Source organism: Ancylobacter tetraedralis (genome assembly GCF_014195655.1).
GTDB classification, from domain to species: Bacteria; Pseudomonadota; Alphaproteobacteria; order Rhizobiales; family Xanthobacteraceae; genus Ancylobacter; species Ancylobacter tetraedralis.
In genome coordinates, this window is record NZ_JACICD010000003.1 from 225,527 (window position 1) to 283,197 (window position 57,671).

At 68.0% G+C, this 57,671-nt stretch carries 51 protein-coding genes (2 of these 51 running past the window's edge); 34 read left to right on the top strand and 17 right to left on the bottom strand.

The annotated features are described in order from the left end of the window. The 12 genes in view from FHS55_RS09395 to FHS55_RS09450 are tightly spaced (at most 49 nt apart) and all read left to right on the top strand, a layout consistent with a single transcriptional unit that may run on beyond the window. Positions 1-570, top strand: partial view of an ABC transporter permease gene (locus tag FHS55_RS09395; RefSeq protein ID WP_246340008.1) — the 3' portion only. It extends 297 nt beyond the left edge of the window; 570 of the gene's 867 nt are visible here — the last part of the coding sequence; its start codon lies off the left edge, out of view; the stop codon is at positions 568-570. After that, positions 563-1,354, top strand: a complete 792-nt coding sequence (locus FHS55_RS09400; RefSeq protein WP_183189463.1) for an ABC transporter permease — start codon at positions 563-565, stop codon at positions 1,352-1,354. The genes FHS55_RS09395 and FHS55_RS09400 overlap by 8 nt, the downstream gene beginning before the upstream one ends. Beyond that, positions 1,351-2,406 carry an ABC transporter ATP-binding protein gene (locus FHS55_RS09405; RefSeq protein WP_183189464.1) on the top strand — a complete coding sequence of 352 codons (1,056 nt, stop codon included), beginning with the start codon at positions 1,351-1,353 and terminating at the stop codon, positions 2,404-2,406. Before FHS55_RS09400 ends, FHS55_RS09405 begins: the two co-directional genes overlap by 4 nt. A 49-nt stretch (positions 2,407-2,455) precedes the next feature. Continuing rightward, the gene (locus FHS55_RS09410; protein WP_183189465.1) at positions 2,456-3,730 is read left to right on the top strand and encodes a glycosyltransferase; all 1,275 of its coding nucleotides are present in this window, start codon (positions 2,456-2,458) and stop codon (positions 3,728-3,730) included. 5 nt (positions 3,731-3,735) lie between these two features. Continuing rightward, positions 3,736-4,095 carry a cupin domain-containing protein gene (locus FHS55_RS09415; RefSeq protein WP_246340009.1) on the top strand — a complete coding sequence of 120 codons (360 nt, stop codon included), beginning with the start codon at positions 3,736-3,738 and terminating at the stop codon, positions 4,093-4,095. A gap of 10 nt (positions 4,096-4,105) precedes the next feature. Beyond that, positions 4,106-4,450, top strand: coding sequence for a cupin domain-containing protein (locus FHS55_RS09420; RefSeq protein ID WP_183189466.1), 345 nt, complete (start codon positions 4,106-4,108; stop codon positions 4,448-4,450). Between the two features lie 8 nt (positions 4,451-4,458). Next, positions 4,459-5,496, top strand: a complete 1,038-nt coding sequence (locus FHS55_RS09425; protein WP_343056093.1) for an aminoglycoside phosphotransferase family protein — start codon at positions 4,459-4,461, stop codon at positions 5,494-5,496. Positions 5,497-5,507: 11 nt separating this feature from the next. Continuing rightward, positions 5,508-7,037 (top strand): aldehyde dehydrogenase family protein, encoded by a 1,530-nt coding sequence (locus tag FHS55_RS09430; RefSeq protein ID WP_183189467.1) that lies wholly within the window; start codon positions 5,508-5,510, stop codon positions 7,035-7,037. Positions 7,038-7,050: 13 nt separating this feature from the next. Next, positions 7,051-8,538, top strand: a complete 1,488-nt coding sequence (locus FHS55_RS09435) for an aldehyde dehydrogenase family protein (RefSeq protein WP_183189468.1) — start codon at positions 7,051-7,053, stop codon at positions 8,536-8,538. Positions 8,539-8,549: 11 nt separating this feature from the next. Continuing rightward, positions 8,550-9,293, top strand: coding sequence for an NTP transferase domain-containing protein (locus FHS55_RS09440; protein WP_183189469.1), 744 nt, complete (start codon positions 8,550-8,552; stop codon positions 9,291-9,293). Next, entirely contained in the window at positions 9,290-10,681 is a 1,392-nt protein-coding gene (locus FHS55_RS09445) for an NAD(P)/FAD-dependent oxidoreductase (protein WP_183189470.1), read from the top strand. Before FHS55_RS09440 ends, FHS55_RS09445 begins: the two co-directional genes overlap by 4 nt. A 27-nt stretch (positions 10,682-10,708) precedes the next feature. Beyond that, positions 10,709-11,062, top strand: a complete 354-nt coding sequence (locus FHS55_RS09450) for a cupin domain-containing protein (RefSeq protein ID WP_183189471.1) — start codon at positions 10,709-10,711, stop codon at positions 11,060-11,062. Between the two features lie 58 nt (positions 11,063-11,120). Here the strand turns inward: FHS55_RS09450 and FHS55_RS09455 are convergent, their stop codons facing one another. Further along, positions 11,121-11,945: a TetR/AcrR family transcriptional regulator gene (locus tag FHS55_RS09455; protein ID WP_183189472.1), complete on the bottom strand. Its 825-nt coding sequence runs from the start codon at positions 11,943-11,945 to the stop codon at positions 11,121-11,123. A 24-nt stretch (positions 11,946-11,969) separates the two neighbouring features. Here FHS55_RS09455 and FHS55_RS09460 point away from each other — a divergent pair, with 24 nt between their 5' ends. The 19 genes from FHS55_RS09460 to mazG all read left to right on the top strand — a co-directional run bounded on the left by FHS55_RS09460 (position 11,970) and on the right by mazG (position 36,461). Then, complete coding sequence (locus tag FHS55_RS09460) at positions 11,970-13,085, top strand: efflux RND transporter periplasmic adaptor subunit (protein WP_183189473.1); 1,116 nt, start codon at positions 11,970-11,972, stop codon at positions 13,083-13,085. After that, positions 13,082-14,167, top strand: a complete 1,086-nt coding sequence (locus tag FHS55_RS09465; RefSeq protein WP_183189474.1) for an efflux RND transporter periplasmic adaptor subunit — start codon at positions 13,082-13,084, stop codon at positions 14,165-14,167. The genes FHS55_RS09460 and FHS55_RS09465 overlap by 4 nt, the downstream gene beginning before the upstream one ends. Further along, the gene (locus FHS55_RS09470; RefSeq protein ID WP_183189475.1) at positions 14,164-17,211 is read left to right on the top strand and encodes an efflux RND transporter permease subunit; all 3,048 of its coding nucleotides are present in this window, start codon (positions 14,164-14,166) and stop codon (positions 17,209-17,211) included. Before FHS55_RS09465 ends, FHS55_RS09470 begins: the two co-directional genes overlap by 4 nt. Positions 17,212-18,048: 837 nt before the next feature. Beyond that, positions 18,049-20,832: a xanthine dehydrogenase family protein molybdopterin-binding subunit gene (locus FHS55_RS09475; RefSeq protein WP_183189476.1), complete on the top strand. Its 2,784-nt coding sequence runs from the start codon at positions 18,049-18,051 to the stop codon at positions 20,830-20,832. Beyond that, entirely contained in the window at positions 20,829-21,359 is a 531-nt protein-coding gene (locus FHS55_RS09480; protein WP_183189477.1) for a 2Fe-2S iron-sulfur cluster-binding protein, read from the top strand. The genes FHS55_RS09475 and FHS55_RS09480 overlap by 4 nt, the downstream gene beginning before the upstream one ends. After that, the gene (locus FHS55_RS09485; RefSeq protein WP_183189478.1) at positions 21,356-21,976 is read left to right on the top strand and encodes an Isoquinoline 1-oxidoreductase subunit; all 621 of its coding nucleotides are present in this window, start codon (positions 21,356-21,358) and stop codon (positions 21,974-21,976) included. The genes FHS55_RS09480 and FHS55_RS09485 overlap by 4 nt, the downstream gene beginning before the upstream one ends. A 102-nt stretch (positions 21,977-22,078) precedes the next feature. Further along, entirely contained in the window at positions 22,079-23,188 is a 1,110-nt protein-coding gene (locus tag FHS55_RS09490; RefSeq protein WP_183189479.1) for a hypothetical protein, read from the top strand. 287 nt (positions 23,189-23,475) lie between these two features. After that, positions 23,476-25,218: an alkaline phosphatase gene (locus FHS55_RS09495; RefSeq protein ID WP_183189480.1), complete on the top strand. Its 1,743-nt coding sequence runs from the start codon at positions 23,476-23,478 to the stop codon at positions 25,216-25,218. Between the two features lie 79 nt (positions 25,219-25,297). Continuing rightward, entirely contained in the window at positions 25,298-25,753 is a 456-nt protein-coding gene (locus FHS55_RS09500) for a hypothetical protein (protein WP_183189481.1), read from the top strand. After that, positions 25,743-26,438, top strand: coding sequence for an ABC transporter ATP-binding protein (locus FHS55_RS09505; protein WP_183189482.1), 696 nt, complete (start codon positions 25,743-25,745; stop codon positions 26,436-26,438). The genes FHS55_RS09500 and FHS55_RS09505 overlap by 11 nt, the downstream gene beginning before the upstream one ends. Before the next feature lie 4 nt (positions 26,439-26,442). Then, entirely contained in the window at positions 26,443-27,852 is a 1,410-nt protein-coding gene (locus tag FHS55_RS09510; protein ID WP_183189483.1) for an FtsX-like permease family protein, read from the top strand. Between the two features lie 224 nt (positions 27,853-28,076). Further along, entirely contained in the window at positions 28,077-29,168 is a 1,092-nt protein-coding gene (locus FHS55_RS09515) for a septal ring lytic transglycosylase RlpA family protein (RefSeq protein ID WP_183189484.1), read from the top strand. 69 nt (positions 29,169-29,237) lie between these two features. Next, a complete protein-coding gene (locus FHS55_RS09520; protein ID WP_183189485.1) occupies positions 29,238-30,476 on the top strand; it encodes a D-alanyl-D-alanine carboxypeptidase family protein in 1,239 nt (412 codons plus the stop codon). 9 nt (positions 30,477-30,485) lie between these two features. Further along, entirely contained in the window at positions 30,486-31,271 is a 786-nt protein-coding gene (gene tmk / locus FHS55_RS09525; protein WP_183189486.1) for a dTMP kinase, read from the top strand. Then, positions 31,268-32,302 carry a DNA polymerase III subunit delta' gene (locus FHS55_RS09530; RefSeq protein ID WP_183189487.1) on the top strand — a complete coding sequence of 345 codons (1,035 nt, stop codon included), beginning with the start codon at positions 31,268-31,270 and terminating at the stop codon, positions 32,300-32,302. Before tmk ends, FHS55_RS09530 begins: the two co-directional genes overlap by 4 nt. Before the next feature lie 39 nt (positions 32,303-32,341). Beyond that, complete coding sequence (gene metG / locus FHS55_RS09535; RefSeq protein ID WP_183189488.1) at positions 32,342-33,898, top strand: methionine--tRNA ligase; 1,557 nt, start codon at positions 32,342-32,344, stop codon at positions 33,896-33,898. Continuing rightward, the gene (locus FHS55_RS09540) at positions 33,895-34,668 is read left to right on the top strand and encodes a TatD family hydrolase (RefSeq protein WP_183189489.1); all 774 of its coding nucleotides are present in this window, start codon (positions 33,895-33,897) and stop codon (positions 34,666-34,668) included. The genes metG and FHS55_RS09540 overlap by 4 nt, the downstream gene beginning before the upstream one ends. Positions 34,669-34,686: 18 nt before the next feature. Beyond that, on the top strand, positions 34,687-35,490 hold the full coding sequence (locus tag FHS55_RS09545; protein ID WP_183189490.1) for an MBL fold metallo-hydrolase: 804 nt from the start codon (positions 34,687-34,689) through the stop codon (positions 35,488-35,490). Positions 35,491-35,612: 122 nt separating this feature from the next. After that, positions 35,613-36,461: a nucleoside triphosphate pyrophosphohydrolase gene (gene mazG / locus FHS55_RS09550; protein ID WP_183189491.1), complete on the top strand. Its 849-nt coding sequence runs from the start codon at positions 35,613-35,615 to the stop codon at positions 36,459-36,461. A gap of 42 nt (positions 36,462-36,503) precedes the next feature. Here the strand turns inward: mazG and hflX are convergent, their stop codons facing one another. The 5 genes from hflX to trkA form a co-directional block, all read right to left on the bottom strand. After that, complete coding sequence (hflX, locus tag FHS55_RS09555; protein WP_246340010.1) at positions 36,504-37,895, bottom strand: GTPase HflX; 1,392 nt, start codon at positions 37,893-37,895, stop codon at positions 36,504-36,506. A gap of 1 nt (position 37,896) precedes the next feature. Then, positions 37,897-38,148, bottom strand: coding sequence for an RNA chaperone Hfq (gene hfq, locus FHS55_RS09560; RefSeq protein WP_183189493.1), 252 nt, complete (start codon positions 38,146-38,148; stop codon positions 37,897-37,899). Between the two features lie 233 nt (positions 38,149-38,381). Beyond that, the gene (locus FHS55_RS09565; RefSeq protein ID WP_183189494.1) at positions 38,382-39,242 is read right to left on the bottom strand and encodes a D-amino-acid transaminase; all 861 of its coding nucleotides are present in this window, start codon (positions 39,240-39,242) and stop codon (positions 38,382-38,384) included. 27 nt (positions 39,243-39,269) lie between these two features. Further along, the gene (locus FHS55_RS09570; RefSeq protein WP_183189495.1) at positions 39,270-40,718 is read right to left on the bottom strand and encodes a TrkH family potassium uptake protein; all 1,449 of its coding nucleotides are present in this window, start codon (positions 40,716-40,718) and stop codon (positions 39,270-39,272) included. 10 nt (positions 40,719-40,728) lie between these two features. Further along, positions 40,729-42,105 (bottom strand): Trk system potassium transporter TrkA, encoded by a 1,377-nt coding sequence (gene trkA / locus FHS55_RS09575; RefSeq protein ID WP_183189496.1) that lies wholly within the window; start codon positions 42,103-42,105, stop codon positions 40,729-40,731. Positions 42,106-42,244: 139 nt separating this feature from the next. Here trkA and bla point away from each other — a divergent pair, with 139 nt between their 5' ends. Further along, on the top strand, positions 42,245-43,147 hold the full coding sequence (bla, locus tag FHS55_RS09580; protein ID WP_183189805.1) for a class A beta-lactamase: 903 nt from the start codon (positions 42,245-42,247) through the stop codon (positions 43,145-43,147). A gap of 146 nt (positions 43,148-43,293) precedes the next feature. On the opposite strand, the gene ntrX is transcribed toward bla, so the two are convergent. The 5 genes from ntrX to dusB form a co-directional block, all read right to left on the bottom strand. Beyond that, positions 43,294-44,661: a nitrogen assimilation response regulator NtrX gene (gene ntrX, locus FHS55_RS09585; RefSeq protein WP_183189497.1), complete on the bottom strand. Its 1,368-nt coding sequence runs from the start codon at positions 44,659-44,661 to the stop codon at positions 43,294-43,296. Between the two features lie 14 nt (positions 44,662-44,675). After that, positions 44,676-46,943, bottom strand: coding sequence for a sensor histidine kinase NtrY-like (locus FHS55_RS09590; RefSeq protein WP_183189498.1), 2,268 nt, complete (start codon positions 46,941-46,943; stop codon positions 44,676-44,678). Between the two features lie 118 nt (positions 46,944-47,061). Further along, on the bottom strand, positions 47,062-48,507 hold the full coding sequence (gene ntrC, locus FHS55_RS09595) for a nitrogen regulation protein NR(I) (protein WP_183189499.1): 1,446 nt from the start codon (positions 48,505-48,507) through the stop codon (positions 47,062-47,064). A gap of 7 nt (positions 48,508-48,514) precedes the next feature. Beyond that, positions 48,515-49,645: a two-component system sensor histidine kinase NtrB gene (locus tag FHS55_RS09600; protein ID WP_183189500.1), complete on the bottom strand. Its 1,131-nt coding sequence runs from the start codon at positions 49,643-49,645 to the stop codon at positions 48,515-48,517. Beyond that, complete coding sequence (gene dusB, locus FHS55_RS09605; RefSeq protein ID WP_183189501.1) at positions 49,642-50,673, bottom strand: tRNA dihydrouridine synthase DusB; 1,032 nt, start codon at positions 50,671-50,673, stop codon at positions 49,642-49,644. The genes FHS55_RS09600 and dusB overlap by 4 nt, the downstream gene beginning before the upstream one ends. Before the next feature lie 193 nt (positions 50,674-50,866). Here dusB and FHS55_RS09610 point away from each other — a divergent pair, with 193 nt between their 5' ends. Beyond that, positions 50,867-52,039 (top strand): bifunctional 2-C-methyl-D-erythritol 4-phosphate cytidylyltransferase/2-C-methyl-D-erythritol 2,4-cyclodiphosphate synthase, encoded by a 1,173-nt coding sequence (locus tag FHS55_RS09610; protein WP_183189502.1) that lies wholly within the window; start codon positions 50,867-50,869, stop codon positions 52,037-52,039. 17 nt (positions 52,040-52,056) lie between these two features. Continuing rightward, a complete protein-coding gene (locus tag FHS55_RS09615) occupies positions 52,057-52,581 on the top strand; it encodes a CinA family protein (protein ID WP_183189503.1) in 525 nt (174 codons plus the stop codon). Here the strand turns inward: FHS55_RS09615 and FHS55_RS09620 are convergent. The 6 genes from FHS55_RS09620 to FHS55_RS09645 all read right to left on the bottom strand — a co-directional run. After that, positions 52,551-53,021, bottom strand: a complete 471-nt coding sequence (locus FHS55_RS09620; protein ID WP_183189504.1) for a type II toxin-antitoxin system RatA family toxin — start codon at positions 53,019-53,021, stop codon at positions 52,551-52,553. The genes FHS55_RS09615 and FHS55_RS09620 overlap by 31 nt on opposite strands. 3 nt (positions 53,022-53,024) lie before the next feature. After that, positions 53,025-53,999, bottom strand: a complete 975-nt coding sequence (gene lipA / locus FHS55_RS09625) for a lipoyl synthase (RefSeq protein ID WP_183189505.1) — start codon at positions 53,997-53,999, stop codon at positions 53,025-53,027. Positions 54,000-54,143: 144 nt separating this feature from the next. Next, a complete protein-coding gene (locus tag FHS55_RS09630; RefSeq protein WP_183189506.1) occupies positions 54,144-54,392 on the bottom strand; it encodes a GlsB/YeaQ/YmgE family stress response membrane protein in 249 nt (82 codons plus the stop codon). Between the two features lie 122 nt (positions 54,393-54,514). After that, positions 54,515-55,933 (bottom strand): dihydrolipoyl dehydrogenase, encoded by a 1,419-nt coding sequence (gene lpdA / locus FHS55_RS09635; RefSeq protein WP_183189507.1) that lies wholly within the window; start codon positions 55,931-55,933, stop codon positions 54,515-54,517. A 9-nt stretch (positions 55,934-55,942) separates the two neighbouring features. Then, positions 55,943-57,319, bottom strand: a complete 1,377-nt coding sequence (locus FHS55_RS09640) for a pyruvate dehydrogenase complex dihydrolipoamide acetyltransferase (protein WP_183189508.1) — start codon at positions 57,317-57,319, stop codon at positions 55,943-55,945. Positions 57,320-57,334: 15 nt separating this feature from the next. Next, positions 57,335-57,671 carry the 3' portion of a pyruvate dehydrogenase complex E1 component subunit beta gene (locus tag FHS55_RS09645; protein ID WP_183189509.1) on the bottom strand. 1,076 nt of this gene lie beyond the right edge of the window, so 337 of the gene's 1,413 nt are visible here — the last part of the coding sequence; its start codon lies off the right edge, out of view; the stop codon is at positions 57,335-57,337.

Sequence of the window (57,671 nt, forward strand, 5' to 3'; positions counted from 1 at the left end):
CTGTTTTTCGCCATCCTGCCGTTCTGGTCGAATTATCTCGTGCGCACCTATGCGTGGATCGTGCTGCTGAACCGCGAAGGGCTGATTGTCGGCATCGCCCGTGCGCTCGGCTTTTCCGGCGAGATGCCGCAGATGCTCTACACCGAGGGCGCGGTGGTGCTGGGGCTGGTCTATAATTACCTGCCCTTCGTCATTCTCGCCGCCTACGCCCCGCTCTCGCGGCTCAACCCGGAGATTTCGGAGGCCTCGCGCGATCTCGGCGCCGGGCGCTGGACGACGTTCCGACGGGTGGTCCTGCCGATCACGCTGCCCGGCGTCGCCACCGGCTTCGTCTTCGTGTTCGTGCTGTCGATCGGCAATTTCGTGACGCCGGCGCTGCTGGGCGGTGGCCAGTTCCAGATGATCGGCAACCTGGTCTACGACCAGTTTCTCTCCGCCAATGACTGGCCGTTCGGTTCCGCGCTGTCGATGGTGCTGATCGCCGTCATGCTGGTGCTGCTCACGGCGCAGACCTTCGCCAACGAGCGCGCCTCCACCGGCCGCCAGAGCGCGGAGCCGGTCGATGGCTGATCGTCTCAACATGCAGGTAATGCTGCTCATCCTCGGCCTCGTCTTCGCCTTTCTCTACCTGCCGATCTCCGTTCTGGTCGGGCTGTCCTTCAATGCCGGCGGCATGCCCACCGCGTGGACCGGCTTTTCGCTGAAATGGTATGGCGCGCTGTTCGCCAACCGGGACATCCTGCGCGCCGCCGGCAACACGCTGATCGTCGGGCTGGTCTCCGCCGGCATCGCGACGATCCTGGGCACGCTGCTGGCGATCGGCATCGAGATCCGCCGGCGCAAGGGCCGCTTGCTGGAGACGCTGATCTTCGCGCCGATGGTCATTCCCGACATCGTGCTGGCGATCGCGCTGCTGAGCTTCTTCTCGCTGCTCGACGTGCGGCTGGGGCTGCACACCGTCATCCTGGCGCATGTGGTGTTCAACCTCGCCTTCGTCTGCGCGGTGGTGCGGGCGCGGCTCAAATCCTTCGACTGGTCGATCGTCGAGGCCTCGGCCGATCTCGGCGCCTCGATGCTCACCACCCTGCGCCGCGTGGTGCTGCCGGCATTGGCGCCGGCCATCATCGCGGGAGGGCTGCTGGCCTTCACGCTGTCGGTGGACGAATTCATCATCGCCTTCTTCACCGCCGGGCCCGAGCGCGCCTCGATCACGCTGCCCATGCAGATCTACGCCATGATCCGCTTCGGCGTGACGCCCGAGATCAATGTGCTGGCGACGCTGGTGATCGGGTTTTCCCTCGTCACCCTGGCCCTGTCGCAGCGCCTCAACCGTGGAGGCCTGCCGGGCCAATGACCAGCTTGCTTTCCATTCGCCATGTCGAGAAGCATTTCGGCCGGGTGCGGGCCGTCAATGGCGTGTCCCTCGACATTCGAGAGAACGAGTTCTTCGCGCTTCTGGGGTCCTCCGGTAGCGGCAAGACCACGCTGCTGCGCATGCTCGCGGGATTCGAGACGCTCAGCGGCGGGCAGATCCTGCTCAACGGGCGGGACATTTCCAACGTGCCGCCCAATCACCGCCCGGTGAACCTGATGTTCCAGTCCTATGCGCTGTTTCCGCATATGACGGTCGCGCAGAACATCGCCTACGGGCTGGAAATGGAGAAGCTGCCCCGGGCGGAAATCCGCGCACGGGTCGACGAGATCCTCGGCACCATCCAGCTCTCCGCGCTGGCGGCGCGCAAGCCCGAGCAATTGTCCGGCGGCCAGCGCCAGCGCGTCGCGCTGGCCCGCGCGCTGGTCAAGCGGCCGCAATTGCTGCTGCTCGACGAGCCGCTGGGCGCGCTCGACAAGAAGCTGCGCAGCGAGATGCAGCTGGAGCTGAAGCGGATCCAGCACCAGTTCGGCATCACTTTCATCATCGTGACGCATGATCAGGAGGAAGCGCTGGTCATGGCCGACCGCATCGCCATTCTCCAGCATGGCGAACTCGTGCAATGCGCCCCGCCGCGCGAGGTCTATGAACACCCGGCCACCCGTTTCGCCGCGGAATTCATCGGGGTGATGAACGTCTTCCCGGTGCAGCGCGACGGCATGCGGCTGACGGCGGCGGATGGCAGCCTCATCCATGCCTCGATCCCCGAGGGGCTGGGGGCGGAGATTGTCGCCGCGGTGCGGCCGGAGCGGCTGCGTCTCGATGCGGAGACTTGCGACAATCGGCTCTCGGGCCGGATCATCGCCACCGCCTATCACGGGCTCGACCTGCAGGTGCATGTCGCGACCCCCGCCATGGCGAAGCCCATGGTCTGCCGGGTGACGGCGGATGCCGCCGAGGCGCGCAATTTCCGGGCGGGCGACCTTCTCACCCTGGGCTGGAACAGCGCCGACACGCGCCTCTTCGCCGCCTGAACACGATGACAAGGCCCGCAAAGGGCGATCCACCAGAGGTACCGAACAGATGGAACAGAAGACCTTCGCCTTCTTCCCCGAAGCGGCCTTCGGCCCCGCCCTGAACTCCGTGGGCATCGCGCAGGCCATTACCGCGCTGGGGCACAAGGCGGTGTTCCTCTCCGATCCCGGCTTCGTCTCGGTCTATGAGGGCTATGGTTTCGAGGCCCATCCCGTGGCCCTGTCGGAGCCCATGCCGCCCGAGCAGATGGCGAAGTTCTGGGAGGACTTCATCAACGGCCATATCCCGAACTTCTCGAAGAAGCCGATCGACCAGCTCGACAACTACGTGAAGGAGTGCTGGGAGGCGATCGTCGCCAGCGCCACATGGGCGCAGAAGGACCTGCCGGGGGTGCTCGCGCGCATCAAGCCGGACGTGATCGCGGTCGACAACGTCATCCTGTTTCCGGCCATCAAGCAGTTCGGCGTGCCGTGGGTGCGCATCATCTCCTGCTCGGAGAACGAGATCGAGGACGAGGCGATCCCGCCGCACCTCTCCGGCATGGGCGAGAACGACCGGGAGGGCCATGCCGCCTTCCGCGCGAAGTTCAACGATGTCATCCAGCCGATCCACGACGCCTTCAACGCCTTCCTCGCGGAGAATGGCGAAGAGCCGTACCCGCTCGGCCAGTTCTTCGAGGCTTCGCCGCATCTCAACCTGCTGCTCTATCCCGAGCAGGCGAAGTACCAGCGCGAGAAGCCGCTCGACCCCGCGCGCTTCCAGTATCTGGAAGGCTGCGTGCGCAAGGACGAGCCCTACACCGTACCGACCTTCGGCCGGAACAATGATGGACCGCTGCTCTACATCTCCTTCGGCTCGCTCGGCTCCGGCGACACCGAACTGCTGAAGCGACTGATCGCGCTGGTCGGCACGACGCGCTACCGCGCGCTGGTCAATGTCGGCGACTACATGGCGAGCTACACCGACGTGCCGGAGAACGTGGTGCTCGGCAGCTGGTTCCCGCAGCCCTCGGTGATCCCGCAGGTCGACGCGGTGATCCACCATGGTGGCAACAACTCCTTCACCGAGTGCCTCTATTTCGGCAAGCCGGCGATCATCATGCCCTATGTCTGGGACGGGCATGACAACGCGATGCGCGTCGAGGAAACCGGCCATGGCTTCCGCTCCGAGCGCTATGAGTGGAGCGACGCGGAGCTGATCGCCAAGATCGAGGCCTGCCTCACCGATCCCGCGATCGCGGCGAAGCTCAAGACCACTTCCGCCCACATGCAGGCCTGCGAGGGGCCGAAAAAGGCCGCGCGCCTGCTCGCCTCACTGGTGTGACCGACATGACAAACCTGACCAGTTCCGCGCCGCACATCCACGGCGCCACAACTTACGACGACCTGGCCGACTGGGGCGCGCAGCCCGACGCCATCGCGGGCGCCTCTCATTCCACCGGGCGGCTGCTGTTCAAGGGCCCCGGCAATTCGCCGGAGACCGGCATCTGGGTGTGCACGCCCGGCCGCTGGAAGATCTGCGTGCCGCGCGACGAGTTCTGCCACTTCGTCGCGGGCCGCGCCCGCTACACCGCCGTCACCGGCGAGGTGACGGAGGTCGAGGCCGGCACCTGCGTCGTCTTCCCCGCCGGCTATGAGGGCGAGGCCGAGGTGATCGAGACCATCCGCAACATCTACATGCTGGCCTGAGAGAAAACCCATGAAAACGCCCGTGATGAAAAAGCCGCTCGAGATCACCGATGTGGTCGACTGGGGCATCATCCCGACCATGATCGAGGGCCAGTCCCACGTGTCGGGGCAGGTGCTGCACAAGGGGCCGAACGGCCAGTCCGAATGCGGGCTGTGGATCTGCACGCCCGGCAAATGGGACTGCCACGTTACCTCCGACGAGTTCTGCCACTTCCTGGAAGGGCGCTGCACCTATGTGCATGAGAGCGGCGACGTGATCGAGATCACCCCGGATACCGCCGCCTTCTTCCCGAAGGACTGGAAGGGCGTCTGCACGGTCCATGAGACCATCAAGAAGGTCTACATGATCCGATGATGCCGGCCGTGACCTGCCGTCCTCGCCTCGATCCGCCGGGCGTCACCTTCCTCACCCGTCTCGGTCAGTCCGGCGTGCCGCTCGAGGCGCTGCCGGGCGATGCTTCGGCCCGCCGCTACCATCGGCTGGCCGGGGCCGGCCTGCTGCTGATGGAGGACCGCACCGATCCGCAGGGCTTCGCCTCCTATGTCCGCGTCGCGCGGCATCTGAACGGGCTCGGCCTGTCGGCGCCGCGCGTCGAGGCGACGGACCCGGTGCATGGCCTGGCGCTGATCGAGGATTGGGGCGACGCCACCTATGCGCGGCGCCTCCGTGAAGGCCGGCCGGAAGCGGAACTCTATGGCGTGGCGGTCGATGCGCTGGCGCATCTGCACCGCGCTCCCACTGGCACGGCGGTCGCGCAGCCGCGCTACGATCCCGCGACATGGCTGGATGAGCTGCGCCTGTTCGCCGACTGGTTCGCCCCGGCCATCGCCCCGGATCTGGACCGCGAGGGCTTCTCCGCGCGCTTCCTCGCGCTGTGGGACGCGGCGCTGCGTCCCGTCTCCGACCGGTTCGAGACGCTGGTGCTGCGCGATTTCCACGTCGACAACCTGATGGCGCTGGAGGATCGCGAGGGTGTGCGGCGCTGCGGCCTGCTGGATTTTCAGGACGCCGCCCTGGGCCCGCGCGAATACGACCTCGTCTCGCTGCTGCAGGATGCCCGGCGCGATCTGGCGCCGGGGCTGGAGGAGGCCATGCTGGCCCGCTACATCGCCGCGTTCCCGGAACAGCCGGGGGGCGGGGAGGCCATCCGCGCGCGCTATCACCTCGTCGGCGCGCAGCGTCACGCGCGCATCGCGGGCGTGTTCGTCCGCCTCTGCCAGCGCGACGGCAAGGCGCATTACCTGAAATGGCTGCCCCGCGTTCTCGGGCAGCTGGAGACGGCGCTGGCCGCCGCCGGGCTCACCGCCATCGCCGACCTGCTTGCCGTGGAACTGCCCGACTGGCGCGCGCGGGGCGAGGCGATGGCCCGGCGTCTCGGCGCCGCCGGCACGCTCGATTGAAGGAAGACCGCATGTCCAGCTCCGCCACCTCCGATCTCGCCAGCCCCCGCTACTATCTTGCCCCTGGCCTGCGGCCGTCCGCCGGGGGCACGCAGCCGGTCCTCGATCCCGCGACGCTGGAGGAGGTCGGCCGGCGTGCCGAGGTAACGCCGGACGAAATCGCGGAGGTACTGGCGCGGGTGAATGCGGCGCAGAAGCTGTGGAACCGCACCGACGCCAAGAGCCGGGCGCGGGTGTTGCACCAGCTGGCCAATCGCATCGAGAGTGCCGATTTCACCGACTGCGCCATCCTGATGAGCCGCGAAATGGGCAAGCCTTATCCCGAGGCCATCGGCGAACTCGCCAATGTCGCACCGATTTTCCGCTACTATGCCGAGATGGCGCGCGACGATGCCGGCAAGATCGCCGGCACCACGCAGATCGGCTCGACGCAATATGCCCGCTACGAGGCGCTGGGCGTCTCCGTGCACATCATGCCGTTCAACTTCCCCATCCTCCTGATGTGCTGGACGGTGGCGGCCTCGCTCGCCGCCGGCAATGGCTGCATCGTCAAGCCGGCCGAGGCGACCACGCTGTGCACGCTGGACTTCATGAAGGTGTTCGACGAACTGCCGGAAGGGTTGGTGGCCGGCCTGCCGGGCGGCGTCGGGACGGGCCGGGCGCTGGTGGAGAGTGAGCGCACCCATGCGGTCGCTTTCACCGGCTCCGTCGCTGCCGGCCGTGCGGTGGCGATGGCGGCGGCGGCCCGGATGAAGCCGGCGGTGATCGAGGCCGGCGGCTCCGACCCGATGATCATCGCGGCCTCGGCGCCGCTCGATGTCGCGGCCGCGGGCGCGGTGACGGGCGCCTTCCACATGACGGGCCAAGTCTGTACCTCCACCGAGCGGATCTACGCGGTCGACGCCATCCACGACGATTTCATCCGCGCGTTTGTCGCCCGCACGAAACAGCTGCGCATCGGCAATGGGCTGGAGAAGAACGAGATCGGCCCGCTGGTCTCGCAAGCCGCGCGCGACAAGGTGATGCGACTTGTCGCCGATGCGGTGGCCAAGGGCGCGCGGGTGGAATGCGGCGGGCGCATTCCCGAGGGGCTGGAGACCGGCTGGTTCTACGAGCCGACCATTCTCACCGGCTGCACACCGGACATGGAGATCCTGCACGAGGAGACCTTCGGCCCGGTGGTCGCGGTCTGCCGCGTGGCGGATTTCGATGCTGCGGTGGCGGCGGCCAATGACAGCCCGTTCGGCCTCGGCGCCTCGATCTTCACGACGTCGCTGGAAGAGGCCATCGAGGCCTCCGAGCGGCTGGAGGCCGGCATGGTCTGGGTGAACAACCCGATGATCGACAATGACGCCTTGCCCTTCGGCGGCTGGAAGGCCTCCGGCATGGGCCGCGAGCTGGGCCGGCAGGGTCTGGATGCCTTCCGGCGCACCAAGATGGTGGTGATGGACCACAAGCCGCAGGTTCAGGGCTGGTGGTATCCCTATCCCGATGAGTGGTTCCTCGACCGCGCGGGAAGCGGCGGCCGCAAGCATGTCTGAGAGGGCACGCGCCATGCACAGAACCCAGCTTTACATTGACGGCGCCTTCACCGCTCCGGAGGCTGGCGGCACCTTTCCCGCCATCGATCCCGCCACCGAGCAGCCCTTTGCCGAGGTCGCGGCCGGGCAGGGGGCCGATATCGACCGCGCCGTGCGCGCGGCCCGGCGGGCTTTCGACAGCGGCGTGTGGTCCGGGCTCTCCGGCACCGTGCGCGCCGGGCACCTCCGCCGGATCGCGCAGGGGCTGCGCGACCGGCTGGCCGAGATCGCGGCGCTGGAGGTGCGCGACAATGGCAAGCCGCTTCCCGAAGCCGAATGGGATGTGGGCGATGCGGCCTTCACCTTCGATTATTACGCCGATCTTGCCGAGGCCGAGGACAGCCGGGCGGAGGAGGAGGTCGATGTCGGCGATGCGCGCTTCCGCGCCACCATCCGTCGCGAGCCGCTGGGCGTGGTGGGCGCCATCACACCGTGGAACTACCCGCTGCTGATGGCGGTGTGGAAAGTGGCCCCCGCGCTGGCGGCGGGCTGCACCCTCGTGCTGAAGCCCTCCGAAATCTGCTCCATGTCCTGCGAAGTGCTGGCCCAGATCATCCATGCCGCCGGCCTACCGCCCGGCGTGTTCAATCTGGTGACGGGTACCGGCCCCGAGGCGGGACAGCCGCTGGCCGATCATCCGCTCTGCGACAAGCTCGCCTTCACCGGCTCGGTGGCGACGGGGCGCAAGGTGATGAACGCGGCGGCTTCGGGCATCCGTACCGTGGCGCTGGAACTGGGCGGCAAGTCCCCCTTCCTCGTCTTCGCCGATTGCGACATCGAGAAAGCCGTCGAGTGGATCCTGTTCGGCATCTTCTGGAACAAGGGCGAGGTGTGCTCCGCCACGTCCCGCGTACTGGTGGAGCGCAGCCTCTATCCGCGCCTGCTGGAGCGGCTCAGGCAAGCCGCGGAGGCCATCACCATCGGCGCCGGAAACGAACCGGGGGTGAAGCTCGGGCCCATCGTCTCCAGGGGGCAGTACGAGAAGATCCTCGCCGCCATCGCCTCCGGCACGGCGTCCGGCGCCCGGCTGGTCTCGGGCGGCGAGCGGCCCGCCGGCCTCCCGACGGGCTATTTCCTCAAGCCGACCATCTTCGCCGATGTGCCTGTTGAGGCCAGCATCTGGCGCGAGGAGATTTTCGGGCCGGTCGTCTGCGTCAACCCGTTCGACACCGAGGAGGAGGCGCTTCGCCTCGCCAATGACAGCGCGTTCGGCCTCGCCGGCGCGGTCATGTCGGACGATCTGGAGCGTTGCGAGCGGGTGGCGTGCCGGCTGCGCGCGGGCATCGTGTGGATCAACTGCTCGCAGCCGACCTTCGTCCAGCTGCCCTGGGGCGGCTTCAAGACCTCCGGCATCGGCCGCGAACTGGGCCGCGCCGGCTTCGAGGCCTATTTCGAGACCAAGCAGATCACCCGCTTCGATCCGGCCGAAAGCTGGGGCTGGTACCTCGCGGGTGGACAATGAATACTCGCGCCATGAATGCCCCCCCGACGAGCCCGATCGCCGCCATCGTGCTGGCCGCCGGCAAGGGCAGCCGGATGGGGTCGGACCTGCACAAGGTGCTGCATCCGCTGAAAGGAAGGCCGATGCTGGGGCATCTGCTCGACAGCCTCGCCCGCGTCGATGCCGCGCGCATCGTGCTGGTGGTCGGCGCCGGGCGCGAGCAGATCGAGCGCGCCTATCCCGACATACCGAAGGTCGTGCAGCGCGAACAGCTGGGCACGGCCGATGCGGTGCGCGCGGCCGAGGCGGAACTGGGTGATTTCCCCGGCACGGTGCTCATCCTCTATGGCGACGTGCCGCTGATCGCGCCCGACACGATGCGCAGGCTCTGCGCGGCACTGGCGGGGGATGTGGTGCTCGCCGTGCTGGGCTTCCGCCCCGCTGACACCCGCGCCTATGGGCGGCTCGTCACCGCGCCGGATGGCAGCCTCGCGCGCATCGTCGAGCACGCGGACGCCGGCGAGGAGGAGCGGCGGATCGGCCTGTGCAATTCCGGCGTCATGGCGGTGCGGGGCGATGTCCTGTTCCCGCTGCTGGCGCGCGTGGGCTGCGCCAATGCCAAGGGGGAATATTACCTCACCGATATCGTGGCGCTGGCGCGGGCGGACGGGCATCGCGTCGCCATCGTCGAAGCGGGCGAACTGGAGGTGAGCGGAATCAATTCGCGCGAGGAACTCGCCGCGCTCGAAGCCCGTCTGGCGGACGCCGTGCCATGAGCGAACGTGGCTCTTCGCTGGCGGGCGTCGCCCTGCGCCCCTACTGGTTCGACACCGTCGCGCCCGAGCCGGCCCGCCCGGCACTGGCGGGCGACATCCGCGTCGATCTCGCCATTGTCGGCGGCGGCTTCACCGGCCTGTGGACGGCCCTGCAGGCGCGCAGGCGCGACCCGCAGGCCCGTATCGCGCTGGTGGAAGCCGACCGAACCGGCAATGCCGCCTCCGGCCGCAATGGCGGCTTCTGCGCGCCGTCCATCTCGCACGGCCTCGGCAATGCGCTGCGCCGCTGGCCGCAGGAGGCGGAGGCGCTGGTGCGGCTCGGCCGCGAAAATCTCGACGGTTTCGCGCAGGACGTGGCCGAGTACGGCCTTTCCATCGAGTTCGAGCGACCCGGCAAACTTACCCTCGCGGCCACGCCCTGGCAGGCCGAGGGGCTGGAGGCCCTCGCGGTCCATCACCGCCGCTTCGGCATCGCCAGCGAGCTTCTGACGGGCGCGGCGCTGGCGGAAAAGCTCGACAGCCCGGTCTACGGCACCGGCCTCTTCGAGCCCAATTACGCGCTGGTGAACCCGGCGAAAACCGTGGCGGAACTGCGCCGCGTGGTGCTTTCGCTGGGTGTCGAGATCCACGAGCAGACCCCGGTGACGGCGCTGCGGCAGGCGGGTGCGGGCGTTGAGCTCATCACGCCGGGCGGGGTGGTGCGGGCCGCGCGGGCGGTGCTGGCGACCAATGCGGCGGTGCCGCTGCTACGGCGCCTGAAGCCGGCGGTCATTCCCATCTACGACTACGCCATCATGACCCGCCCGCTCGACGCCGACGAACTGGCCGCCATCGGCTGGACCGGGCGCCATTCGGTGGCCGATAGCGGCAACCAGTTCCATTACATCCGCAAGACCGCCGATAACCGCATCCTGTGGGCCGGTTATGATGCCGTCTATCATTTCGGCTCGCGCCGCGACGCTGCCCTGCTGGACCGGACGGAGAGCTATGAGCGGCTCGCGGGCCATTTCCGCCGGGCGCTGCCCCCGCTCGCCCATGTGCCGTTCACCCATGCCTGGGGCGGCATCATCGACACCTCGGCGCGGACCACCTTCTTCGCCGGGCTCGCCCTGGGGGGGCGGCTCGCCTACGCGATGGGCTTCACCGGGCAGGGCGTCTCCGCCAGCCGCTTCGCCGCGCGGACGATGCTCGACCTGCTGGCCGGGGAGGAGACCGAGCGTACCCGGCTCGCCATGCTGCGCACGCGGCCGTTTCCCTTCCCGCCCGAGCCGCTGCGCTGGCTCGGCATACGCTGGGCGCAGGCCGGGCTGGCCAGCGAGGACCGCACCGGACGTCGCTCGCGATTCAACCGGCTGCTCGATGCCTTCGGCGTCGGCTTCGATTCATAGGAGGTGCCCGCCATGGGAGAGCTCACAATGTCCCCCCGCAATGTCATCGCCTTCGATCCTGACGCCACGCCAGCCCGCGAGATCCTCACCGATGACCCGGCCGTGGTCGACACGCCGTTCCGTGCCGAAAGCTGGCGTCATTTCACCCATGCCGAGAAGGGCGCGCTGGCCGGCATCTGGCAGGCGGGGCCGCATCTGGAGCGCGTGGACTGCGATTATGACGAGATGTGTCACCTGCTCGAAGGCGAGGTGCGCCTGACCGATGCCGAGGGCCATGCCCGCATCTTCGGGCCGGGCGACAGCTTCATAGTGGCGCGCGGCTTCAAGGGGACGTGGGAGAACCTGTCTTACGTGCGCAAGGTGTACTTCATCCTGAGCTGAGCAAGCCCGACCTCGCGTGAACCGCCATGGCCAGCGGCCTCGCCGAGGCGATGGCGGCTCACGAAACGCGTGTGGGCTCGATCGACGCGGAATCCGCCCCGGCCGGGCGCGGCTGCTCGCCCTTGAGGAACATGTCCCACGCATAGTCGAAGAATGTGGCGCGCGCGGCAGCGTCCGCCAGCCCCTCGAAGCCCAGAAGGGACTCCTTGAGAGCCCAGCCGGTCAGCATGCCGCTCAAGGCGCGCATTGCGGTATCCGTGTCGAGATCACTCCGCAACTGGCCGGCGCGGCACGCGTCGATGAGCAACTGGCGCGTCAGGTCCTCGATCGGCCGCATCACATTGTCATGCACCCAGTCTGCGAGTGCGGGAAAGCGCGGCGCCTCGATCAGCAGAATGCGGTAGATGGCGACGACGGACGGTTGCGCCACCACGTCCAGCGTGGCGCGGCACGACAGTTTCAGCTGCACCAGCGGGTCCGGGGACAGTTTCTGCGCGTCGATATGGGACTGGGTGAGCACGTCGCCCAGGCTTTTGACGACCGCGAAAAACAGCGCGTCCTTCGAGGGATAGCGCCGATAGATGGTGAGCTTGCCGATGCCGGCGACCGCCGCGATCCGCTCGATCGATGTCCCGGCAAATCCATGCGTGACGAACATCTCGGCCGCGACTTCGAGCACGCGTCGATCCAGCTCCATCGCGCGCTGCGGATCGGGGCGGCCGGTTTTTCTCACAATGTCCGCTTCCCGCATTCTGTCCTCGCCTTGTTTCACGTTGCCCGCCGGTTGACCCGGCTTCAAGGAAATATTAATTGAACGATACGGTATCGTTCTATAACACGCATCCTCTGTTCGCGACCGAAGCTCATGGTTTTTTCCCAACATGCCCGCAACCCGATGAGAATGCAGATGGCAGGCTGGCTGGCAGGACGATCGCCGACACGATGGGGGGCCGCCTGCGCGATTGCGCTTCTGGCCGCCTCGTTGGCGGCCTGTGGCGACGACAAGGCTCCGGTCGCCAAGGCCACCCTGCCGGTCGAGACCGAAACGGCCGTGCTGACCCCCGTCACCAACACGGTTTCGCTGACCGGCGAGGTCCGGGCCCGCGTCGAGAGCGACCTGTCCTTCCGGGTCGCCGGACGCATCGCGACGCGCCTCGTCGATGTCGGCGACACGGTCGCGGCCGGCCAGGTTCTGGCCACGCTGGAGACGACCGAGCAGGCCGCCGAGGTGGCCTCCGCCACCGCTGGCGTCCAGTCGGCCGAGGCGACGCTGCGCCAGGCGACCAGCGCCTTCGATCGGCAGAAGGAACTGATGAAGAGCGGGTTCACCACCCAATCCAGCTATGACAACGCCAGCCAGGCGCTCACGGCGGCCGACTCGGCGCTGAAGACGGCGCAGGCGAACCTTTCCACGGCACAGCAGCAGCTCGGCTACACCGAACTGCGCGCGGATGCGGCCGGCACCATCACCACCCGCAACGCCGAGACCGGGCAGGTCGTCGAGGCCGCGCAAGCCGTTTTCACCCTCGCCCATGACGGAGCCCGCGACGCGGTGTTCGACATCGACGAAGCCCTGCTCACCGACGAGCTGAAGGACAAGACGCTGTCCATCTCCCTTCTGTCCAATCCGGCGGTCCACGCCACCGGCAAGGTCCGCGAGGTGGCGCCGACCATCGATTCCACCACGGGCACGCTGCGCATCAAGCTGGCCATCCAGGATCCGCCGCCGGAAATGGGGCTCGGCACCTCGGTGGTCGGGGTCGGCCGCTTCCAGTCGCGCGAGGTCGTGACGTTCCCCTGGCAGGCCTTCTTCTCGAGCGGCGACAGCCCGGCCGTCTGGGTGCTCGATCCGGCCAGCCGGACCGTATCGCTGCGCCCGGTCGTCATCGACAGCTATCGCAGCGGCAAGTTCGTCCTGCGCGGCGGTATCGCGCCCGGCGAGAGCGTGGTGACGGCCGGGGCGCAATTGCTGCGCCCGGGGCAGGTGGTCGATCCCCGGCCGGCGGAAGGGCAGGCGCTATGAAACACGTCCCGGTGCTTTTCCTCGTTCTGGGCAGCCTCGCGCTCGCCGGCTGCAAGGCCGAGGGCGAACAGGCCGACGCGGCGCCGCCCCCGCGCCCGGTGCTCAGCGTGCTGGCAGCGGCGCCCCCGGACCGCGCGACCGGGTTCGCCGGCACGGTGCAGCCGCGCTACCAGACCGATCTCGGCTTCCGCGTCCTCGGCCGCGTCATCACCCGCACCGTCGATGTCGGTGATCGCGTCAAGCCGGGGCAGGTTCTGATGCAGCTCGATCCGATGGTGCTCGATCTCGCCGTGCGGGCCCGCGAGGCCGATCTCGCCACCGCGCTCGCCCAATTGTCGAACACCACGGCGGCCGAGACGCGCAGCGAGACGCTGCGGGACAAGAAAGTGGTCAGCCAGGCCGAATTCGAGAACACGCTGCAGGCCCGCGAGGCCGCCGCCGCCGCGGTGGAGCAGGCGAAGGCCGGCCTTGCGAAGGCCCGCGAGCAGCGCAGCTATGCCACGCTCAGCGCGGATGTCGACGGCATCGTGATTTCGGTCGATGCCGAGGTCGGCCAGATCGTCGCGCCGAGCCAGAAGGCCATCACCGTCGCCCGCACCGATGAGCGCGAGGCGGTGGTCGATCTTCCCGAGGAGGTGGCGCGCACGCTCTCGAACGACACCCGGTTCCGCGTGGCGCTGCAATCGGCACCCTCGGTCGCGGCCATCGGCACGGTGCGGGAAATCGCGCCGCAGGCCGATGCGACCACCCGTATGCGGCGGGTCAAGATCTCGCTGGACACCCCGCCCGAGGCCTTCCGGCTGGGCGCGACGATTTCGGCGGCGCCCGTCGAGGCGGGCGCTGATCGTTCCATCGAGCTTCCGGTCTCCGCCGTGCTGGAGCGCGATGGCACGCCGCGCGTGTGGGTGGTGGATGCCGCCACGCGGACGGTGAAGACCGTGCCCGTGGTCATCGCCCGCCGGGACGATACCCGCGTGCGCATCGCCGGGGGGCTGGACGTGGGCGCCCGCGTGGTGATCGCCGGCGTGCACAGCCTGACCGAGGGACAGGCCGTTCAGACAGACGGAAAGGCCAACCCGTGAAGACATTCAACCTTTCCGACTGGGCCCTGCGGCACCGTTCGCTGGTCTGGTATTTCATGCTCGTCTTCTCGCTGGCGGGCCTGTTCTCCTTCTTCAATCTTGGCCGCGCCGAGGATCCCGACTTCACCATCAAGACGATGATCATCCAGGCCAGCTGGCCGGGCGCGTCGGTGGAGGACACGGTCAGCCAGATCACCAACCGGATCGAGAAGAAGCTCGAGGAGCTTCCCTCCTTCGACTACGCCCGCAGCCTGAACACGCCGGGCGCGACGACGATCTTCGTCAATCTGCGCGACACGACCAAGGCGAAGGATATTCCCGATATCTGGGTCAAGATCCGCAACATGATCGGCGACATCCGCAGCCAGTTCCCCGAAGGGGTGGTCGGGCCGTTCTACAATGACAGTTTCGGCGACGTGTTCGGCAACATCTACGGCTTCACCGCCGATGGCCTGAGCCAGCGCCAGTTGCGCGACTATGTCGAGGAGATCCGCACCAAGATCCTCACCGTGCCCGATGTCGGCAAGGTCGATCTGATCGGCGCGCAGGACGAGGTGATCTATCTCGAATTCTCGACCCGGCAGATCGCCGCGCTCGGGATCACGCAGAAGATGATCATCGACACGCTGCAGGCGCAGAATGCCATCACCCCATCGGGCGTGATCCAGGCCGAGGGCGAGCGCATCAGCATGCGCGTCGGCGGCCAGTTCGCCTCGGAGGACAGCCTCCGGGCGATCAACCTGCGCATCAATGATCGCTTCTTCCGGCTGGGCGACGTCGCCACCATCCGCCGCGGCTATGTCGACCCGCCGTCCGCGTTGTTCCGCGTCAATGGCGAGCCGGCGATCGGCGTCGCCATCGGCATGAAGCCGAACGGCAATCTGATGGCGTTCGGCGAGGCGCTCAAGGACGAGATGGCGCGGATCGAGCAGGAACTGCCGATTGGCATCGGCGTGCACCTGGTGTCGGATCAGCCGGAAATCGTCCGCGACGCGATCGGCGGCTTCATCCAGGCGCTGGTCGAGGCGGTGGCCATCGTGCTGCTCGTCAGCTTCGTCAGCCTTGGCCTGCGCGCGGGCCTCGTGGTGGCGGTGTCCATCCCGCTTGTTCTGGCCATCACCTTCGTGGTGATGGAGTTTTCCGGCATTTCCCTGCAGCGCATCTCGCTCGGCGCGCTCATCATCGCGCTGGGACTGCTGGTCGACGACGCGATGATCGCGGTGGAAATGATGGTGGCGCGGCTGGAGATGGGCGACCCCATCGAGAAGGCCGCCACCTATGTCTACAGCCACACCGCCTTTCCCATGCTCACCGGCACGCTCGTGACCGTGGTCAGCTTCTTCCCCGTGGCGCTGAACAACAGCAATGCCGGCGAGTTCACGTTCACGCTGTTCGTCGTCATCGCGGTCTCGCTGATCGTCTCGTGGCTGGTGGCGGTACTGTTCGTGCCGCTGCTCGGCGTGACCATGCTGCCCAGGACCATGAAGAGCCATCACGACCAGCCCGGTCGCCTGACGCGCGGGTTCAGTGCGCTGCTGCGCCTGTGCGTGCGCTGGAAATGGATGACCATCGCGGCCACCGTGATGATGTTCGGCCTGTCCATCTTCGGCATGGGTTTCGTGCAGCAGCAGTTTTTTCCGTCCTCCGATCGCACCGAAGTGATCATCGACTGGACGGCGCGGCAGAACACGGCGATCACCGAGACGCTAGCCCAGATCGAGCGCTTCGAGACGACCGCGCTGGCCGGCGATCCCGATATCGACCACTGGTCCTCGCATATCGGCGAAGGTGCGCCGCGCTTCCTGCTCTCGCTCGACGTGCAGCCGGCCAGTCCCAATTTCGGCCAGATCATCATCGTCACCAAGGACATCGCGGCGCGCGAGCGGCTGCGGGCGAAGCTGCGGCCGATCCTCGACCGTGATTTCGTCGGCATCGATGCCTTCGTGCATCTGCTCGATATCGGACCTCCGGTCGGCCGACCGGTGCAGTATCGCGTCAGCGGGCCCGATATCGCCACGGTGCGAGAACAGGCGCAAAGGCTCGCCAGCGCCATCGGCCAGAATGCCGGCCTCGCCGATATCGTCTATGACTGGAACGAACCTGCCCGTGTGCTGAAGATCGACGTTCTGCAGGACAAGGCGGCCCAGCTCGGCGTCACCTCCGAGACGATCGCCACCACGCTCAACGGCCTCGTCGGCGGCTCCGCCATCACGCAGGTGCGCGACGACATCTATCTCGTCGACGTCGTCGGCCGCGCGCAGGAGAATGAGCGTTCCTCGCTCGACACCCTGCAGAACCTGCAGATCCAGACCAGCAGCGGCAAATCGGTGCCGCTCGCGGCCATCGCCAACATCCGCTACGAGTTCGAGCAGCCTATCGTCTGGCGGCGCAACCGGCTGCCGACATTGACCGTCAAGGCGGCGATCAACGGCAATGCCCAGCCGGCGACCGTGGTCGCAGCGCTGGAACCGACAGTGAAGGCGGTGCAGGCGCAATTGCCGGCCGGATACCGCATCGCCGTCGGCGGCGCGGTCGAGGAAAGCGCCAAGAGCCAGGGGCCGATCCTGGCCGTGGTGCCGCTGATGCTGTTCACCATGGCGACGATCCTGATGATCCAGCTGCAGAGCTTCCAGCGCCTGTTCATGGTCTTCATCGTCGCCCCGCTGGCGCTGATCGGCGTGGTCGCGGCCCTGTTGCCGAGCGGGGCGCCGCTCGGCTTCGTCGCCATTCTCGGCGTGCTGGCGCTGATCGGCATCCTCATCCGCAACTCGGTCATCCTGGTGGTGCAGATCGAGGAATTGCGACACGAAGGGATGGATGGCTGGTCCGCCGTGGTGAAGGCGACCGAGCACCGCATGCGCCCCATCCTGCTCACCGCCGCCGCCGCCAGCCTCGCGTTGATCCCCATCGCGCGCGAGATCTTCTGGGGCCCGATGGCCTACGCCATGATGGGCGGTATCATCGTCGGCACCGTGCTGACGCTGCTGTTCCTGCCGGCCCTCTATGTGACGTGGTTCCGGCTGAAGGAACCCGCACCGGAATAAGCGACCACGCCGGGCGGGAGGCGGCGCGTCGTCCCCGCCCGGCGTGTCGATGAAGACAGCGCAGAGCAAGGTGCGGCCGCAGATGAAGAGCCATCGCGCATGGCGCCGCCGAACACCAGTTCGCCGGCCCGCTCCGGCACCCGCTCCACCCTCGACCAATGGCCTTCTCGCCGGGCGAGAGCCCGCTCGACATCCCCGATTTCCCCGGCATCTTATGCCCGCATGGCCCCGCCACGGCGGCGCGGAATCGACGGTGGAGCCGATCTATATGGCGGATCGCTGCCGCCCCCGAAGCGACGCCCTGTGAACGGCCCGCACGCTCACCGGATGCGCGGCGGGCGCGCGGCGCCGTTGCCCATAAACGGTTCCGACGGACAGCTTGCCATGCCGCGATGCCGTCATGCGTCATGCGTCATCTCGCCTCTCGGCTTCACAGGTGAAGCAGAGCTCACTCAAGCGCGGCAGCGGACAGCTTCCACCGGAGCGCGGCCATTCGGTGGGCACGCCCGCTTTAAGCTGTATTCTCTGAGATATACGATGGCTTGTTTCGCTAATTTTTGGACCCCTTCCAACGAAGTCATAGCGAAAATTCCATATACATGTTTCACACACGGATATATGTTATATGCCTGATGGCGCGCTGTTTTGTGCCATGCAGCAAATACAGTTTCCCGAACTGACAATAATATACGCCAACTAAATTCAACTCAGATAATCTCGCGGCTCTCGGAACAACGCACATAACTTGCATTCCCCTCTGACGGTATGCGGATATGGGCTCACGCTTCTTTGAGGCCGCCGCCAGCTAACTTGTACAGCCATTGGGATTGCGCGTTCATGCAGCCGTCACGGCGGGAATTTCTGAAATGGGGCACGGTCAGCGGAATCCTGCTCAGCATGACGCCGCTCACGGGCGCCCAGACCACCGATTTTCCGGCCACTGATTTCAACGAGCTGGAAACCCTTCCCGGCCGTGGTGTCCGCTCACGTGGCGCAGCGCGGGGCCGCGTCGACGGGCGGGCGAAGGTGACCGGGGCCAAGCTCTATGTCTCCGATTTCCGCGCCGCCGACATGCCGGGCTGGCCGCCCGAGACCTCACATGCGCTGCTGGTGCGGGCGCCCGATGCGACGCATGTCTACCAGGGGCTGGACCTTGCCGCGCTGGAGCCGGGCGCGCAGCCGAGCGTGATCGTCACCGCCGAGACAATCGCCAAGGCCGGCCTGCGCGTGCCGCCCTTTTATGCCGGCGACCTGTTCTGCCCGGCGGGGCAGACGCCGCTCTATCTCGGCCAGCCGGTGGCGCTGCTGCTGTTCGAGCGCTTCGATGCCTATGACCGCGCGCGCGCCGCCTTCCGCAATGGCGACCTCGTGCGTTTCGGCGCCGAGACCGGTCCGCTAGAAGGGCCCAATTATGCCGCGCTGCGTTTCACCCGCATCGCCGGGCTGACACCGGGCGCGCCCGATATCTACTCGCCGCTGCAGGAAGGCTGGATCAGCCCCGGCTTCCAGGAAAGCAGCGGCCGCCCGGTGTGGAAGCCGCTGCCCGTGGCGGAGGGCGGCACCTATGCCCGGGGCGCCACCTATGGCGAGGAGATCCGCGCGGCGCTGGCGGCGCCCGGCCCCGATCTCGTCGTGCTCGATCGCGCGTTCGAAACCCAGTCGATCGATCCGATGTTCCTGGAGCCCGAATGCGGCCTTGCCTGGTTCGAACCGGGCGCAAAAACGCTGGATATCGTGATGGGCGTACAGTCGCCCTTCGAGGCGGCGGAGGCGGTGGCGTTTCTGCTGGGGGAGGCGAGGGCCGATATCCGGCCCGCGCGCATCGAGGCCCGCTTCGCCTATATTGGCGGCGGCTTCGGCGGGCGCGACCACACGCCGTTTCCGCTCTATTCCGCGCTCGCCGCGCTGTTCCTGCCCGGCAGGCCGGTGCGGCTCGCCCATGACCGGTTCCAGCAGTTCCAGGGCGGCGTCAAGCGCCACGCCTTCGAGATGCGCTCGCAGATCGCCTTTGATCGAGCCAGCGGGCGGATGGTCGCCTTTGCCGGCGATCATGTGCTCGACGGCGGCGGCCTCGCCAATTATTCGCCAAGCGTCGCCGTGGTCGGCGCCACCGCCGCCATCGGCATCTACGACATCCCCAGGGTCGACGTCACCACGCTCGCCACGCACACGCGCGGCGTCACCGCAGGCTCGATGCGCGGCTATGGCACGCTGCAGACCCTGACGGCGCTGGAGACGCTGGTAGACGAAGCCGCCACCGAGCTGAAGATCGACCCGATCGAACTGCGCCGGCGCAACCTGCTGAAAACCGGCGGGCGCACCATGACGGGCAATCCATGGACCGTCTCGGTACGCACGCCGGAGATTCTCGACAAGCTGGCCGCGCATCCCATCTGGCGCGAGCGGGCGGCGCGCAAGGCGGCGGGGCAGGGGGTGCTGGTCGGCACCGGCGTCGCCTGCTGCACCAAGGATTACGGCACCGGCGCCGATTGCTCGCTGGGCCGGATCGAACTCGCCCCGGATGGCGCCATCTCCATCCATGCCGACGCGGTGGAGATGGGCAATGGCATCGGCACCTCCATCGCCCGGCGCGTCGCGGCCATCCTCGGCCGCACCTCCGACGCGGTGAGCGTCGCGCGGATCGACATGTTCGATGAGCTTGGCCTTGTCACGACGGGCGATCCCTATTCGATGACGCAGGCCGAGCAGGACGCGGCGGCGAAGAATCCGCGCTGGGTGCCGGAGATCAGCTCGGCGACCAGCGCCTCGATCGGCGCGCATGTCGGCACGCAGGCGGCGGCGCAGGCGGCGCGCATCGTGTTCCGCTTCGGCCTCTGGCCGGCGGCACTCGCGCTGTGGGGCATTGCGCCCGGCGATCCGCGTGAATTCCTGTTCGAGGAGGCGTTCTGGCAGGACAGCGAGCTGATCCTCTCCGGCCTACCGCCGCTCGCGCAGGCGGACGTCGCGGCCAAGGCGCATGAGCAGGGCGGTGTGACCGGGGCGATGGCGCATGCCTTCTCGCGCTGGGCGTGGGCGCAGGCGGCCTTCCCGCTCGGCGGCATGGACTGGGCGGCCGATATCGACGCGCTCGCCATCCGCCGCGGGGCCGGCGGCTTCACGGTGCTGGACCGCAGCTTCGTCTTCTTCCCGCCGACCGATTATAATCGCATCGGCACCTCCTTCACCTCCTCCTGCGGCACGGCCGTGCGGGTGGAGATCACGCCCTCGACCGGCGCCATCCGCATCGCCAATGCGTACAGCGTGTTCGAGTGCGGCGAGGTGCTGGTGCCCGAGCTGGTCGAGGGGCAGGCGCAGGGCGGCTTCGCCATGGGCGTGGGCTATGCCCTGCTCGAGACCCTGCCACCTTTCGAGGACGGGCCCGGCAATGGCCGGTGGAACCTCGGCGACTATGTCGTCGCGCGCGCCTCCGACCTGCCGCTGCATCAGCTTCAGATCGAGGTCCTGCCACCGGTCTCGCCGAAGGAGCCGCCCAAGGGCATGGCCGAGGTGGTGATGATCCCCGTCGTGCCGGCCTTGCTGAACGCCATATTCGACGCCACCGGCCACCGCTTCCGTTCGCTGCCGGTAACGCCCGCCATGCTGAAGGAAGTCCTGCCGTGAGTGCCATCTCCCTCACCATAAACGGCCGCGCGCACGGCCCGATCGAGGTGCGCGACGACCTCTCGATGAACGACTTCCTGCGTGAGGTGCTGGGCATGACCGGCACCAAGTTCGGCTGCGGCGCCGCTCAGTGCCTCAGCTGCGTGGTGATCGTCGACGACCCGGACGGCACCAGCGCCACCAACCCGACCTGCGTGGTGCCGGCAGTCAATTTCGACGGCAAGAGCATCCGCACCATCGAGGGCCACGCCAGGGACGGCGAGCTGACCGCGTTGCAGGAGGCCTTCATCGCGCATTTCGCCTTCCAGTGCGGCTATTGCACCGCCGGCTTCCTCAACGAGGCGCAGGTGCTGCTGGAGCGGCTGGCGGCGGCGCCGGTGGCGCGTGGCGATCTGGAACAGACCATTCTCGAGGCGCTCGACGGGCATCTGTGCCGCTGCACAGGCTATGTGCGTTATCATCAGGCGGTCCGCGACGTGGTTCTGGCCGATCCCGCCCGCTATCTCGAAGCGGGGAGCGCGCCATGACGCGAGCGTTCGCCCTTCTGGCCGTGCCGCTGCTGGTCGCCGCCGTTAGCCTGACGACGGGTCTGCTCGCCAGCCGCGCGGTCGAGGGCGCGTCCCCCACCACGCTCGCCCCGCCCGAGAGCTTCGCCGGCATCACGAATACCCGCGAGCGCTCGCTCGCGCTGTTCGGGGAGATCGGCAAGGTGCTCACCAGCCCGCGCTGCATGAACTGCCATTCCGCCAATGACCGCCCGCGCCAGGGCGACAGCGGGCGTCTGCACCAGCCGCCGGTATTTCGCGGCGTGGACGGCATGGGGCTGCCGGCAATGCGCTGTTCGGTCTGCCACCAGAAAGGCAATTTCGACGCGGCCCGCATGCCCGGCCACGACCCGTGGGCGATGGCGCCGCGCGAGATGGTGTGGGAGGGCCGGACGCTCGGGCAGATCTGCGTGCAGATGAGCGACCCCGCCCGCAATGGCGGCAAGTCGCTGGCTGACCTCGTCGTCCATATCGGCGACGATACGCTGGTGGGCTGGGGCTGGGCGCCCGGCATCGGCCGCACGCCCGCGCCGGGAACCCAGAAAGAGGCGAAGGCGCTGGTGCAGGCCTGGGTCGATACCGGCGCGGCCTGCCCGTAGCCGGAAGCCGCCGCATAGCAAGGACCGGTGGCCGGCGCGGGAGCGGCCACCGCAAGCGCGGGCGACATCAGGATCGCTCGCTTCATCGGTGGGGGATTTGAGATGATTTACGCCAAGACACGCCATGTGGCGGGGCTATCGGCGCTGCTGTGCGGCCTCGCCTTCGGATCCGCCATGGCGCAGACCCCGCCGGACATCCCCGCCTATATGGACGTGATCGTCGGCGCCACGGTTCCCGATGCCGCGCAGGTGGCCAAGCAGAACGTGCTCGCGCTCAATACCGGCATGTTCGACCTCTATGCCGATGCCAGCCGGCTGGTGCAGTCCAGCATTCTCGCCCAGCATCCGGTGATCCTCGGCCTTTTCTCGGGCACGGGCGGGCGCTTCATCCTCTACCGGCCCGGCCAGCCGCCGCTCGACGCGCCGCCGGTGCCGGAGGTCTACCAGCTTCTCAAGTCGGTCGGGCATAGCGTGATGGCGCTCGGCGTCGTGGTCGGCCCGCATATCGGCAAGACGAACGACAGGTCATGGCAGCCGCAGGTGCTGGCCTATCGCGCACGGCTGCAGGCGGCACTCGACAGCGTGAACGCTACCAGCATGCCCGAGGAATGGCGGGCCAATAACCGCGAGCTGATCGCGGCGAACATCGCCTTCATCGACAAGGTGACCGTGGCCGAGGTGGTGAGCTTCGCCGACGTGCAGGCCTTCGCCGAGAGCCAGAAAGATCGGCTGAAGCTCAACATCCGGTGGGCGGCGGACACGCAGGTGACGCACTGGATGGGCGTGCTCGCCGACTGGAAGCAGCAGCTCGGCCCGGACTGGGCCAAGGTCTACGCCGCCAGCAACACGATCTATGTCGCACGGCAGAACAACGTGCTCTACAGCGTACTCGCCCAGTTCTTCGCGCCCGAAGACATCAATTCCCGCCTCATCCTGATCGAGACGGTGTCCTTCACCACCACGCCGCAGGACATGCTGGATTCGCTCACCCGCATCATCGCCGACCGCACCGTGGGCGAGACCTTCTTCGGCAGCCGCTATCTCATGGATTACGAACTGATGGGCGGCGATGCGCGCGACAGCATCCTCGCGCAGACCAAGGCGCGCGGCATGGCCACCCATCTGCCGCCCAAGGTGCCGTTCGGCTCGCATCAATGGCCGGCCCTCGTCACGCCCGGCCCCGGCCCGGCCTCGCTGGCCGATCTGCCGTGAGTCCGACATCAGGGCAGGCCTGAAGGCATAGCTCAGCTTGAGGCCCGGCGCCGACCCGGCGAACCGGCCTCGCGGGGGATCGGGCTCGCGGCGGCCGCGAGCCGGCCCGCCGGTCGAGTTCGATATCGGCGTCACACACACCGCTTCCGCGCGGGTGCAGATCGTCCGCTCACGATGGCGTAGACGCACGCGCCCACGTGCGAGACGAAATGGCAGACTTCCCAGTCATCGCGCTGACATCCGCGCGCACTACCGAGGGGCAGCTAATCCATTCGGGAGATACCGGGATGCGCCGACTGCTTGCGGCCCTCGCAACCACCACCTGCCTGATAGCCGCCGCGGATGCCGCGACCGTCTATCCGCTCGACCGCGCCACGATCCTCGCCGGCTCGCCCTTCGACTTCAAGGTCGAGTTCGACGCCGTCGTGAAGCCCGCTGATGTGAGCGTGACGATCAATGGCGAGCCGGCCGAGAAGGTGCTCGGCAAGGCGCCCGAGTTCATCGAGAAGGAGAAGGGCGTCGAAGCCACGGCGGTTCTCCTGCGCGCCGTGAACATCGCGGCCCCCGGCACCTACAAGGTCGAGGCCAAGGCCGGCAACGAGACCAAGGCGGTGACCTGGAACGTCTACGGCACCCCGGCCACCGCGAAGGCGAAGAACGTCATCTTCTTCCTCGGCGACGGCCTCTCGGTCGCGCACCGCACCGGCGCCCGCCTGATGTCGAAGGGCATGCACGAAGGCAAGGCCGATGGCCGCCTGAACCTCGACGACATCCCGCCGGTTGCCTTCATCGGCACGTCGGCCACCAACGCCATCGCCACCGACAGCGCCAACACGATGTCGGCCTATATGACCGGCCACAAGACGGCGGTGAACGCCATCGGCGTCTATGCCGACCGCACCAAGGACGTGCTCGACGACCCGCGCGTCGAGAACATGGCCGAGGCGCTGCGCCGCACCGGCAAGAAGTCGATCGGCCTCGTCGTCACTTCCGAGGTCGAGGACGCGACCCCGGCCGCCGTGATCGGCCACACCCGCGCCCGCGCCGAGAAGGCCGTTCTGGTCGAGCAGCTGTTCGAGGTGAAGCCGGACATCATCCTCGGCGGCGGCTCGGCCTATTTCCTGCCCAAGGCCACGCCGGGCTCCAAGCGCAAGGACGAGAAGGACTACATCGCCCTGTTCCGCGACCAGGGCTACACGCTTGCCACCACCAAGGAAGAGCTGGCCAGCGCGGCCGGCAGCAATTCCGGCAAGATCCTCGGCCTGTTCCACACCGGCAACCTCGATACCGTGCTGGACCGCCAGTTCCTCAAGAAGGGCACGGTCGCCAAGTTCCCCAACCAGCCGGGCCTCGTCGAGATGACCAAGGTCGCGCTCGACCAGCTCTCGAAGAACCCGGAAGGCTTCTTCCTGATGGTGGAAGGCTCCTCCATCGACAAGATGTCCCACCCGATGGACTGGGACCGCGCGCTGTATGAAACCATCGAGTTCGATCAGGCGATCGGTCTCGCCCGCGAATTCGTGAAGACGCATCCCGATACGCTGATCGTCGTCACCGGCGATCACACGCACGGCGTCTCCATCGTCGGCACGGTCGATGACGACAAGCCGGGCCCCGAGATGCGCGAGAAGGTCGGCGTCTATGCCGATGCCGGCTTCCCCAATTATGAGGACAAGAACGGCGACGGCTATCCCGACAAGGTCGACGTGTCGCGCCGCCTCGCCATCTTCTCCAGCAACTTCCCCGACTATTACGAGACCTTCCGTCCCAAGATGGATGGTCCGTTCGAGCCGGCGGTGCAGAACGAGAAGAAGGAATACGTCGCGAACGAAGCCTACAAGGATGTGCCCGGCGCCGTGCTGCGCATCGGCAACATTCCCCGTTCGTCCGATACCGCCGTCCATGCGGTGGACGACGTGGTGCTGCAGGCGGTGGGTCCCGGCGCGGATGGCTTCCGCGGCTACATGGAGCAGAGCGACGTGTATCGCGCCATCGCCGAAGCCCTCGCGCTGGCGCCTGCCAAGAACTGATCCGGGGCGGCTGTCTCTCCAATGACCGCTCTGCGGCCCGAGCCAACTCGGGCCGCAGAGACTTTTCGGGAATGTGCCGATGCCGGATCCCCTGCTGACGCGCCGCCGTCTGCTCTTCACGCTTGCCGCGGGCGCTTCCGGGTTCGGCGCGCACCGGGCGCAGGCCGCCACCTCGCTCGACTTCGACGAGCTCTACGGCAAGATCAGCGTGCTCGGCCTCACCTTTTCCGACAAGGTCAAGGCGCTGGCCGGCCAGACCGTGACCATGCGCGGCTACATGGCCCCGCCGCTGAAAGCCGAAGCCGACTTCTTCGTGCTGACGGAAATCCCCATGTCGATCTGCCCGTTCTGCTCCTCCGATTCCGACTGGCCGGACAACATCGTCGTGGTGCGTCTGACGCGGGTCCAGACCTTCGAACAGGCCAACGCCCTCATCGAGGTGGCGGGAACGCTGGAAGTCGGCTCCTGGACCGACCCCGCCACGGGCTTCGTCAGCCTGCTGCGCATCGTGGACGCCCGTTTCCATGCCGCCTGACACGACACGCTCTGGCACGACACGTTTCCTGCGCCTGCGCGCGGTCGAGCAGCGCTTTCCCGGCCTCGACACGCCCGCCCTCGCGATTCCCTCGCTCGACATCGCCGCTGGCGAGCAGGTGGCGGTGATGGGGCCCTCGGGCTCCGGCAAGACGACGCTGATCAACCTGCTCACCGGGCTCGAACGGGTGGGGCAGGGGAGCCTCATCTGGGGCGACACGGATCTCGCCACCCTGTCCGAGGGCGCGCGGGACCGCTGGCGCGCGGCCAATGTCGGGCTCGTCATGCAGGATTTCCATCTGTTTCCCGGCCTCTCCGCGCTGGAGAACGTTCTGCTGCCGCAGCGTCTTGCGCGCCTCGCGCTGCCGGCGGGCGCGCGGGCGGAAGCCGGGCGGCTGCTCGCCCGCGTGGGCATCGAGCGGCCGGGGCAGGCGATCGAGACCATGTCGCGCGGACAGATGCAGCGCGTCGCCGTTGCCCGCGCGCTGGCGGTGCGCCCCGCCATCATCGTCGCCGATGAGCCGACCGCCAGCCTGGATGCCGATTCCGGCGCGGCCGTCGCCCAGCTGCTGCTGGAACTCGCCGGTGAATCGGGTGCGACCCTGCTGGTGGCGACCCACGACGCGAGCCTGGTGGCGCGCCTGCCCCGCGTGCTCCGGCTCGAATCCGGCCGGCTGAAGGACTAAGCCGATGTTGCGCTTCATCGCTGCCGACCTCAGACGCCAATGGGCCGGCGCGCTGGCCATCCTGCTCCTCGTGGCGCTGGCAACCGCGCTCGGCGTCGTGGTGACGCTGCAGGAGCGGGCACTGCGGCTCGGCAGCGCGCGGGCGGCCGACGCGTTCGACCTCGTGGTCGGCGCCCCCGGCAGCGAGACGCAGCTGGTGCTTTCCTCCGTGTTCCTCCAGGCGGCGGCCTTGCCGCTTCTGCCCGGCACGGTGCTCGCGGGCCTCATCGCCGACCCGCGCGTCGCCTGGGCGGCACCGGTCGGCTTCGGCGACTTCATCGAGGGCTACCCGATCGTCGGCACCACGCCGGCGCTGGTGGAGGGCATAGGCGGGCTGGCGCAGGGGCGCGGCTTCGCGCGGCTGGGGGAGGCCGTGATCGGCGCCAATGTCGGCATGCGCCTCGGCGACCATTTCCATCCCCAGCACGGGCGCGTCGGTGAGCCGGGTGGCACCCATACCGAGATCACCTATCATGTGGTCGGCCGCCTTCCGCCCACCGGCACGCCATGGGATCGCGCCGTGCTGGTGCCGATCGAGACGGTCTGGCTCGCCCATCATCACGACGAGGCGGATGCGGCGGGCGCTGCCGGGACAAATCCGTTCCTGCGCACCGGGCACTCGGATGCCACGCACGAAGGGGAGGCGCCGCAAGCGGACCCGCCTGAGGGCGATGTTCACAACGACGAGCCGCTCAAACATGAGGTGCATTCCGGCGAAACGCATGCCGGCGACACACATGTGGGCCCAACACATGCCGGCGAAACGCTTGAAGGTGAGGCCGGTCACCCCGATGCGCTCGACGCGCCCATCCGCGCCGAGAGCCTCAGCGATCCGCACGCACCCGGCGTTCCCGCCATCGTGGTCAAGCCGCGCAGCATCGCGGATGCCTACAAGCTGCGTCAGGCCTACCGCACGGATCATACCTGGGCCGTGTTTCCCGGCGAGGTGCTGACCCGCCTCTACAGCACGCTGGGCGACGTGCGCCTGGTCCTGTCGCTGGTGGCCAGCGGCGCACAGGCGCTGGTCGGCGCGGCGATTTTGCTGGTGGTCACGATCCACGTGGTGCAACGCCGGCGCCAGATCGGCGCGCTGCGCGCGCTCGGCGCCCCGCGGCTCGCCATCTTCGCCATCGTCTGGGGAGAGGTGGCGCTCATCGCGACGGGCGGACTCGCCGCCGGCTTCGCGCTTGGCTATGGGGGAGCGCTCGCGCTTTCCTCCGCCTTCAGCGCGGCGAGCGGCGTTTCGCTGCCGGTCGCCTTCGTGCCCGGTGATCTTGCCCGCCTCGCCGGCCTCGTGCTGGCGGCGGCGATCGTGGCAAGCCTGCCAGCCGTGCTGGCCTATCGGCAATCGCCTGCCGCGGCCCTGCGCGGCTGAAAAAGGGGCGCGCCCGAACACCAGGCGGCCGGGCCCAGCCATAACCCTTCCTTTACCATAATGTAATGTGCGCCCCATTTTCGCCCCACTCCCCCCGCCTCCTGTGAGACAGGACGTACGGTCGTGGGCTAGTATTTCGCGATCCAGGGTGACGTGCGCCCGTCCGCTACAGCGCCGAAACAGGCGTGACAGGTGGGCAGGCGCTCAGGAAACGGTCGGGGTGCATGGGGACGAAACCTGCTCTTGTTCGAGCCAATGGTGTGCCGGCGCGTCAGCCCTTCACGGGGCTCAGCCGTATCGCCTTCGTCTTCGGCATCGGCCTGGTGGTCGCCAACTGCACCGGCGGCGAGAAGCTCTCCAGCAGCAGCAATATCGATCCGCGCCTCGGCGTGGCCGCGAGCCCGCGAGTGATCGCGGCAGGCCAGCCCATTCCCAAGGGCGGCGGCGTCTACATGGTCGGCAAGCCCTATGTGGTCGCCGGCAAGACCTACGTTCCGCAGGAACCCAAGAACTACAAGGCCGAGGGCCTCGCATCCTGGTATGGCGACAATTTCCACGGCCGCCTGACCGCGAACGGCGAAGTCTATGACATGCACTCGATCGCTGCCGCGCATCCCACGCTGCCGCTGCCGTCCTATGTGCGCGTCACCAATCTTGAGAACGGCCGGGCGATGACCGTGCGCGTCAACGACCGTGGGCCGTATCACAAGAACCGCCTGATCGACGTCTCGGGCCGCGCGGCCGACATGCTCGGCATCAAGGGGCCGGGCACCGCGAAGGTGCGGGTCGAATATATGGGCCGGGCGCCGATCGAGGGCTCGGACGACATCCAGCTCGCCTCGTCGCTGCGCCTGAACGGCGCGCCCGCGCCCAACATCATGCTCGCCTCAGCGGCACCCGTGCCCGTGCGCAGCAGCGCGCCGGCGCCCAGCGCTCCGGCGCTCGCCGACGTTCCGCTGCCGCCGAGCCGCCCCTACGATCTCGGCGAGACACAGGTGGCCGCAGCCTCGCTTGAGCCGGCAGAGATGGCGCCGCTGCAGATGGCCCCGGCTCGCGTCGCGGCCGCCCCTGTGCGTCAGGCCGCGCCGGTCGCCATGGCGGCACCCGCCAGGACGGCGCCGAAGCCCAATATGCAGGTTGCCAGCGCGCAGCCGGTGGCGCAGCGTCCGGTGCAGGCACAGATGCAGACGCCTGCACGGCGCGTCGCCTCGGCGGACCAGGCCCCGACCGGCTGGGTTGTCGGCGCGCAGCCGGTTCTCGGCTACGCTGCGGAAGGCGTCGCGACGCCGGTCGATACGGGTCGCGGCCTCTACTGATCTTCGCCGATCAGCGCATTGCCACGGCCTGAGGCGACGGGTACCTCTCCTCCCGGGCAAGAGGGGTCGATGATGATGGCACGTGCGATACGGCTTCGCCGGCATGCGATCCAGGCTTGCGCGCTGGCGTTCGTCTGGCTTGCCTGTGGACTTGTGGCCCGCCCTGCGGCAGCTCAGCAGGCGCCGACCATCGCCGCGCCGCAGGCCATTCTGGTGGATTTCGACAGCGGCACGGTGCTGTTCGAGCGCGCCGCCGACACGCCGAACTTTCCCGCCAGCGTCGCCAAGATGATGACCATGGCCGTGGTGTTCCGCGAGATCGCGGAGGGGCGGCTTACGCCTGATTCCGAGTTCAAGGTGAGCGAATATGCCTGGCGGCGCGGTGGCGCTCCGTCCGGCGGCGCCACCATGTTCGCCTCGCTCAACAGCACCATCAAGGTCGGCGATCTGCTGCGCGGCGCTATCATCCCCTCCGGCAATGACGCGACCATCGTGCTGGCAGAGGGCATTGCCGGCAACGAACTCGCCTTCACGGTGAAGATGAACGAGGAGGCCAAGCGCCTCGGGCTCACCAACTCGCACTTCACCAATTCCAATGGGCTTTCCGACCCGGACCAGAAGACCACCGCGCGGGACCTGTCGCGCCTCGCCGCGCAGATCATCCGCGGCTATCCCGACCTCTACAAGATCTACAGCGAGCCGGATTTCCTCTGGAACAAGATCCGGCAGAACAACCGCAATCCGCTGCTGGGCATGAGCCTGGGCGCGGACGGCTTCATGACCGGCTATCTCAAGGAATCGGGCTTCAATCTGGTCGGCTCGGCCGTTCAGAACGACCAGCGCCTGATCGTCGTGATCCTGGGCGCCAAGTCCGAGAAGGAGAGGGCGGAGGACGCGCGCAAGCTGCTGGAATGGGGCTTCCGCTCCTTCGAATCGCGGCTGCTGTTCGATGCCGGAGAGACCGTGGGCGAGGCCGTGCTCTATGGTGGCGAGCAGGGCAATGTTCCGCTCACCGCCGCCGGGCCGATCCGCCTTCTGGAGCCGCGCAACGGCACCGAGCGCGTCGCCGCGCGAATCCGCTATGAAGGCCCCGTCCACGCGCCGGTCGAGAAGGGCGCGAAGCTGGCGCGGTTGGAAATCATGCGCGGCGAGCAGGTCGTGCTGGAGATCCCGTTGGTGGCCGCGCAGTCCGTGCCCGAAGGACCGCTCTGGCGCCGGGCCGTCGATGGTGCCTATGAGCTGGTCGTCGGGCTGCTGCGCGAGGGTTATGCGAAGCTGGCGGCCAAATTGCCCGTCAAGCTCGGCTGACCGGCAGCCATGCCGTCGCGGCCCTCCTCCCCCCCCCGGCGCGTTGCCGGAAAGCCCACGCCCGCATCCAAGGCCGGCGGGCAGGCGACGAGCAAGGCGACGGGCGCCGTCGCCGGCGGCGCGCCAGCGGCGCGGGCACACGGGCGCTTCATCACCTTCGAGGGCGGGGAGGGGGCGGGCAAGTCGACCCAGCTGCGCCGCCTCGCCGAAAAGCTGGCGGAGCGCGGGGTCGATGTCGTGACCACCCGCGAGCCCGGCGGCTCGCCGGGCGCCGAGATCATCCGCCATGTCCTGCTCTCGGGCGCCGCCAAGCCGTTCGGCGCTTTCGCGGAGGCGGCGCTGTTCGCCGCCGCGCGGGCCGATCATCTCGCCGTCACCATCCGGCCAGCGCTGGAGCGCGGCGCCTGGGTCATCTGCGACCGCTTCGCCGATTCCACCCGTGCCTATCAGGGCGCGGCCGGCCATATCGAGCCCGCTTTGCTCGATGCGCTGGAGGCGGCGACGGTGGGCGACACCCGCCCCGACCTGACCCTCCTCTTGGACATTCCCGCCGAGGAGGGGCTCGCCCGTGCGGCGGCCCGTTCGGGAGTGGGGGCCGACCGTTTCGAGAGCGAAGGCCTGACCTTCCACCGGCAGCTGCGCGACGCCTTCCTTGCCATCGCCGCGCGCGAGCCCGGGCGCTGCGTGGTGATCGATGGCCGCAAGGAGCCGGATATCGTCACGAAAGCCATCTGGCAGGCCGTGTCGAAGCGCCTGTCCCTTCCCCGCGCCCGTCGACGGAGTGTACGCGCATGAGCGAGACGGCCCTGGAAGGCGATCGCCTGGACGGCGCGCCCGCCCCGCGCGAGACGCAGGCATTGGTCGGCCATCACGAGGCGGTCGCGATGGTGCGCGAGGCGTGGGATGCCGGCCGCCTGCCGCACGCATTGCTGCTGGGCGGCCCGGAGGGAATCGGCAAGGCGACCCTCGCCTATCAGGTCGCGCGCTTCGTGCTGGCGGGCGGGGCCGCGCCGGCCGGAAGCCTCGATGTCGACCCCGCTCATCCGGTGGCGCGGCAGGTAAGGGTGCTGTCGCACCCGGACATGCTGGTGCTGCGCCGCACGCCGTCGGAAAGCGGCAAGCTGCCCACCGCCATTCCCGCCGAAACGGTGCGCAAGGTGCGCAGCTTCTTCGGCTCCACCGCCGCGCTCGGCGGCTGGCGGGTGTGCATCGTCGACACGCTGGACGAGATGAACACGCAGGGCGCCAATGCGCTGCTGAAGACGCTGGAGGAGCCGCCGAGCCGCGCGCTTTTCCTGCTGGTGAGCCACGCGCCGGGCCGGCTGCTGCCCACCATCCGCTCACGCTGCCGCGCGGTGCCGCTGCGGGCGCTGTCGACCGGCGAGGTCGTGACCGCGCTGGAGCATCTGACGACCGCCATGCCCACGCTCGACCGCGCGCGCTTCGAGGAGGCGGCGGAAGCCTCCGAGGGCAGCGTGCGCGAGGCGCTCACCCTGATGGCGGGCGAGGGGCTCGCCATCCGCAAGGCGACGGCGGCACTGCTGGGCGCGCTTCCCGATGTCGATCCCAAGGCGCTGCACGTGCTGGGCGAGAAGCTGCAGGGCGACCGGGGAGGGGCCTTCGAGAACTTTGTTTCCACTGTCGAATGCTGGATTTCCGACCACGCCACCGGACGCCAGCACATGGCGGCGCTGCGCCTTGCACGGCTGCCTGAGGTATGGGAGAAGGTGCGGCGCGCCGCGGTCGACGCCGATGTGTACAATCTCGACCGCAAGACTTTCGTCTTTCGGATCTTCGCGACGCTCGACGAGGCCGTGCGCCACTGACCGCGCCGCGAACCGGCATCGTCGCAGGAAAGACCCCGCGTGAAACCCGCCTTCTACATCACCACCGCCATCGATTATCCCAACGGCGCGCCTCATATCGGCCATGCCTATGAGAAGATCGCGTCCGACGCCCTCGCCCGCTTCAAGAAGCTCGACGGCTTCGACGTGTTCTTCCTGACCGGCACCGACGAGCACGGCCTGAAGATGGCGCAGACCGCGGAAAAGCAGGGGCTCACGCCGCTGGAATGGGCGACGAGGAATGCGTCTCGCTTCCAGGAGATGGATGCCCTTCTCGGCGTCGATTACGACCGTTTCATCCGCACCACGGACGAGGATCACCTCGCCTCCTCGCAGGCGATCTGGCAGCGCATGGTCGAGGCGGGCGACATCTATCTCAGCGCCTATTCCGGCTGGTATTCGGTGCGCGACGAGGCCTATTTCGCCGAGGACGAGACCGTGGTCGGCGAGGATGGCGTGCGCCGCAGCCCGCAGGGCGCCCCGGTGGAGTGGACCGAGGAGAAGAGCTATTTCTTCCGCCTCTCCGCCTATCAGGACAAGCTGCTCGCCTATTACGAGGCGCATCCGGACTTCATCCGTCCCGACAGCCGGCGCAACGAGGTGCTGAGCTTCGTGAAGGGCGGGCTGCAGGACCTCTCCATCAGCCGCACCACCTTCTCCTGGGGCATTCCCGTGCCGGGCGACGCCGAGCATGTGATGTATGTGTGGGTCGACGCGCTCACCAACTACATTACCGGCGTCGGCTATCCCGATACGGACAGCGCCAGCTTCAAGCGCTACTGGCCGGCCGATCTGCACATTATCGGCAAGGATATCATCCGCTTCCACGCCGTGTACTGGCCGGCCTTCCTGATGTCTGCCGGCGTGGAGCCGCCCAAGACCATCTTCGCCCATGGTTTCATCCATAACCGCGGGGAGAAGATGTCGAAGTCGGTCGGCAACGTGATCGACCCGTTCGACCTCGCCAGGGCCTATGGCGTGGATGCGCTGCGCTATTTCCTGCTGCGCGAGATCCCCTTCGGCCAGGATGGCTCCTATAGCCACGAGGCCATCGTCGCGCGCACCAATGCGGATCTGGCCAACGATCTCGGCAACCTTGCCCAGCGCTCGCTGTCGATGATCGCCAAGAACCTCAGTGGCACGCTGCCGGAGCCCGGCCCGCTGGCGCCCGATGACGCCGACATCCTCGCCAGCGCCGATGCGCTGGGCGGGAAGGTGAGGGCGGCGATGGAGCAGCAGCAACTCCATCAGGCGCTGGGTGAGCTCTGGTCCGTGGTAGCCGACGCCAACCGCTATTTTGCCGGCGCCGCGCCCTGGGAACTGCGCAAGACCGATCCCGAGCGCTTCGGCACCGTGCTGTGGACCACGGCCGAGGTGATCCGCCAGGTTGCCATTCTCGCCCAGCCCTTCGTGCCCACCGGCGCCGCCAAGCTGCTCGACCTGCTGGCCGTGCCGGGCGAGGCGCGCAGCCTCATCAGCCTCGGGGAGGGCGGGCGGCTCACAGGCGGCACGGCCCTGCCCCCGCCCGCGCCGGTATTCCCGCGTTATGTCGAACCCGAGGCGGCGAACCCGGTATGATTGTCGACAGCCATTGCCATCTCGACTTCCCGGACTTTGCCGCGGAACTCGACGACGTGGTCGCCCGCGCCCGTGCGGCCGGCGTCGGCCGGCTGGTGACCATCGGCACGCGCGTGCGCCGCTCGGCGCAGGTGCGGGCCATCGCCGAGCGTTTCGAGGATGTGTTCTGCTCGGTCGGCACCCATCCGCACAATGCCGGCGAGGAAGCCGACGTCACGCTCGACGAATTGCTGGCGGAAGCCGACCATCCCAAGGTGGTCGCCATTGGCGAGGCGGGGCTGGACTATCACTACGACACCGCCCCGCGCGAGGCGCAGATCGCCGGGTTCCGCCTGCATATCGAGGCGGCGCGGCGCACGGGGCTGCCGCTGGTCATTCACGCGCGCGATGCGGATGACGATGTCGCGGCGATCCTGGAGCAGGAGATGGGCGAGGGCGCCTTCTCCTTCGTGCTGCATTGCTTCACGGCCGGCGAGGCCCTCGCCCGCCGGGCGGTGGCGCTCGGCGGCTATGTCTCCTTCTCCGGCATCCTCACCTTCAAGTCCGGCGCGCCGCTCCGGGCGATCGCCGCCGGCCTGCCGGCCGACCGCCTGCTGGTGGAGACCGACGCGCCCTATCTCGCGCCCAATTCCCGGCGCGGAAAGCGCAACGAGCCTTCCTATGTGGTCGAAACGGCCCGTATATTGGGCGAGGCGCGCGGCCTGTCTCCGGACGAGATCGCCGCGTTGACGACAGAGAACTTCTTCCGCCTGTTCGCACGGGCCAACTGAACAGGGCGGCATCGGCGCATGTCTTTGACCTTCACCATTCTCGGCTGCGGCTCTTCGGGTGGGGTGCCGCGAGTCGGGCAGGGATGGGGGGTGTGCGACCCCAATGAGCCGCGCAACCGCCGCCGGCGCTGCTCCATGCTGGTGGAACGCTTCGGCGCTGCCGGTGAACCGCCAACGCGTGTGCTGATCGACACCTCGCCGGATCTGCGCGAGCAACTGCTCGATGCGCAGGTGGACCGGCTGGACGGCGTGCTGTTCACCCATGAACATGCCGACCATACCCATGGCATCGACGACCTGCGCCCGCTCACCATCCGGCATCGCCGCCGCATCGACGTGCATGTGGATGCCGAGACCTCGGCCATGCTGCACCAGCGCTTCGGCTACTGCTTCGAGACGCCGCCCGGCAGCGACTATCCGCCGATCCTCACCGAGCACCGTTTCCACCATGGCGACACGATCCGCGTGGACGGTCCCGGCGGGCCGATCGAGGCGACGGCATTCCGCCAGTTCCACGGCAACATCATCTCCTATGGCTTCCGCATCGGTGGGCTGGCCTATTCGAGCGACCTGCACGACCTGCCCGAGGAAAGCCTGCCTTACCTCGAAGGGCTCGACCTCTGGATCATCGACGCGCTGCGCCCGACGCCGCACCCGACGCATTTCTCGCTGGGCGAGGCGCTGGACTGGATCGCCCGCATGAAGCCGCGGCGGGCCGTGCTGACCAACATGCACACCGATCTCGACTATGGCGCCCTGGCACGCGAGCTGCCCGAAGGCATCGTGCCGGCCTATGACGGCCTGACAATCGAGATGGACTGAAAGCGCGGGGAATTCCAAAGGCTTCTGCCGAGATCCTCGCGCCCTCACCCCGTGCCGACCCCGCTTTTGTTTTCCATAATATGTCTTCTGCGACTCATCCCTGACTTGCTGGATCACCGGACATGACCCCGTCCCGCGACATTTCCCGTCTTCTCGAGATCATGGCGGCGCTGCGCACTCCGGGCACGGGCTGTCCGTGGGACCTGGAGCAGGACTTCGCTTCCGTCGCGCCCTACACGATCGAGGAAGCCTATGAGGTGGCCGATGCCATCGCCCGCGGCGACCTTGATGACCTCTGCGACGAATTGGGCGACCTTCTGCTTCAGGTCGTCTTCCACGCTCAAATGGCCGAGGAGCGCGGCGCCTTCGCCTTTGGCGACGTGGTGATGGCGGTGACCTCCAAGATGATCCGCCGCCATCCGCACGTGTTCGGCGATGTGGGCGGCCGCGATGTCGCGGCGGTGAATGCCGCCTGGGACGCGATCAAGGCCGGCGAGAAGGAGGACAAGGCCGAGCGTCGGCGCCAGCGCGGGCTGCCGCCAGAGCCGGAGGCGGGCCGGGTGCTGGACGGCGTGGCCACGGGGGCGCCTGCCCTCACCCGCGCGGTCAAGCTGCAAACCAAGGCCGCCAAGGTCGGCTTCGACTGGCCGGACACGCGGATGGTGATCGACAAGATCCGCGAGGAAATCACGGAAGTGGAAGCGGAAATCGCCGCCGGGGACCGCGTGGCGGCCGCCGGCGAGGTGGGCGATCTGCTCTTCGCCATGGCCAATCTGGCGCGCCATCTCGGCGTCGACCCGGAAGCGGCGCTGCGTGGCACCAACGAGAAATTCGTGCGCCGTTTCGGCTATATCGAGGACCGTCTGGCGGAAGAGGGCCGGGCGCCCGGCGCGGCCAGCCTCGACGAGATGGAAGCGCTGTGGCAGGCGGCCAAGACCCTGCCCGCGCCACCCCCTGCCCCGGAAAAATAGCGGCGCGAACTGGAGAGTCGCCCCGCCCCGGCAGATCCGGGCTCAGGCCGCGCCGCGAGCCTTGATCCGGTGCGCGCCGAAGCGCCGCTCGATATGCTCGGCCCGCTCCGGCGGCACCCGCACGGCGAGGTGCACATGGCCCTCGATGTCGTCGCGCCGCTCCAGCACCTCGGCATGGCGATAAAGCCAGCTCAGGCCCTCGCCATCGCTCGCCTCGAGCTCGATCCGCAAGCTGATGCGCTCGCGCGACAGACGCTGCGCGATGGCGGCGAGGAGGGCGTCGACCCCCTCCCCGGTGAGCGCCGAGACCGGAATGGGCCGGTCGTCGCCCTCGCGCCGGGTCGCCGTGTTGAAGATCGCGGTGCGGGCATCCTCGTCGAGCCGGTCGATCTTGTTCCAGACCTCGATCAGCCGGACATGGTCGTCCGGATCGATATCGAGATCGGACAGCACATGCGCGACATCCTGCGCCTGCGCGTCCGCATCCTCATGCGACATGTCGCGCACATGCAGGATGATGTCCGCCTCGATCACCTCTTCCAGCGTGGCGCGGAAGGCGGCGACGAGTTGCGTCGGCAGGTCGGAGATGAAGCCCACCGTGTCGGACAGGATCACCCGCTCGCCGGTCGGCATCTGCACCGCGCGCAACGTTGGATCGAGCGTGGCGAAGAGCAGGTCCTGCGCCATCACCTTGGCGCTGGTGAGCCGGTTGAACAGCGTCGACTTGCCGGCATTGGTGTAGCCGACCAGCGCCACCACGGGATAGGGCACCTTCTTGCGGCTGGCGCGGTGCAGCGCGCGGGTGCGCTTCACCTGTTCCAGCTCGCGCTCGATCTTCACGATGCGCTCGCCGATGAGCCGGCGATCCGCCTCGATCTGCGTCTCGCCCGGGCCGCCGAGAAAGCCGAAGCCGCCGCGCTGGCGCTCCAGATGCGTCCAGGACCGCACCAGCCGGCTGCGCTGGTAGTTGAGATGGGCGAGTTCGACCTGCAGCACGCCTTCCTTGGTGCGGGCGCGCTGGCCGAAAATCTCCAGAATGAGAGCGGTGCGGTCGATCACCTTGGCCGACCACGCCTTTTCCAGGTTGCGCTGCTGCACGGGGCTGAGCGGAGCGTCGACGAAGACCAGCCCCGCCTCCTGCGCCTTCACCAGATCGCCGATTTCCTCGACCTTGCCCGAGCCGAGATAACTCGCCGGCCGCACCTGCGCGAGGCCGACGATCAGGCTGGCCGCCACGTCGAGGTCGATTGCCATGGCAAGGCCGACCGCCTCGTCGAGGCGGGCCTGCGGCGTGCGGCGAACATCGCCCTCTGGCGCCTTGCGCGTGAGCTGCGGCACGACGACGACGACCCGGGTGGTGTCACCCGGCTCGTTCGCCTCTGGCGGCAGCCCGGCCGTCGAGCCGGCCGCGCGGCGCGATCCCTTGAGTTCCAAGTCAGCTCTTCTCGCCGGTCTCGTCCGGCTCGAACAGCTGGACGGGATGTCCGGGCATGATGGTCGAGATGGCGTGCTTGTAGACGAGCTGCGAATGGCCATCGCGGCGCAGCAGCACGCAGAAATTGTCGAACCAGGTCACGACCCCCTGCAGCTTGACGCCGTTGACGAGGAAGATCGTGAGGGGAGTCTTGTTCTTGCGGACGTGGTTGAGAAAGGTGTCCTGGAGGTTCTGGGAACGTTCCGCGGCCATGGTCTTTTTGATCCGTTTGTTTGTTGTTGCTCGTCGTCGGCGCGGTCGTCTTCATGGCGAATCGGTCCCGTCCGGGGGCCTTTCATGATGAAAACGTGCACCTTAAAGATGGCACACCGCGCCTATCGCGCAAGATGCTTTCGCTCGGCAAGCACGTAGTGGGGCAAGCCAGTGGTGGACGCCCTGCCCCGGCAGGACGGCTTAACCACGATTTTACAAAGAGTTACGCTCACTCAGGGGGTGACTTCGGCAAAGCTATGGAAGTTCTCGCGCAGGACGCGCGCGACCGCGCCGGGGCGTCCATCGCCAATGATCTGGCCATCGATTCGCACCACCGGGGTTGCGAAATTGGTCGCCGAGGTGACAAAGGCCTCGCGCGCCGCCAGCGCCTCCGCCACGGTGAAGGGGCGTTCCTCCACCGTCAGCTGCAGCTGTTCGGCGACGTCCAGCATCACCGTGCGCGTGATGCCGCGCAGGATGCCGCTATCGGCGTGGCGGGTCACCAGCCGGCCCTCCGGCGTGACGATCCACGCATTGGTCGAGCCCCCCTCGGTGACGCGCCCCTCGCCGTCCACGAACCATGCCTCGCGCGCGCCCGCCTCCTTGGCGGCCTGCTTGGCCAGCACATTGGGCAGCAGGCCGACCGTCTTGATGTCGACGCGCTCCCAGCGATTATCCGGCGTGGTGATGACCGCGATGCCCTCGCGCGCCACCGCCTCGCCCTTGGCGGGATCCACCGCCCGCGCGGTGACCACGAGGGAGGGCGGCGTCGCGGGATCGGGGAAGTAATGGTCGCGCCGGGCGACGCCGCGCGTCACCTGCAGATAGACGAAGCCGTGGCGCACCCGATTGCGCCGGATCGTCTCGCGCAGTACCACCTTGAGCGCGGCGAGCGGCATGGGCAGCGCGATGCGGATCTCGCCGAGCGAGCGCACGAGGCGCTCGATATGGCGGCGCTCGTCCACCAGATGCCCGCCGCGTACCTCGCACACCTCATAGACGCCATCCGCGAACTGATAGCCGCGATCCTCGATATGCACGGCCGCCTGCGCGTGCGCCACATATTGCCCGTTTACATAGGCGATGCGCGACATGTCTCACCCGTTCTGCCCGTGGCGGCGTCAGCGCCGCCAGAATGCGAAATTGGCCAGCCCCAGCACGACGAGAATTTCCAGCCGGCCGAGAATCATGGCGATCGCCAATATAATCTGCGCATAGGCCGGCAGACTGCCCCAATCGGGCCAGACGACCGCGCTCTGCCAGGCGATGGCGTAGACCGGGCCGGCATTGGAGAGCGCCGACACGACGCTGACCAGCGCCGCCTCGAAACTCGGCATGGCCGGCGCGATTGCCGCCGAGAAGCCGGCAATGACGGTGCAGGCAACGCCGAACATGATCCAGATCGCCTTCATCATCTGCAGCGTCACGCCCTGTTGGCCCAGCCGGCGGGTGCGCACAGCATGGGGATGGACGAGGCGCTCCAGTTCCAGGTAGCTCTGCAGGAACATGGTGCCAGCGCGGTACATCTTGATGCCGCCGGCCGTGGAGAAGCTGGCGCCACCGATGAACACCAGCACCATCACAAGTGACAGCGGCAGGCTGGCAAAGGCGCCGCCATGCGGCTCGATGGCCGTGGTGGTGATGAGCGAAACCGCCGTGAACAACCCGTCTTCGATCGCCATCGGCACGGACAGATTCAAGCTCGGCGTGTTGTAGGCGATCGCCGCCGCGCCGATGCCGACGACCAGGCAAACCAGAAGCAGTGCGCTGTTTTCCTGCTGCCCGACGGCGAGACGCAGACGCCGAGTCACCAGCATGCGATGCCACAGCACGCTGGTGCCGCCCACCAGCATGAACACCATCAGCACCAGCTTGACCGCGAAATGGCCATAGGCCGCCACTCCGTCGGCATCCGGCAGCAGCCCGCCGGTGGACAGCGCCGCGCCGGCGAGGCCGATGGCGTCGAAGGTCTTCACACCCGCGAAGAACAGCAGCACCGCGCACAGCACGGTGGCGCCGAGATAGATCGGCAGCACCAGATGCAGCGCGTCGTCCAGCGCCATGGATTCGCCCATGCCGAGCAGATTGACCCGGCTGGAGCGATCCGGCAGCCCGCCGATGCCGGCCGGCCCGAGCACCGCGACAACACCCACCAACGTCAGCAGGCCCCCCGCCCATTGCAGCGTCAGCAGCCAGCCGAGCGTCACGCGCGGCACGCCGTCAATGCCGTGGATCTGCACCGGGCCCGTGGTGGTGAAGGCCGACACCGCTTCCAGCCACGCCTCGATGGGGCTGAGCGGCGTGGTCGCGGCGATGGGAAGCGCCGCGATGACCGGCAGGCCGACCCAGAGCACCAGCAGCAGCCCGTAGGAGGCCCGCCGATCCAGCCGCGCCGCGCGGTTGCGCACGGACAGGTACACCGCCCCCGCGCCCGCCAGGGTGAGCAGCGCGGTCATGACGAAGACATCCGCCCCGGCCTCGTTGCGAAACAGCGCGCCGAGGGCCGACAGCAGGAGGAAGCCGGCCATGATGGCGGCGGTGACGGCGCTGTGGCGGGCGACCGCGAGCATGACGCGCCTTTCAGAAGAACTCGAGGCTGACGCGGAACAGCTGTTCGACCCGCTTCACGCGGTTGGCGAGGGCGAACAACACCACGCGGTCTCGCGCGTGAATGACGGTGTCGCCACGCGGCAGCAGCACACGCCCGCCGCGGATCACCGCGCCGATACGCATGCCGTCGAACAGGTCGAGTTCCTTGAGCGGCTTGCCGACCAGCGGCGAGGTTTCCAGCGCCTCCGCCTCGATCACCTCCCCTGCCCCGTTCAGCAGTGAGTGCACCCCGCGGATGCGCCCCTTGCGCACATGCTGGAGGATTTTCGACACGGTGATCTGGCGCGGGTTCACATAGGCATCGATGCCCAGCCCGCGCGCGAAGGCGGGATAGTTGGGATCGTTGAGCAGCGACAGCATGCGCCGCGCGCCAAGCTCCCGCGAAAGCAGGCAGGACAGGATGTTGACCCGGTCGTCATTGGTGACCGCGATCATCGTGTCGGCATCGCCCACCGTCGCTTCTTCGAGAATGGCGCGGTCGAGCGCGCTGCCGCGCAGCACCACGGTCTTCGACAATTGCTGGGCGATCGCCTCGGCCCGCGCGGGGTCGGCCTCGATCAGCTTCACCCGCGCGCGCGGGTTGCGCAGCTCCAGCTCGCGGGCGACGTAGAGCCCGATATTGCCGCCGCCGCCGATGACGATGCGGTGCGCCTGCGGCTCGTCATGGCCGAAGATCGACAGGGTGCGCGTCACCTGGTCGGCCTGGGCGACGAAATAGGCGGTGTCGCCGGCCAGCAGCGAATCCGTGCTGCGCGGTACGAACACCTTGCCCTTGCGGTTCACCGCCACCACCACCGCCCGCAGATCCGGGAACAGGTCGGTCAGCTGGCGCAGCGGCGTGTCGAGCACCGGGCAATCGTCGAGGCAGACCACGCCCGCCACCACGACATTGCCGTCGGCAAAGCTCACCGTGTCGATGGCGCCGGGCAGCGACAGGCGCCGCAGCACCATCTCGCCGACTTCGACCTCGGGCGAGATGACCACATCGATCGGCAGGTGATCGCGCGAGAACAGGTCACGCCAATGGCCCTGCAGGTAGCTCTGCGCGCGCACGCGGGCGATCTTGGTCGGCACGTCGAACAGCGCGTGGCCCACCTGGCAGGCGATCATGTTCACTTCGTCATGCAGGGTGACGGCGATGAGCATGTCCGCCGCGTCGAGGCCCGCACGCGCCAGCACGTCGGGATGCGAGCCATGGCCGACAAAGCCGCGCACGTCGAGCGTGTCGGTGATGGCCTGGATCAGCCGGGGCGAGGTGTCGATGATCGAGACGTCGTTCTGCTCGGCAGCCAGCCGCTCGGCGATGCCGAACCCCACCTGTCCCGCCCCGCATATGACGACCTTCATGACATTCCTCACTGCACTTCCCAGGAACGCCACTGGCGCCCTGAGCCTGCCCTGTTGATTCACTCTATAGCAGTTTCGTCGACGTCCGCGGACGCCGTGCGAGCCACACTATCGTGCATTGGAGGACACCGCAGTGCCGATCGACCGCCGCCGCTTCGCTCTCTCGCTGCTATCCACCATCACGGTGGCCACCGCCGTCCTCGCGCCGCGCCACGCCCGCGCCGCGGCGCCCGCTCCCGCCCCGCGCGACATCCTCCTCGACGCGTTCGCGGCGATCGAGCGGGAGGCCGGCGGCGCCCGTCTCGGGGTCGCCGTCATCGATACGGCGAGCCGCGATGCCATCATCGGCTACCACGCGCAGGAACGGTTCCCCCTGCTCAGCAGCTTCAAGCTGCTGGCGGGCGCGGCGGTGCTGGCGAAGGTCGATGCGGGCCAGGACAGGCTCGACCGCCGCGTGACCTATGATGCGGCCTCGCTGGTCCCCTATTCGCCGGAGACGTCGAAACATGTCGCGGACGGCATGACGCTCGATGCCATCTGCGCCGCCGCCATCGGGCTCAGCGACAACACGGCGGGCAACCTCCAGCTCCACGCGATCGGCGGCCCGCCCGGGCTCACCGGCTTCCTGCGCGGTCTCGGCGACCCTGTGACGCGGCTGGACCGCTGGGAGCCGGAGCTGAACGCCGTCGGTCCCGGCGAAGAGCGCGACACCACCACGCCCGCCGCGATGGCGCAGGATGTCGCCCGCCTCATCGCCGGCGAGGCTCTCTCGCCCGCCTCGCGCGAGCGCCTCGCCACGTGGCTGGTGGCCAGCACGACCGGCGGCAAGCGGCTGCGCGCGGGGCTTCCGGCGCAATGGCGCGTGGGCGACAAGACCGGCACCGCCAGGGGCAGCGCCAATGACGTCGCCATCCTCTGGCCGCCCGGTCGGGCGCCGATCGTCGTCGCCGCCTATCTGAAAGGCTCCCCGCGCGGGCTGACGGAAAACGACCCGATCTTCGCCGCCATCGGCCAGGCTGTGGCGAGCTATGTGAGGGGTTAGGCTATGTGTCGTGACGCGTTTTCCTCACGTGCAGCGGCACGGGCCGCGCGGTTCCGGTCACGAATCAGAAAACACCAATAAGTCCCTGAAGCCTATCGCCCTTCCCGCCATCGGCGAAACGCTTCAGGGACCGAGCCGGGGCGCGATCACCCGATGCCAAGCGCCTTGAGCTTGCGGTGCAGCGCCGAGCGCTCCATGCCGACGAACTCGGCGGTGCGCGAGATATTGCCGCCGAAACGGCTGATCTGCGCCACCAGATATTCCCGCTCGAACACCTCGCGCGCGTCGCGCAGCGGCAGGCCCATCAGGTGCTCGCCGCCCGCCCCGTTCGGCAGGTTGGGCACCAGCGAGCCGACATCGGGCGGCAGCATGTCCGCCGTCACCGGCGCATCGGCATCGCCGGCGGCCAGGATGAGCAGGCGTTCGATATTGTTGCGCAGCTGGCGCACATTGCCCGGCCAGTCATGCGATTGCAGCACGGCGAGCGCGTCGTCGGCGATGCGCCGGCGCGCCAGTCCGGTGGCCTGCGAAATCTGGTCGAGGAAGAATTCCACCAGTTCCGGCACGTCCTCGCGCCGCTCGGCGAGCGGAGGAACGCGGATCGGCACCACGCCGAGGCGGTGGTAGAGGTCCTCGCGGAAGCGGCCGTCGGCGATCTCCTTCTCCAGGTTGCGCCCGGTCGAGGAGATGATGCGCACGTCCACCGCCACGCGCGTACCCCCGCCGACCCGCAGGAAGGTCTGGTCGACCAGCACGCGCAGGATGCGATTCTGAGTTTCGCGCGGCATGTCGGCGATTTCGTCGATGAACAGCGTGCCGCCATGCGCCTCTTCCAGCGCGCCGACCTGCCGGCCGCTGCCGTCGGTCGGCTCGACGCCGAACAATTCGACCTCCATCCGCTCCGGCGTGATGGCGGCGGCATTGATGACCACGAACGGCCCGCTCGCCCGCGCCGAGGCGGAATGCACCATGCGGGCGGCCAGTTCCTTGCCGGAGCCGGACGGGCCGACGATCATGATGCGGCTATTGGTCGGCGCCACGCGCTCGATGGTCTGGCGCAGCTGGTTCATCACCGAGGAGCGGCCCACCAGCTGATGCGCCACGGAGGCGCGCTGCTTGAGGTCGCGCACCTCGCGCTTGAGCCGCAGCGTTTCCAGCGCCCGGTCCGCCACCAGAATGAGCCGGTCCGCGTTGAACGGCTTCTCGATGAAGTCATAGGCGCCCTGCTTGATGGCGGCCACCGCGGTCTCGACCGTGCCATGGCCGGAAATCATCACGACCGGCACTTCCGGATGCTGCTTCTTGATGACTTCCAGCAGCTGCAGCCCGTCCAGCTTCGAGCGCTCGATCCAGATATCGAGAAACACGAGATGGGGCCGGCGTGCCTCGATGGCCGCCAGCGCCTCGTCGCTATCCTTGGCGGTGCGGGTGCCGTAACCCTCGTCCTCGAGAATTCCGGCCACGAGTCCGCGAATATCGGCCTCGTCGTCGACGATCAGGATGTCCGTCGCCATCAGCCTTTTCTCCTTCAGTCAGCGCGTTTGCCGGTCGCGGCATTTTCGCCGACACCGTTATTGTTGAGAGAGGCGGAGCCCCCGTCGAGCGCGAAGGTGAGGCGGATCCACGCCCCCCGCCCGCCCGGCGCGTCGAGCAGCTCTATGCCGCCGCCGTGCTCCTCCAGGATCTTGCCGACAATGGCGAGGCCGAGCCCGGTGCCCTTCTCGCGTGTCGTGACATAGGGCTCCAGAAGCCGCGCCCGGTTCTCGCTCGGCAAGCCCTTGCCGTTGTCGATCACGTCGATCGTCACCAGCCGCCAGTCCGAATGCAGGTCGACCCGGATGGCCGCCGGCTCGGTGCGTTCTTCGGGCGGCACGGCGGCGATCGCCTCGGTCGCGTTCTTGATGATGTTGGTCAGCGCCTGCGAGATGAGGCGGCGGTCGACGCGCGCCACCACCGGCACGTCCGGCACCTCGAAGGCGATGGCGATGTCGGGATTGCCGACGCGCATGAGGAACACCACCTGGCGCGCGATCTCGGCCACGTCCTGCGTTTCCGCCACCGGCTTGGGCATACGGGCGAAGGAGGAGAATTCGTCGACCATCCGCCCGATATCGCCGACCTGGCGGATGATCGTGTCGGTGCACTGGTCGAACACCTCGCGATCCTCGCCGATCACCTTGCCGTAGCGCCGCTTCAGCCGCTCGGCCGAAAGCTGGATCGGGGTCAGCGGATTCTTGATCTCATGGGCGATACGCCGTGCCACGTCGGCCCAGGCCGAGGTGCGCTGCGCCACCACCAGCTCGGTGATGTCGTCCAGCGTCACCACCCAGCCATGATCAGCCTCGCGCGACTGCTCGGTCGTCACCCGCACGGCGATCACCCGGTCGCGCCCGTTGCGCGTCAGCGTGGTATTGGACTGGACGCTGCGCTGGCCCGCCTGCATCGCCTCCGCCAGCAGCGGCGCGATTTCCGGGATCACCGCGCCCAGTTCCTGGCCCAGCACATCCGCCTCCGCCACGCCGAGCAACCGCTCGGCCGGCCGGTTGATGATCGACATGCGCCCGGTCGAATCGAGGCCGATCACGCCCGCGCCGACGCCCGACAGCACCGCCTCGGTGAAACGACGGCGGGTGTCGATCTGGTCACGCGCCTGGACGAGGTCGTTGCGCTGGGTGCGCAGTTCGTGCGTCATCTTGTTGAACGTCTCGGCGAGGCTCGACAGGTCGCCCTCCGAGCGGTGCACGGGCACCTCGACATAGAGATTGCCGGCGGCCACGAGATCGGCCGCGCCGATGAGCCGCCGGATCGGCGCCACCAGCCGGTTGGCGAAGTGAATACCGAGCCACACCGCGCAGAGCAGCACGGTGAGCGAGATCACCGCATAGAGCAGCGCGAAGGCCACCTGCACGCCGAAGCGCTGCTGTTCCAGCAGGCGATAATCGGCCACCGCCGCCTGCGTCTCCTTGAGATATTCGATCACCCGCGGGTCGACCGGCCGGGCGACATAGAGGTAGAGCCCGTCGAAATCCTTGAGCGGGATGGCGGCGCCGACGAAATCGGCATCGCTCGGCAGGTAGATGACCGGCTGCTCCTCGGTGGCGTCCTTCAGGGCGATGCCCGGCGGCACCACGAATTCCCGCCCGACGCGGATGGTGGCACGATCGACCACGGACAGGTCGCGCTGGATCACCATGGCGGCGGGCAGGCCGCGCACCACCGCCTGCGCGGTCATCACCTGGCGGAAGCGGCTGCGGTCCTGGTCCCAGAGCGGGCGCACGCGCTGCAGGTCGCGCGCCATGCCCATCACGTCGCCGCGGATGGAATAGGCATGCTCGCGCACATAGGTCTGCGCCACCGACACCGCGTTGTCGACAATGGCCCGGGTGCGCACCGAGAACCAGCGATCGAGGCCGCGATCGAGCGTGATGCTCGCCAGCAGGGCCACCAGCAGCGCCGGCACCACCGCGACGATGCCGAACAGGCCGACAATGCGCACATGCAGCCGCGCCGCCGCCCTGCCCCGCCGCCGCGCCTTGACGATCCGCCAGACCTCGCGGCCGATGATGCCGACCAGCAGCAGCGACATCGCGCCATTGAGGCACAGGACGATGATCACCACGTCCTGCGAAGGCACCAGCGGAGTGATGCCCATCAGGATGATGAAGCTGGTGAGCGACGTGATCAGCGCCAGCAGCACGACCAGAGGCGGCAGGCCCCAGAGCGAGAAACGAAAGCCCATGCCGCCGGCATCGGGGGCATCGTGCTGGTCATTATCGCGCGGCGACGCGTCGCTCATTCATCACCCTGCCGCCGGCCGGAAGCGGCCTGCCGAAGTGATGCAGTGCTACGACACTGGTGCAAAAATGTGACATGAATCGTCACCTCCCGGATTTTTTTCCGAAAGTCGACCTCGTTCACCGGCTTGTGCGAATAATCTGGATGTCCAGATCGCGGATCTTCTTGCGCAGAGTGTTGCGATTGAGCCCCAGCAGCTCGGCCGCCTTGATCTGGTTGCCGCGCGTGGCCGCCAGCGCCGCCGAGAGCAGCGGGTATTCCACGTCCTTGAGGATGCGGTGGTAGAGCCCCGGCGGCGGCAGGTTCTCGCCGAAACCGCCGAAATAGGTGTTGAGATGGCGCTCCACCGAGGAGGACAGCGTCTCGTCCTGTCCGGTCTCCTCCGGCGAGGCCGTGGAAATCGGCGTCGACAGTTCCGCCTCGATGATGGAGGCGGTGATGATCTCCTGCGGGTACAGCGCGGCGAGGCGGCGGACGAGGTTTTCCAGCTCGCGCACATTGCCCGGCCAGCGGTAGCGCTTCAGCCGGTCGAGCGCGGCGGCGTCGATCTGCTTGCGCGGTAGTCCTTCGCGCTCCGCCTGGAGGAAGAAGTGGCGGGCAAGGTCCGGCACGTCCTCGGTGCGCTCGCGCAGAGGCGGAAGACGCAGCGGCACCACGTTGAGGCGGAAGAACAGGTCCTCGCGGAACAGGCCCTGCTGGATGAGGATACGCAGGTCCTTGTTGGTGGCGGCGACGATGCGCACGTCGGTCTTGATCGCGGTGCGCCCGCCCACCGTAGTGTATTCGCCCTGCTGCAGCACGCGCAGCAGGCGGGTCTGCGCCTCCATCGGCATATCGCCGATTTCGTCGAGGAACAGCGTTCCGCCCTCGGCCTGTTCGAAGCGTCCGGCCGAGCGGGCATTCGCGCCGGTGAAGGCGCCCTTCTCATGGCCGAACAGCTCGCTCTCGATGAGGTCGCGCGGGATCGCCGCCATGTTGATGGCGACGAACGGCCCGTTGCGGCGCTTGCCGTAATCGTGCAGCGCCCGCGCCACCAGCTCCTTGCCGGTGCCGCTCTCGCCGGCGATCATCACCGTGAGGTCGGTCTGCATCAACCGCGCCAGCACGCGGTAGATGTCCTGCATGGCGGGCGAGCGGCCCACCAGCGGGATGTTGTCGACATCGTCGCCACCGGCCCGCAGCGCCGCTTCCGGCTTCTTCGGCTCGGAGAGCGCGCGGCCGACAATGGCGATCAGCTCCTTCAGGTCGAAGGGCTTGGGCAGATATTCATAGGCGCCCTTCTCCGAGGCGCGGATCGCCGTCATGAACGTGTTCTGCGCGCTCATGACGATGACCGGCAGGTCCGGGCGCACCTTCTTGATGCGCGGCAGCAGGTCGAAGGCGTTTTCGTCCGGCATCACCACATCGGTGATGACGAGATCGCCGTCGCCCTGGCTCACCCAGCGCCACAGGGTGGCGGCATTGCCGCAGGAGCGGACCTCATAGCCCGCGCGCGACAAGGCCTGATTGAGAACGGTGCGGATGGCGGCGTCGTCATCGGCAACGAGGATGCTTCCCGTCGGCATGGCGTTCTCAACTCTTTTCGTTACCGCGGGCGGCGCGGTACATGGGCATGAGGACACGGAAGGTGGTTCGGCGCGGCTGGCTGTCGCATTCGATGATGCCGCCATGGTCGCCGACGATCTTGGCCACCAGCGCGAGGCCAAGGCCGGTTCCGGTGGGCTTGGTGGTGACGAAGGGGTCGAACAGGTGAGGCATCAGATCCTCCGGCACGCCGGGGCCATTGTCCCTCACGCAGAACTCCAGCGGCAGGCTCACGCGGGCCGGCGCTCCCGGCATCATGAGCCGCACGCCGGGACGGAACGCGGTGGTGAGCTGGATTTCCCCGTCCGGTGAATCGCCGATCGCCTCGGCGGCGTTCTTCACCAGGTTGAGGAATACCTGGATGAGCTGGTCGCGATTGGCCAGAACCGGCGGCAGCGAGGGGTCATATTCCTCGACGAAGCGGATATGCCGCGCGAAGCCCGAGGCGGCCAGCGTGCGCACATGCTCCAGCACGGCATGGATGTTCACCGGCTCGCGCGCCACCGGGCGCTCGTCGGAGAAGACTTCCATGCGGTCGACCAGCTTGACGATGCGGTCGGCCTCGTCGGTGATCAGGCGGGTGAGCGATCGGTCGTCGTCATTGGCGTTCAGCTCCAGCAATTGCGCGGCGCCGCGAATGCCGGAAAGCGGGTTCTTGATCTCGTGCGCCAGCATGGAGGCCAGCGCCGTGACCGAGCGCGCGGCGCCGCGATGGGTGAGCTGGCGGTCCATCTTGTCGGCGATGGTGCGCTCCTGGAGCATGATCACCACATGACCGGGCGCTTCGGGCAGCGGCGCGACGTGGATGTCCACCACCCGCTCGCCACCATTGCGCGGCGTCCCGAGGTCCACGCGGTATTCGTTCACCGCGGCGCCGCGCGAGCGCACCTGCTCCACCAGCGCCAGAAGCGGGCTGCCGAACGGAACGAATTCCTGCAGCCGGTGCCGCGCCAGCACCGCGAGGCTCGCCTCGAAGAACGCCTCCGCCGCGACATTGGCATCCACCAGCCGGTCATCGCCCGACACGGTGAACACCGGATGCGGCAGGGCGTTCACCACCGCTTCGGCGGTGGCGGCGCCAGCACCCGGCTTTGAGAGGTCGGAAGAGGGCGCCTTCATGCCGCTTCACTCCAGGCAAGATCGTCGAAAGCGTCGCGAATGCCTTCCACGACGTGGGCAGGTTCATCGCGCGTCAGCAATTGCTGGCGCCAATGGCGGGCGGCGTCGGGCGGATGGCCGGCGGTGACGCCGGCGGCTGCCAGCGCCCAGCCGATATGCTTGCGGGCGCAGCGCATGCCGAGTTCTCGCCCGTAATGGCCGAGCCAGCCCTCATAGAGTTCCAGCAGCACGTCGCGCTGCTCCGCCAGCGGCGGGTCGGCGGGAGTCTGGCCGGTTTGCAGCCGCATCGCCACCTGGCCGGGAAACCATGGCCGGCCCTGCGCGCCGCGCCCGATCATCAGCCCGTCCGCGCCCGACGCGGCGAGCATGGCGGGCGCGTCCTCCGCGTTGACCAGGTCGCCATTGGCGAGAACCGGGATGGTGACCGCCTGCTTCACCGCGCGGATCGCCGCCCAGTCGGCCTTTCCGGTATAGAACTGGCAGCGCGTGCGCCCGTGAATGGTGACGAGCCGCACGCCGATCGCCTCGGCCCGCCGCGCCAGCTCCGGGGCGACCAGCGCCTCGCCGTCCCAGCCGAGCCGCGTCTTCAGCGTCACCGGCACCTTCACCGCGCCGACCACGGCCTCGATGATGGCGGTGGCGAGATCGAGGTCGCGCAGCAGCGCCGAGCCGGCGAGGCCGGTCGTCACCCGCTTGGCCGGGCACCCCATGTTGATGTCGATGATCGCCGCCCCGGCCGATTCGGCGAGCCGCGCGGCGCGCGCCATCGAGCCCGGCTGGTTGCCGGCGAGTTGCACGGCGTGGAGCGCCACCCCCTCGCCTTCCGCCCGCAGCACCGTCTCCTCATGGCCGCTGGCGAGCGCATCGGACGCCACCATTTCGGACACGACAAGGCCGGCCCCATAACGCAGCGCCATGCGGCGGAACGGGGCGTCGGTAATGCCGGCCATCGGCGCGAGCACGACGCGGTTCGGCGTCGAGAGGGCGCCTATGGAGAGACTGGCGTTGGCAGTCGCGGAGAAGATCAAGCGTTGATCACTCGATGCACACGAAATGGGCCCGATCGGCCTTGCCTACATAATAGCCACGCCGCGTGTGTCAGCAACCCTTCCAAAAGCCATATGTCAAAACTTTTGCAATCTGCCTTCGCTTTTGCGCTAAACGATCGCGTGGGGCAAGGGCGTGCCGGTCGCATGGCGCCCAGCGGATAGGCGGTTTCTCATGGGTTTGCGGACGGACGTGATCGTGGTCGCGGCAGGCAGCGGCCAAAGAGCGGGCGACGGCATTCCCAAGCAATACCGGTCCATCGGCGGGCGCACCGTGCTGCGCCGCACGCTGGAAGCCTTTGCCGGCTCAAATGGAATCCGCCACATCCTGCCGGTCATCAATCCCGAGCACGCCGCGCTCTGCGCCGATTCGGCCGCCGGCCTGCCCGGCGTGCTCGCACCGGTGGCGGGCGGGGCGACGCGCCAGGCCTCGGTGCGCGCGGGACTGGAGGCGCTGGCGGACGATCCGCCGGATCTGGTGCTGATCCATGATGCCGCGCGGCCCTTCGTCTCGCCGCGCCTCGTGGCGCGTGCCATCGCGGCGGCCGAGCGGCATGGCGCGGCGGTGCCCGTGCTCGCGCTGGTCGACACCATCAAATCCGTGCCCGAGACTGGCTTCATCGCCAGCGGTCCGGACCGCGATGCCCTACGCAGCGTGCAGACGCCGCAGGCTTTCCGCTACGCGCTGATTCGCGACGCCCATCGCCTTCAGACACACAGCGCCCACCTCACCGACGACGCGGCGGTGGCGGAAGCGGCCGGCCACAAGGTCGCCGTCTTCCCCGGCGATCCCGCCAATGTGAAGCTCACAACCCCCGAGGATTTCGTGACCGCCGAACGCACCGCCGCCGCCGATCTCCTCGATGTGCGCACCGCCACCGGCTTTGACGTGCACGCCTTCGGCCCCGGCGACCATGTGATGCTGGGCGGCGTGCGCATTCCCCACGGCTTTGGCCTGTCCGGCCATTCCGATGCCGACGTGGTGCTGCACGCGCTGACCGACGCGCTGCTCGGCACCATCGGCAGCGGCGATATCGGCCACCATTTCCCGCCCTCCGATCCGCAATGGAAAGGCGCCGCCTCCGACCAGTTTCTCGCCCACGCCGCGCGGCTGGTGCGCGATGCCGGCGGGCGCATCGCCCATCTCGACGCCACGGTGATCTGCGAGGCGCCGAAGATCGGCCCGCACCGCGAGGCCATGCGCGCGCGGATCGCCGCCATCGCCGGGATCTCGCTGGCCCGGGTGAGCGTCAAGGCGACCACCAGCGAACAGCTCGGCTTCACCGGCCGCCGCGAGGGCATTGCGGCGCTGGCGGCCGCCACGGTGCGGTTGCCGTGGATCGACTGATCGGCGAGGATGGCGCCATGATCGACCCCACCGATGCGCTCGACCTGCAGGCCATTCGCGTGCTGGACCTGTGCCGCGCCCGCAGCCTGACGATTTCTACCGCCGAATCCTGCACGGGCGGCCTCGTTGCCGGCGCGCTCACCGACATTGCCGGTTCGTCCGATGTGCTTGACCGCGGGTTCGTGACCTATTCCAACCAGGCCAAGGTCGAGGTGCTCGGCGTCAGCCCGTCCACGCTGTCCATCCATGGCGCGGTGAGCGAGGAAACCGCGCGCGAAATGGTGCGCGGGCTGCTGCGGGCGGCCCGCACCTCGCTCGGCGTCTCCATCACCGGCATTGCCGGCCCGGGCGGCGGCTCGGCGGCCAAGCCGGTGGGGCTCGTGCATTTCGCGGCCGGCACGGCGGATGGAAAGATCATCGCGCGGCGCGAGGTGTTCGCCGACCAGGACCGCGCCGGCGTGCGCCGCCTCTCCGTGCTTACCGCGCTCGCCATGCTGGCGGAACTGGCCGCTCAGGAGCCGCTGGCGCCCTCCGGGCCATAGACCTGGTCCGCCCGCGCCTCGAACGCATCGGAGAAGCGTCGGAAGGCGGCATCGAACATCGCGCCCATCAGAAGGCCGAGCGTGCGCGAGCGAAATTCATAGGAGATGAAGAACTCCACCTCGCACCCGCCCCCCTCGACAGGCCGGAAGGTCCAGCGGTTTTCCAGCCGGCTGAACGGGCCGTCGAGATATTCCACCGTGATGGCGAGGCGCGGGCGATCGAGCGAGACGCGGCTGGTGAAGCTCTCGCGGAACACCTTGTAGGCCACGCTCATGTCGGCGACGAGGATATCCACCCCCTCCCCGCTCGCCACGCGCCGGCGCACATGCAGGCTCTCGCACAGCGGCACGAATTCGGGATAGCGCTCGACATCGGCCACGAGGGCGAACATGTCGGCCGCCGAGTGGCGGACACGCCGCTTGTTGCGGAAGGAGGGCATGGATCAGACGCTGACGGTGGAGCCGAGCTTGGCCGCACGCGCCGCGCGCAGCCGGGCGAAATCCTCGCCGGCATGGTGCGAGGATCGCGTCAGCGGGCTCGACGAGACCATGAGGAAGCCCTTGGAATAGGCAATGGTCTCATAGGACTTGAAGTCCTCCGGCGTCACGAATCCCATGACAGGATGATGCTTGCGCGTCGGCTGCAGGTACTGGCCGATGGTCATGAAGTCGATCTCCGCCGAGCGCAGGTCGTCCATCAGCTGCAGCACCTCGTTCCTCACCTCGCCGAGGCCGACCATGATGCCGGATTTGGTGAAGATGGACGGGTCCAGCTCCTTCACCCGCTGCAAGAGGCGCAGCGAATGGAAGTAGCGCGCGCCGGGCCGCACCTTCAGGTAGAGCGAGGGCACGCATTCCAGATTGTGGTTGAACACGTCCGGCCGCGCCGCCACCACCACCTCCAGCGCCCCGTCCTTGCGCAGGAAATCGGGCGTGAGAATCTCGATGGTCGTGGTGGGGCTGGTGGCGCGGATGGCGCGGATGGTGCGGGCGAAATGCTCGGCGCCGCCGTCCGCGAGGTCGTCGCGGTCGACCGAGGTGATGACGACATGCTCGAGCCCGAGCTTGGCCACCGCATCCGCCACCTTCTGCGGCTCGTCCATGTCGAGCGGGCCCGGCAGGCCGGTGCGCACATTGCAGAAGGCGCAGGCCCGCGTGCAGGTGTCGCCCATGATCATGAAGGTGGCGTGCTTCTTCTGCCAGCACTCGCCGATATTGGGGCAGCTCGCCTCCTCGCACACGGTGACGAGGCCGTTGGCGCGGACGATATCCGCCGTCTGCTGCCAGCCGGGCGTGCCGGGAGCGCGCACCCGGATCCAGTCCGGCTTCTTCAGCGCCGGCGTTTCCACCCGGTTCACCTTTTCCGGGTGACGGGGCTTTTCGAGCGCACGATTGAGCGTGTTGAGAACCGTGACCATTGACGACCTTCCGGACGACGCGGCTGCCGGTGCGACACACACCGAAAGCGACCGTCCATTCCTAGTCCAGCCCAGCCCCGGCGTCGACCGCCGCCGGCGCAGGGCGCCCCTGCAGCAAGCGCTTCCGGGGCAGCCTGCGAAGTATCAGCGCCGGAACAGGCCCAGCAGGAACAGCAGCACGACCGCGCCGACCGAGGAGACGATCAGGCTGCCGATCCAGCCCGCCTGCACATTGATGCCCAGTGTCGAGAACAGGGCGGCGCCGAGAAACGAGCCGATCAGGCCGACAACCAGGTTGGTGAGGAGCCCATGGCTGCGCCCCAAGGTCTTTTCCGCGATCCACCCGGCGAGGATGCCGATGATGATCGCTCCAAAAATGCCGACGCCCGTCATTCCCAAACTCCCGATGCCGCCCCTCAATGTGGCGGGCAGCTCTGCAATCGGCAAGACCACCGTCAGCGCCGGACGGCCATAGAGAGGCGGGCGGCGCGGTCCCCCGCAGCGCCCGCCGGCGTTCACATGTGGATGGCGCGCCCATAGGCCGCGAGCACGCTCTCATGCATGGTCTCGGACACCGTGGGATGGGGGAAGACCGCGTTGATCAGCTCTTCCTCGGTGGTCTCGAGGTTCATCGCCAGCACGAAGCCCTGGATCATCTCGGTGACTTCCGCGCCAACCAGATGGGCGCCGAGCAGCTGGCCCGTCTTGGCATCGAAGATGGTCTTCACGAGGCCTTCCGATTCGCCGAGCGCCACGGCCTTGCCGTTGCCGATGAAGGGGAAGCGGCCGACCTTGATCTCAAAGCCGGCTTCCTTCGCCTTCTTCTCGGTAAGGCCGACGGAGGCGACCTGCGGCATGCAATAGGTGCAGCCGGGGATCATCAGCTTGTCCATCGGGTGGGCGTGCCCACCGGCGATAGCCTCGGCGGCGATGACGCCCTCATGCTCGGCCTTGTGCGCCAGCATGGGCGGGCCGGCGACGTCGCCGATGGCCCAAAGGCCCGGCACGTTGGTGCGGCACAGGCCGTCGATCACCACGCAGCCGCGATCAGTCTTCACGCCGAGCGTCTCAAGGCCGAGATTCTCGATGTTGCCGACCACGCCCACCGCGGAAATCAGCCGGTCCGCGGTGATCGTCTGGCTCTTGCCATCCGCCGTCTCAACGGTCGCGGTGACGCTGTCCGCGCCCTTCACGACCTTCGACACCTTGGCGCCGGTGAGGATCTTGATGCCCTGCTTCTCGAACCGCTTCCGTGCGTGCGCGGCGATCTCCTCGTCCTCGACGGGAAGGATCTGCGGCAGAAGCTCGACAATGGTGACATCCGAGCCCATCGCCTTGTAGAAGGAGGCGAATTCGACGCCGATGGCGCCCGAGCCCATGATCAGCAGCGACTTCGGCACGCTGGCCGGGGCCAGCGCCTCGAAATAGGTCCAGATCAGCTTCTTGTCCGGCTCGATGCCCGGCAGCGCGCGCGGGCGGGCACCCGTGGCGATGACGATGTTCTTGGCTGTGTAGTCGCCGGGCGCCAGTGCGCCCTTGGGCGCAGGCTCCGGCGAGGCGGCGACCGAGACCTTGCCGGGCGCGGTCAGCGTCGCCTGCCCCCAGATCACGTCGACCTTGTTCTTCTTGAGCAGGAAGCCGACGCCATTGCTCATCTGCGCCGAGATGCCGCGCGAGCGCTTGACCACGCCGGCAATGTCGACCCCCGTCTTCTCGGCGACGAGCCCGTAATCCTTGGCGTGCTCGATATAGTGGAAGATCTCGGCCGAGCGCAGCAGCGCCTTGGCCGGGATGCAGCCCCAGTTCGGGCAGATGCCGCCGACATATTGCCGCTCGATGACGCCGACCTTGAGGCCGAGCTGGGCGGCGCGGATGGCCCCGACATAGCCGCCGGGGCCCGAGCCGATGAAGAGAACGTCGTAGTTATTCGCCATGATCGTTCCTCAGACCAGCATCGACATCGGCTTTTCGATGATCCGCTTGAAGGCGCCGATGAGCTGCGCGCCCATGGCGCCGTCCATCACGCGATGGTCGCAGGAGATGGTGACAGTCATCACCGTCGCCACCGCCAGCTCGCCCTTCTTCACCACTGCCCGCTGCTCGCTGGCACCGACCGCCAGGATCGTTGCATGCGGAGGATTGATGATCGCGGTGAAGTCCTTGATTCCAAACATGCCGAGGTTCGAAATCGCCGAGGAGCCGCCCTGGTATTCGTTCGGCGCCAGCTTCTTGTTGCGGGCGCGGATCGCCAGGTCGCGGGTCTCGTTGGAGATCGCCGACAGCGTCTTGGTCTCGGCCTTGCGAATGATCGGCGTCAGGAGCCCCTTGCCGCCGTCGATCGCCACGGCGACGCCGATATCGGAATGCTTCAGCTTGAGGTAGCGGTCGCCGCCCCACACCATGTTGGCATCCGGCACCTGCTGGAAGGCGAGCGCATAGGCCTTGATGACGAAGTCGTTGACCGAGAGCTTGTAGGTCGGCTTGCCGTCCTTCTCGGGCGCGGACTTGTTCAGCTCCTCGCGGAGCTTCAGCAGCGCGTCCACGTCGCAGTCGACCGTGAGGTAGAAGGTCGGCACCGTCTGCCGCGCCTCGGTCATGCGCTGGGCGATGACGCGGCGCATGCCGTCGAGCGGGATCTCCTCGTAGGTGCCGGGCTCGTAATAGGCCTTGGCCAGTTCGAGCACGGCGGCATTCGAGGGAGCGGCGGCGGCCGGGGCCGGCACGGCCGCGGGAGCCGGCGCGGCGGGTGCGGGGGCCGCAGCTGCGGCCGGCTTGGCGGCACCGGCCTTGGCGCCGGCGATGTCGGCCGCGACCACGCGGCCATGCGGGCCGGAGCCCTTCACATCCGCGAGTTCGACGCCCTTCTCCTTCGCGAGGCGACGGGCGAGCGGCGAGGCGAACACGCGGCCGCCGGGTGCCTTGCCATTGCCGTGATCGTAACCGCCGGATGCGGCGACGGGAGCCGGAGCGACATCCGGCGTCGCCGTCGCGGGCTCGGCAACCTTCGGCACCTCCGCTGCGGCTTCCGCCTTGGCGGGCGCCGCGCCGGAGCCGGCGGCAATCGCCTTGACGTCCTCGCCCTCGGTGGCGAGCACGGCGATAAGCTGGTTCACCGGCACGTCGGCGGTGCCTTCCGGCACCAGGATCTTCGCCAGCGTGCCCTCGTCGATGGCCTCGACTTCCATCGTGGCCTTGTCGGTCTCGATCTCGGCAATGACGTCGCCGGGGGCGACCTTGTCACCCTCCTTTTTCAGCCATTTGGCGAGGTTGCCCTTCTCCATGGTGGGAGACAGGGCCGGCATCAGGATTTCGACGGACATGGCGCTTCTTCGACCTCAGCGATAGGTGACGGCGCGGGCGGCGTCGATGACGTCCTGCACCGAGGGCAGCGCAAGCTTTTCGAGGTTGGCGGCGTAGGGCATCGGCACGTCCTTGCCGGTGACGCGCAGCACGGGGGCGTCGAGATAGTCGAACGCCTTCTCCATCAGCTGGGCGACGATTTCCGCGCCGACGCCCGACTGATGCCAGCCCTCTTCCACCGTCACGCAGCGGCCGGTCTTCTTCACCGAGGCGAGGATGGTGTCGACATCCATCGGACGAATGGTGCGCAGGTCGATCACCTCCGCCTCGATGCCGAGCTTGGACAGCTCTTCCGCCGCCTTGAGCGCGTAG

Bases quoted from the DNA above. Each gene is read 5' to 3' on its own strand.
- FHS55_RS09400 (WP_183189463.1), top strand. From the start codon at position 563: ATGGCTGATCGTCTCAACATGCAGGTAATGCTGCTCATCCTCGGCCTC.
- FHS55_RS09405 (WP_183189464.1), top strand. From the start codon at position 1,351: ATGACCAGCTTGCTTTCCATTCGCCATGTCGAGAAGCATTTCGGCCGG.
- FHS55_RS09410 (WP_183189465.1), top strand. From the start codon at position 2,456: ATGGAACAGAAGACCTTCGCCTTCTTCCCCGAAGCGGCCTTCGGCCCC.
- FHS55_RS09415 (WP_246340009.1), top strand. From the start codon at position 3,736: ATGACAAACCTGACCAGTTCCGCGCCGCACATCCACGGCGCCACAACT.
- FHS55_RS09420 (WP_183189466.1), top strand. From the start codon at position 4,106: ATGAAAACGCCCGTGATGAAAAAGCCGCTCGAGATCACCGATGTGGTC.
- FHS55_RS09430 (WP_183189467.1), top strand. From the start codon at position 5,508: ATGTCCAGCTCCGCCACCTCCGATCTCGCCAGCCCCCGCTACTATCTT.
- FHS55_RS09435 (WP_183189468.1), top strand. From the start codon at position 7,051: ATGCACAGAACCCAGCTTTACATTGACGGCGCCTTCACCGCTCCGGAG.
- FHS55_RS09440 (WP_183189469.1), top strand. From the start codon at position 8,550: ATGAATGCCCCCCCGACGAGCCCGATCGCCGCCATCGTGCTGGCCGCC.
- FHS55_RS09445 (WP_183189470.1), top strand. From the start codon at position 9,290: ATGAGCGAACGTGGCTCTTCGCTGGCGGGCGTCGCCCTGCGCCCCTAC.
- FHS55_RS09450 (WP_183189471.1), top strand. From the start codon at position 10,709: ATGTCCCCCCGCAATGTCATCGCCTTCGATCCTGACGCCACGCCAGCC.
- FHS55_RS09455 (WP_183189472.1), bottom strand. From the start codon at position 11,945: ATGTTGGGAAAAAACCATGAGCTTCGGTCGCGAACAGAGGATGCGTGT.
- FHS55_RS09460 (WP_183189473.1), top strand. From the start codon at position 11,970: ATGGCAGGCTGGCTGGCAGGACGATCGCCGACACGATGGGGGGCCGCC.
- FHS55_RS09465 (WP_183189474.1), top strand. From the start codon at position 13,082: ATGAAACACGTCCCGGTGCTTTTCCTCGTTCTGGGCAGCCTCGCGCTC.
- FHS55_RS09475 (WP_183189476.1), top strand. From the start codon at position 18,049: ATGCAGCCGTCACGGCGGGAATTTCTGAAATGGGGCACGGTCAGCGGA.
- FHS55_RS09485 (WP_183189478.1), top strand. From the start codon at position 21,356: ATGACGCGAGCGTTCGCCCTTCTGGCCGTGCCGCTGCTGGTCGCCGCC.
- FHS55_RS09490 (WP_183189479.1), top strand. From the start codon at position 22,079: ATGATTTACGCCAAGACACGCCATGTGGCGGGGCTATCGGCGCTGCTG.
- FHS55_RS09495 (WP_183189480.1), top strand. From the start codon at position 23,476: ATGCGCCGACTGCTTGCGGCCCTCGCAACCACCACCTGCCTGATAGCC.
- FHS55_RS09500 (WP_183189481.1), top strand. From the start codon at position 25,298: ATGCCGGATCCCCTGCTGACGCGCCGCCGTCTGCTCTTCACGCTTGCC.
- FHS55_RS09505 (WP_183189482.1), top strand. From the start codon at position 25,743: ATGCCGCCTGACACGACACGCTCTGGCACGACACGTTTCCTGCGCCTG.
- FHS55_RS09510 (WP_183189483.1), top strand. From the start codon at position 26,443: ATGTTGCGCTTCATCGCTGCCGACCTCAGACGCCAATGGGCCGGCGCG.
- FHS55_RS09515 (WP_183189484.1), top strand. From the start codon at position 28,077: ATGGGGACGAAACCTGCTCTTGTTCGAGCCAATGGTGTGCCGGCGCGT.
- FHS55_RS09520 (WP_183189485.1), top strand. From the start codon at position 29,238: ATGATGATGGCACGTGCGATACGGCTTCGCCGGCATGCGATCCAGGCT.
- tmk (WP_183189486.1), top strand. From the start codon at position 30,486: ATGCCGTCGCGGCCCTCCTCCCCCCCCCGGCGCGTTGCCGGAAAGCCC.
- FHS55_RS09530 (WP_183189487.1), top strand. From the start codon at position 31,268: ATGAGCGAGACGGCCCTGGAAGGCGATCGCCTGGACGGCGCGCCCGCC.
- FHS55_RS09540 (WP_183189489.1), top strand. From the start codon at position 33,895: ATGATTGTCGACAGCCATTGCCATCTCGACTTCCCGGACTTTGCCGCG.
- FHS55_RS09545 (WP_183189490.1), top strand. From the start codon at position 34,687: ATGTCTTTGACCTTCACCATTCTCGGCTGCGGCTCTTCGGGTGGGGTG.
- mazG (WP_183189491.1), top strand. From the start codon at position 35,613: ATGACCCCGTCCCGCGACATTTCCCGTCTTCTCGAGATCATGGCGGCG.
- hfq (WP_183189493.1), bottom strand. From the start codon at position 38,148: ATGGCCGCGGAACGTTCCCAGAACCTCCAGGACACCTTTCTCAACCAC.
- FHS55_RS09565 (WP_183189494.1), bottom strand. From the start codon at position 39,242: ATGTCGCGCATCGCCTATGTAAACGGGCAATATGTGGCGCACGCGCAG.
- FHS55_RS09570 (WP_183189495.1), bottom strand. From the start codon at position 40,718: ATGCTCGCGGTCGCCCGCCACAGCGCCGTCACCGCCGCCATCATGGCC.
- trkA (WP_183189496.1), bottom strand. From the start codon at position 42,105: ATGAAGGTCGTCATATGCGGGGCGGGACAGGTGGGGTTCGGCATCGCC.
- ntrX (WP_183189497.1), bottom strand. From the start codon at position 44,661: ATGGCGACGGACATCCTGATCGTCGACGACGAGGCCGATATTCGCGGA.
- FHS55_RS09590 (WP_183189498.1), bottom strand. From the start codon at position 46,943: ATGAGCGACGCGTCGCCGCGCGATAATGACCAGCACGATGCCCCCGAT.
- ntrC (WP_183189499.1), bottom strand. From the start codon at position 48,507: ATGCCGACGGGAAGCATCCTCGTTGCCGATGACGACGCCGCCATCCGC.
- FHS55_RS09600 (WP_183189500.1), bottom strand. From the start codon at position 49,645: ATGAAGGCGCCCTCTTCCGACCTCTCAAAGCCGGGTGCTGGCGCCGCC.
- FHS55_RS09610 (WP_183189502.1), top strand. From the start codon at position 50,867: ATGGGTTTGCGGACGGACGTGATCGTGGTCGCGGCAGGCAGCGGCCAA.
- FHS55_RS09615 (WP_183189503.1), top strand. From the start codon at position 52,057: ATGATCGACCCCACCGATGCGCTCGACCTGCAGGCCATTCGCGTGCTG.
- FHS55_RS09620 (WP_183189504.1), bottom strand. From the start codon at position 53,021: ATGCCCTCCTTCCGCAACAAGCGGCGTGTCCGCCACTCGGCGGCCGAC.
- lipA (WP_183189505.1), bottom strand. From the start codon at position 53,999: ATGGTCACGGTTCTCAACACGCTCAATCGTGCGCTCGAAAAGCCCCGT.
- FHS55_RS09630 (WP_183189506.1), bottom strand. From the start codon at position 54,392: ATGACGGGCGTCGGCATTTTTGGAGCGATCATCATCGGCATCCTCGCC.
- lpdA (WP_183189507.1), bottom strand. From the start codon at position 55,933: ATGGCGAATAACTACGACGTTCTCTTCATCGGCTCGGGCCCCGGCGGC.
- FHS55_RS09640 (WP_183189508.1), bottom strand. From the start codon at position 57,319: ATGTCCGTCGAAATCCTGATGCCGGCCCTGTCTCCCACCATGGAGAAG.